The 57165-nt window shown below is 55.0% G+C and carries 54 protein-coding genes and 1 riboswitch (1 of these 55 cut by a window edge); of the genes, 31 read left to right on the forward strand and 23 right to left on the reverse strand.

Annotated elements, in window-relative coordinates; all coding sequences use genetic code 11:
- Window positions 1-527: the 3' portion of a hypothetical protein gene (locus tag MHI24_RS29825; protein ID WP_340023171.1), read on the forward strand. It extends 415 nt beyond the left edge of the window; only the last 527 of its 942 coding nucleotides appear in the window; its start codon lies off the left edge, out of view; the stop codon is at window positions 525-527.
- 118 nt (window positions 528-645) lie between these two features.
- Here MHI24_RS29825 and MHI24_RS29830 read toward each other — a convergent pair whose 3' ends face one another.
- The gene (locus MHI24_RS29830) at window positions 646-2469 is read right to left on the reverse strand and encodes an ABC transporter ATP-binding protein (protein WP_340023172.1); all 1824 of its coding nucleotides are present in this window, start codon (window positions 2467-2469) and stop codon (window positions 646-648) included.
- 89 nt (window positions 2470-2558) lie between these two features.
- Here MHI24_RS29830 and MHI24_RS29835 point away from each other — a divergent pair, with 89 nt between their 5' ends.
- Complete coding sequence (locus MHI24_RS29835) at window positions 2559-3110, forward strand: GNAT family N-acetyltransferase (protein ID WP_340023173.1); 552 nt, start codon at window positions 2559-2561, stop codon at window positions 3108-3110.
- A 434-nt stretch (window positions 3111-3544) separates the two neighbouring features.
- Here MHI24_RS29835 and thiE read toward each other — a convergent pair whose 3' ends face one another.
- The 7 genes from thiE to MHI24_RS29870 all read right to left on the reverse strand — a co-directional run bounded on the left by thiE (window position 3545) and on the right by MHI24_RS29870 (window position 9447).
- Entirely contained in the window at window positions 3545-4216 is a 672-nt protein-coding gene (gene thiE / locus MHI24_RS29840; RefSeq protein WP_340023174.1) for a thiamine phosphate synthase, read from the reverse strand.
- Window positions 4213-5043: a bifunctional hydroxymethylpyrimidine kinase/phosphomethylpyrimidine kinase gene (gene thiD, locus MHI24_RS29845; protein ID WP_340023175.1), complete on the reverse strand. Its 831-nt coding sequence runs from the start codon at window positions 5041-5043 to the stop codon at window positions 4213-4215. The genes thiE and thiD overlap by 4 nt, the downstream gene beginning before the upstream one ends.
- 32 nt (window positions 5044-5075) lie before the next feature.
- Window positions 5076-5873, reverse strand: a complete 798-nt coding sequence (gene thiM / locus MHI24_RS29850) for a hydroxyethylthiazole kinase (RefSeq protein WP_340026839.1) — start codon at window positions 5871-5873, stop codon at window positions 5076-5078.
- A 30-nt stretch (window positions 5874-5903) separates the two neighbouring features.
- Window positions 5904-6992: an ABC transporter substrate-binding protein gene (locus MHI24_RS29855; protein WP_340023176.1), complete on the reverse strand. Its 1089-nt coding sequence runs from the start codon at window positions 6990-6992 to the stop codon at window positions 5904-5906.
- Complete coding sequence (locus MHI24_RS29860) at window positions 6989-7762, reverse strand: ABC transporter permease (protein ID WP_340023177.1); 774 nt, start codon at window positions 7760-7762, stop codon at window positions 6989-6991. Before MHI24_RS29860 ends, MHI24_RS29855 begins: the two co-directional genes overlap by 4 nt.
- Window positions 7746-8513, reverse strand: coding sequence for an ABC transporter ATP-binding protein (locus MHI24_RS29865; RefSeq protein ID WP_340023178.1), 768 nt, complete (start codon window positions 8511-8513; stop codon window positions 7746-7748). The genes MHI24_RS29860 and MHI24_RS29865 overlap by 17 nt, the downstream gene beginning before the upstream one ends.
- Before the next feature lie 133 nt (window positions 8514-8646).
- A riboswitch (TPP riboswitch) is annotated at window positions 8647-8749 on the reverse strand.
- A 68-nt stretch (window positions 8750-8817) separates the two neighbouring features.
- Entirely contained in the window at window positions 8818-9447 is a 630-nt protein-coding gene (locus MHI24_RS29870) for a TetR/AcrR family transcriptional regulator (protein WP_340023179.1), read from the reverse strand.
- A 182-nt stretch (window positions 9448-9629) separates the two neighbouring features.
- Between MHI24_RS29870 and MHI24_RS29875 the strand changes: the two genes are divergently transcribed.
- From MHI24_RS29875 to MHI24_RS29890, 4 genes are all read left to right on the forward strand, one after another.
- On the forward strand, window positions 9630-11150 hold the full coding sequence (locus MHI24_RS29875; protein WP_340023180.1) for a DHA2 family efflux MFS transporter permease subunit: 1521 nt from the start codon (window positions 9630-9632) through the stop codon (window positions 11148-11150).
- 240 nt (window positions 11151-11390) lie between these two features.
- The gene (locus tag MHI24_RS29880) at window positions 11391-12239 is read left to right on the forward strand and encodes an amino acid ABC transporter substrate-binding protein (RefSeq protein WP_340023181.1); all 849 of its coding nucleotides are present in this window, start codon (window positions 11391-11393) and stop codon (window positions 12237-12239) included.
- A 68-nt stretch (window positions 12240-12307) separates the two neighbouring features.
- Complete coding sequence (locus MHI24_RS29885; RefSeq protein WP_340026840.1) at window positions 12308-12976, forward strand: amino acid ABC transporter permease; 669 nt, start codon at window positions 12308-12310, stop codon at window positions 12974-12976.
- A 12-nt stretch (window positions 12977-12988) separates the two neighbouring features.
- A complete protein-coding gene (locus tag MHI24_RS29890; protein WP_340023182.1) occupies window positions 12989-13738 on the forward strand; it encodes an amino acid ABC transporter ATP-binding protein in 750 nt (249 codons plus the stop codon).
- Window positions 13739-13813: 75 nt separating this feature from the next.
- Here MHI24_RS29890 and MHI24_RS29895 read toward each other — a convergent pair whose 3' ends face one another.
- Window positions 13814-14488 carry an S-layer homology domain-containing protein gene (locus tag MHI24_RS29895; RefSeq protein WP_340023183.1) on the reverse strand — a complete coding sequence of 225 codons (675 nt, stop codon included), beginning with the start codon at window positions 14486-14488 and terminating at the stop codon, window positions 13814-13816.
- A 97-nt stretch (window positions 14489-14585) separates the two neighbouring features.
- Window positions 14586-15161, reverse strand: coding sequence for a hypothetical protein (locus MHI24_RS29900; protein ID WP_340023184.1), 576 nt, complete (start codon window positions 15159-15161; stop codon window positions 14586-14588).
- 172 nt (window positions 15162-15333) lie between these two features.
- On the opposite strand from MHI24_RS29900, the gene MHI24_RS29905 reads away from it, so the two are divergent.
- Entirely contained in the window at window positions 15334-15807 is a 474-nt protein-coding gene (locus tag MHI24_RS29905; protein ID WP_340023185.1) for a transcriptional repressor, read from the forward strand.
- Between the two features lie 102 nt (window positions 15808-15909).
- Here MHI24_RS29905 and MHI24_RS29910 read toward each other — a convergent pair whose 3' ends face one another.
- Window positions 15910-16590, reverse strand: a complete 681-nt coding sequence (locus MHI24_RS29910) for a TIGR00266 family protein (protein WP_340023186.1) — start codon at window positions 16588-16590, stop codon at window positions 15910-15912.
- 222 nt (window positions 16591-16812) lie between these two features.
- Here MHI24_RS29910 and MHI24_RS29915 point away from each other — a divergent pair, with 222 nt between their 5' ends.
- Window positions 16813-17025 (forward strand): hypothetical protein, encoded by a 213-nt coding sequence (locus MHI24_RS29915; protein WP_340023187.1) that lies wholly within the window; start codon window positions 16813-16815, stop codon window positions 17023-17025.
- A 3-nt stretch (window positions 17026-17028) separates the two neighbouring features.
- On the opposite strand, the gene MHI24_RS29920 is transcribed toward MHI24_RS29915, so the two are convergent.
- Window positions 17029-17847, reverse strand: coding sequence for a helix-turn-helix domain-containing protein (locus MHI24_RS29920; protein WP_340023188.1), 819 nt, complete (start codon window positions 17845-17847; stop codon window positions 17029-17031).
- Between the two features lie 285 nt (window positions 17848-18132).
- Here MHI24_RS29920 and MHI24_RS29925 point away from each other — a divergent pair, with 285 nt between their 5' ends.
- From MHI24_RS29925 to MHI24_RS29955, 7 genes are all read left to right on the forward strand, one after another.
- Entirely contained in the window at window positions 18133-18900 is a 768-nt protein-coding gene (locus MHI24_RS29925) for a sugar phosphate isomerase/epimerase (RefSeq protein WP_340023189.1), read from the forward strand.
- Window positions 18893-19990: a Gfo/Idh/MocA family oxidoreductase gene (locus tag MHI24_RS29930; RefSeq protein ID WP_340023190.1), complete on the forward strand. Its 1098-nt coding sequence runs from the start codon at window positions 18893-18895 to the stop codon at window positions 19988-19990. The genes MHI24_RS29925 and MHI24_RS29930 overlap by 8 nt, the downstream gene beginning before the upstream one ends.
- A gap of 51 nt (window positions 19991-20041) precedes the next feature.
- The gene (locus tag MHI24_RS29935) at window positions 20042-21112 is read left to right on the forward strand and encodes a Gfo/Idh/MocA family oxidoreductase (RefSeq protein WP_340023192.1); all 1071 of its coding nucleotides are present in this window, start codon (window positions 20042-20044) and stop codon (window positions 21110-21112) included.
- A gap of 43 nt (window positions 21113-21155) precedes the next feature.
- Window positions 21156-22124 (forward strand): sugar phosphate isomerase/epimerase, encoded by a 969-nt coding sequence (locus MHI24_RS29940; RefSeq protein WP_340023193.1) that lies wholly within the window; start codon window positions 21156-21158, stop codon window positions 22122-22124.
- 3 nt (window positions 22125-22127) lie between these two features.
- The gene (locus tag MHI24_RS29945; RefSeq protein WP_340023194.1) at window positions 22128-23099 is read left to right on the forward strand and encodes an aminoglycoside phosphotransferase family protein; all 972 of its coding nucleotides are present in this window, start codon (window positions 22128-22130) and stop codon (window positions 23097-23099) included.
- A gap of 220 nt (window positions 23100-23319) precedes the next feature.
- On the forward strand, window positions 23320-24390 hold the full coding sequence (locus tag MHI24_RS29950) for an ABC transporter ATP-binding protein (RefSeq protein ID WP_340023195.1): 1071 nt from the start codon (window positions 23320-23322) through the stop codon (window positions 24388-24390).
- 219 nt (window positions 24391-24609) lie between these two features.
- Window positions 24610-26037 carry a glycoside hydrolase family 43 protein gene (locus MHI24_RS29955; protein WP_340023196.1) on the forward strand — a complete coding sequence of 476 codons (1428 nt, stop codon included), beginning with the start codon at window positions 24610-24612 and terminating at the stop codon, window positions 26035-26037.
- 92 nt (window positions 26038-26129) lie between these two features.
- Here MHI24_RS29955 and fabF read toward each other — a convergent pair whose 3' ends face one another.
- Window positions 26130-27368 carry a beta-ketoacyl-ACP synthase II gene (gene fabF / locus MHI24_RS29960; RefSeq protein ID WP_340023197.1) on the reverse strand — a complete coding sequence of 413 codons (1239 nt, stop codon included), beginning with the start codon at window positions 27366-27368 and terminating at the stop codon, window positions 26130-26132.
- A 129-nt stretch (window positions 27369-27497) separates the two neighbouring features.
- On the opposite strand from fabF, the gene MHI24_RS29965 reads away from it, so the two are divergent.
- Both MHI24_RS29965 and MHI24_RS29970 read left to right on the forward strand, forming a co-directional pair.
- A complete protein-coding gene (locus MHI24_RS29965; protein ID WP_340023198.1) occupies window positions 27498-28352 on the forward strand; it encodes a helix-turn-helix transcriptional regulator in 855 nt (284 codons plus the stop codon).
- Window positions 28353-28467: 115 nt separating this feature from the next.
- Window positions 28468-29577, forward strand: a complete 1110-nt coding sequence (locus MHI24_RS29970; protein ID WP_340023199.1) for a citrate synthase/methylcitrate synthase — start codon at window positions 28468-28470, stop codon at window positions 29575-29577.
- 109 nt (window positions 29578-29686) lie between these two features.
- Here the strand turns inward: MHI24_RS29970 and MHI24_RS29975 are convergent, their stop codons facing one another.
- Entirely contained in the window at window positions 29687-29974 is a 288-nt protein-coding gene (locus MHI24_RS29975) for a hypothetical protein (protein ID WP_340023200.1), read from the reverse strand.
- Window positions 29975-30164: 190 nt separating this feature from the next.
- On the opposite strand from MHI24_RS29975, the gene MHI24_RS29980 reads away from it, so the two are divergent.
- Window positions 30165-30932: an exodeoxyribonuclease III gene (locus MHI24_RS29980; protein WP_340023201.1), complete on the forward strand. Its 768-nt coding sequence runs from the start codon at window positions 30165-30167 to the stop codon at window positions 30930-30932.
- A gap of 311 nt (window positions 30933-31243) precedes the next feature.
- Here MHI24_RS29980 and MHI24_RS29985 read toward each other — a convergent pair whose 3' ends face one another.
- The 3 genes from MHI24_RS29985 to MHI24_RS29995 all read right to left on the reverse strand — a co-directional run bounded on the left by MHI24_RS29985 (window position 31244) and on the right by MHI24_RS29995 (window position 35464).
- Window positions 31244-32437, reverse strand: coding sequence for an IS256 family transposase (locus tag MHI24_RS29985; protein ID WP_340023202.1), 1194 nt, complete (start codon window positions 32435-32437; stop codon window positions 31244-31246).
- A gap of 384 nt (window positions 32438-32821) precedes the next feature.
- On the reverse strand, window positions 32822-34297 hold the full coding sequence (locus tag MHI24_RS29990) for an amidase family protein (RefSeq protein ID WP_340023203.1): 1476 nt from the start codon (window positions 34295-34297) through the stop codon (window positions 32822-32824).
- 9 nt (window positions 34298-34306) lie between these two features.
- Window positions 34307-35464, reverse strand: coding sequence for a VanZ family protein (locus tag MHI24_RS29995; protein ID WP_340023204.1), 1158 nt, complete (start codon window positions 35462-35464; stop codon window positions 34307-34309).
- Between the two features lie 133 nt (window positions 35465-35597).
- Here MHI24_RS29995 and MHI24_RS30000 point away from each other — a divergent pair, with 133 nt between their 5' ends.
- From MHI24_RS30000 to MHI24_RS30015, 4 genes are all read left to right on the forward strand, one after another.
- Window positions 35598-35945 carry a hypothetical protein gene (locus MHI24_RS30000; protein ID WP_340023205.1) on the forward strand — a complete coding sequence of 116 codons (348 nt, stop codon included), beginning with the start codon at window positions 35598-35600 and terminating at the stop codon, window positions 35943-35945.
- Window positions 35946-36146: 201 nt separating this feature from the next.
- Window positions 36147-37379, forward strand: coding sequence for an aminopeptidase (locus tag MHI24_RS30005; RefSeq protein WP_340023206.1), 1233 nt, complete (start codon window positions 36147-36149; stop codon window positions 37377-37379).
- A 344-nt stretch (window positions 37380-37723) separates the two neighbouring features.
- Window positions 37724-38260, forward strand: a complete 537-nt coding sequence (locus MHI24_RS30010) for a sigma-70 family RNA polymerase sigma factor (RefSeq protein WP_340023207.1) — start codon at window positions 37724-37726, stop codon at window positions 38258-38260.
- Window positions 38250-39383, forward strand: coding sequence for a DUF4179 domain-containing protein (locus MHI24_RS30015; RefSeq protein WP_340023208.1), 1134 nt, complete (start codon window positions 38250-38252; stop codon window positions 39381-39383). Before MHI24_RS30010 ends, MHI24_RS30015 begins: the two co-directional genes overlap by 11 nt.
- Before the next feature lie 75 nt (window positions 39384-39458).
- Here MHI24_RS30015 and MHI24_RS30020 read toward each other — a convergent pair whose 3' ends face one another.
- The 3 genes from MHI24_RS30020 to MHI24_RS30030 all read right to left on the reverse strand — a co-directional run bounded on the left by MHI24_RS30020 (window position 39459) and on the right by MHI24_RS30030 (window position 42495).
- Window positions 39459-40007 (reverse strand): hypothetical protein, encoded by a 549-nt coding sequence (locus tag MHI24_RS30020; protein ID WP_340023209.1) that lies wholly within the window; start codon window positions 40005-40007, stop codon window positions 39459-39461.
- A gap of 186 nt (window positions 40008-40193) precedes the next feature.
- Window positions 40194-41489, reverse strand: coding sequence for a DUF5050 domain-containing protein (locus MHI24_RS30025; RefSeq protein WP_340023210.1), 1296 nt, complete (start codon window positions 41487-41489; stop codon window positions 40194-40196).
- Window positions 41490-41646: 157 nt separating this feature from the next.
- Complete coding sequence (locus tag MHI24_RS30030; protein WP_340023211.1) at window positions 41647-42495, reverse strand: ornithine carbamoyltransferase; 849 nt, start codon at window positions 42493-42495, stop codon at window positions 41647-41649.
- 244 nt (window positions 42496-42739) lie between these two features.
- Here MHI24_RS30030 and MHI24_RS30035 point away from each other — a divergent pair, with 244 nt between their 5' ends.
- On the forward strand, window positions 42740-43663 hold the full coding sequence (locus tag MHI24_RS30035; protein WP_340023212.1) for a helix-turn-helix transcriptional regulator: 924 nt from the start codon (window positions 42740-42742) through the stop codon (window positions 43661-43663).
- Window positions 43664-43732: 69 nt separating this feature from the next.
- On the opposite strand, the gene MHI24_RS30040 is transcribed toward MHI24_RS30035, so the two are convergent.
- Genes MHI24_RS30040 through MHI24_RS30050 form a run of 3 tightly spaced genes read right to left on the reverse strand, consistent with a single transcriptional unit; the run spans window position 43733 to window position 47327 of the window.
- Window positions 43733-44872 (reverse strand): toxic anion resistance protein, encoded by a 1140-nt coding sequence (locus MHI24_RS30040; RefSeq protein ID WP_340023213.1) that lies wholly within the window; start codon window positions 44870-44872, stop codon window positions 43733-43735.
- A gap of 25 nt (window positions 44873-44897) precedes the next feature.
- Entirely contained in the window at window positions 44898-46583 is a 1686-nt protein-coding gene (locus MHI24_RS30045; RefSeq protein ID WP_340023214.1) for a VWA domain-containing protein, read from the reverse strand.
- 18 nt (window positions 46584-46601) lie between these two features.
- Window positions 46602-47327 (reverse strand): hypothetical protein, encoded by a 726-nt coding sequence (locus MHI24_RS30050; RefSeq protein WP_340023215.1) that lies wholly within the window; start codon window positions 47325-47327, stop codon window positions 46602-46604.
- Between the two features lie 501 nt (window positions 47328-47828).
- Between MHI24_RS30050 and MHI24_RS30055 the strand changes: the two genes are divergently transcribed.
- The 8 genes from MHI24_RS30055 to MHI24_RS30090 all read left to right on the forward strand — a co-directional run bounded on the left by MHI24_RS30055 (window position 47829) and on the right by MHI24_RS30090 (window position 57124).
- Window positions 47829-48788 carry a DMT family transporter gene (locus MHI24_RS30055; protein WP_340026841.1) on the forward strand — a complete coding sequence of 320 codons (960 nt, stop codon included), beginning with the start codon at window positions 47829-47831 and terminating at the stop codon, window positions 48786-48788.
- A 292-nt stretch (window positions 48789-49080) separates the two neighbouring features.
- Window positions 49081-49917, forward strand: coding sequence for a PRD domain-containing protein (locus tag MHI24_RS30060; protein ID WP_340023216.1), 837 nt, complete (start codon window positions 49081-49083; stop codon window positions 49915-49917).
- A gap of 111 nt (window positions 49918-50028) precedes the next feature.
- Entirely contained in the window at window positions 50029-51927 is a 1899-nt protein-coding gene (locus MHI24_RS30065; protein ID WP_340023217.1) for a beta-glucoside-specific PTS transporter subunit IIABC, read from the forward strand.
- A gap of 36 nt (window positions 51928-51963) precedes the next feature.
- Complete coding sequence (locus MHI24_RS30070) at window positions 51964-53421, forward strand: 6-phospho-beta-glucosidase (RefSeq protein WP_340023218.1); 1458 nt, start codon at window positions 51964-51966, stop codon at window positions 53419-53421.
- Window positions 53422-53524: 103 nt separating this feature from the next.
- Complete coding sequence (locus MHI24_RS30075; RefSeq protein ID WP_340023219.1) at window positions 53525-53848, forward strand: hypothetical protein; 324 nt, start codon at window positions 53525-53527, stop codon at window positions 53846-53848.
- Window positions 53849-53930: 82 nt separating this feature from the next.
- Window positions 53931-54230, forward strand: a complete 300-nt coding sequence (locus MHI24_RS30080) for an iron-sulfur cluster assembly accessory protein (RefSeq protein ID WP_340023220.1) — start codon at window positions 53931-53933, stop codon at window positions 54228-54230.
- Between the two features lie 206 nt (window positions 54231-54436).
- A complete protein-coding gene (locus MHI24_RS30085) occupies window positions 54437-55339 on the forward strand; it encodes an Rpn family recombination-promoting nuclease/putative transposase (RefSeq protein WP_340023221.1) in 903 nt (300 codons plus the stop codon).
- Between the two features lie 192 nt (window positions 55340-55531).
- Window positions 55532-57124, forward strand: a complete 1593-nt coding sequence (locus MHI24_RS30090) for an ABC transporter substrate-binding protein (RefSeq protein WP_340023222.1) — start codon at window positions 55532-55534, stop codon at window positions 57122-57124.
- Window positions 57125-57165: the final 41 nt, after the last annotated feature.

Here is a 57165-nt window from a genome sequence, read left to right on the forward strand (position 1 = left end):
ACCGGAATACCTTCCTGTTCAGCCTGATGGACAACCGGCCGGAGTACGCATCCATTATCGTAGAGGAGATTGACGATGCCATGCAGGTTACCGTCAACGACCAGGTCAGCGTCAGCTATGAGGATGTGGACCAGGACGGCAGCGAGGATCTGCTGGCGATTCCGTTCGCAGCCCAGTCCCCGCTGGGGCCTGCGCTCACAGGAGTCTATCAGCTGAACGGACTGGAGTATGTGCCGGACAAGGCGCTTACCAGACAGTATGCTGACAGTCAGCTGCTGTCCAGCGAGCAGGAGTACAAAAACAACCCGTCAGAGCAGACCCTGGAGCAGCTGCTGAACGCCTATCTGATTCTTGGGAAACGTTCGGAGGCACTGACCCGGTTTGAGGAGTTCTATGAATGGGCGGGGCAGATGGCCGGAGATGGCGGATTCGTGGATGAATATGCCCGGCTGCTGCGGGAGACAGAGACTGCCGGGCAGCTTAATGGCTGGATGGACAAGCTGAAGCCGCTGCGGACTGCGAAATAGGCAGGCTTGCCAGCAAAAATAAGGGATTCCCGGAGGTTGAGGTTCAACTCCCGGGAATCCCTTGTTTCCGTCATTGAAGGGCCGGCCAAGCTGTTACACTTACATATAAGCAACCTGCCTACTCTTTTGTCCGAAACTGCTTGTTATACAGATCGCTGTACACTCCGCCCGCAGCCAGCAGTGTATCATGACGGCCTGACTCTGCGATTGTGCCGTCCTGCACGACCAGGATCAGATCGGCGGCCATGATGGTGGAGAGGCGGTGGGCGATTACAATACTGGTCTTCCCGTGCATCAGCTGCTGCATGGCTTGCTGGATATAATACTCAGATACCGTGTCCAGGGAAGAGGTAGCCTCGTCCATAATGATTACCGGCGGGTTCTTGAGCAGGACGCGGGCTATCGAGAGGCGCTGCTTCTCGCCGCCGGACAGCTTGATGCCCCGGTTGCCGACCACCGTGCTGTAGCCTTCAGGCAGCTGCATGATGAACTCATGAATGTAGGCGGCCTCACATGCGGCGATCATCTTGGCCTCGGTGGCCTCGGCTTGGGCATAGAGCAGATTCTCGCGGATCGTTCCGTTGAACAGGTATGTATCCTGGGTAACCAGGCCAATCTGCGAGCGGAGGGAATGAAGAGTGAACTCACGGATATCCCTGCCGCCGATACGGATGACCCCTGCATCCGGTTCATATAGCCTTAGGATGAGATTGGTTATGGTTGTTTTGCCAGATCCGCTTGGCCCGACCAGCGCGGTCAGAGATCCGGCAGCGGCGGTGAAGGAGATGCCCTTAAGTGCCGGCTTGTCCGGCTGATAGGCGAAGCTCACCTGCTCGAAGCGGATATCTTCCCCGGCCGCATGCCCGGGCAGCGCGAGCGGTGAATCCACAATAAGCGGCTCCATATCGAAATATTCAAAGATCCGCTCAAACAGCGCCGCTGAACGCTTCACCTCCACATACAGGTTGGTCATCTGCAAAACCGGACTATAGAGCCGGCCCAGCAGGGCTACAAAGGTAATAATGGCGCCGATCGTCAGTTCGCCCTGAATATACAAATACCCTCCGTAGAGATAGATCAGCAACGGCCCGATACTGGTAAAGGTGGTGAGGACCATCATGAACCAGCGGCCGGCCATGGATTCGCGGATTTGCAGCCGTGTGGTCTGGGCATTCACCGCCTGGAAGCTTTCCAGCTCGCGGGGTTCCCGTGTGAACAGCTTCATGAGGATATAGCCGCTAAGGCTAAGAGTCTCCTCGATGATCCGGTTCTGTTCGGAGAGCTTCTCCTGCGTCTCCTTGGCGATCTTCCAGCGCACATTCCCCATCTTGCGGGTAGGTACGATGAACAGGGGAACAATGAGCACGCCGAGCAGCGCCAGCTTCCAGTTCATCAGGAACAGGGTGACCGCTGTAGACACCAGTATGAACAGGTTGCTGGCAAAATTGACCACGGTGCTGCTGAACACACCCTGAATTCCGGCAATATCGCTGGTCATCCGGGTGATAATCTCCCCTTGCCGGACACTTGCGAAGAACTGAAGCGGCATGCCCTGCAGGTGGCGGTACATCTGATTCTTCATGTCATGGACAATATTCTGGGAGATAAAAGAGTTCAAGTAATTCTGCAGCACGCCGAGCAGGCCAGATACAACTGTTGTAACTAACGAAGCGGCTATGAGCAGAACTAGCAGGTGGAGGTCTTTGCCGGGTAGCGCCTTGTCAATAATCTGCTGAATCAGGATCGGGGGAAGCAGCCCCAGCACTGCCGATACCACCAGCACAAGCATCACCAGCAGGGTCTGCCCCCAATAGGGCAGGAAATACCTGACGATGCGGAGCAGCAGCGCTTTGGACAGGCTCAGCTTGACGTCAGTATCGTCGAATTTCAGAGGGCCGTGACCCGGCCCCCGGCCGGACATGGGCCTGTTACCGCTAGACATTCATTCATCACCAGCTAACATTGGAATAGTAAGACATTTATTGCTTCAAGTGTCATGGGCATTATACGCCTGGAAGGAGAGAGGATGCAATGAGAATTGAGACTCTGGCTATTGAGCATAAGGGCTTGCGTTATACGGTAAGACCTGCTGTGGCGGAGGATGCCGGAGCCTTGTCCGCTCTGAGACTGCAGGTGGACGGGGAGACGGAGTATCTGGACCGGGTGCCGGGCGAGGGATTCATGGACCCGGAGGCATGGGCATCTCTGATCGCAGCGGATACGGAGCATCGCAGGAATCTGTGTCTGGTCGCTGACGTTCAGGGCAGGCTGGCCGGCTTCGCCCGATGTGAAGGCAGCGAGTGGCAGCGGCTGGCGCACCGGGCCGAATTCGGAGTGGGAGTGCTCCGGGAGTTCTGGGGCTACGGCATCGGCAGAAGCCTGCTCCAGGAAGTAATCCGGTGGGCGGACAACGAAGGCTTAGAGAAGCTGAGTCTGCAGGTGCTGGAGACGAACGATAAGGCGATCCGGCTGTATCACAGCCTCGGCTTTGAGGTCGAAGGCGTCCTGCGCAGAGACAAACGGCTGGCGGACGGGCAATTCTATAATACCGTTGTGATGGGCAGATTGCGGCCGCAGGTATAACCAACAAGCACCCGCAGTGCGGACTTCCGGCAGATGCGGGTGCTTAGGAATACGGAGACTAAGGTGTAATCGAAAAACCGATCACAATTGCACGGGGAGCGGCGTGTGGAGCAGATGTAATCGAAAAACCGATCACAATTGGACGGGGAGCGGCGCGTGGGCCCAATTTAATCGAAAAACCGATCACAATTGGACCAGGCGTGGCGCGCAGGGCGAATATAGTCGAAAAACCGATCACATTGGGCCAGCGTGGGGTGTGTGAACGGAAAGTAATCGAAAAACCGCACACATCCGGCCCGCGTAAGGGTCCACAGGCTGGATGTGTGCGGAAAACTGAACACGCCGCCAGAAAGCAGACGGCTGAAGAGCGATGGGGGGGCCGCATAGAGAGGGAGCGAGTCCCCCCAACCATTCACCGTTCAACAGATTTACCTCTATCGTCCCGCAAATTCGCTCTCCAGAAGCTGGGCGAAGCTCCGGGTCGTCTTGCGGATCTGCTGCGCTCCGGCAATGGCCGAGATCACAGAGATCCCGTCCGCTCCGGCGCGGATGACCGGGGGAGCATTGTCCACGGTGATTCCGCCGATCCCTACTACAGGAATAGACAGTCCGCAGCGCCGCAGCTCCTCAATGACTGACGTTCCCCGGACGGCCTGGGCATCGTCTTTGGAGTTAGTAGGGTACACTGGGCCGACCCCCAGATAATCCGCGCCGTCTGCGATTGCCTGCTCCGCTTCCGCCAGGCTGTGGGCAGACACCCCGATGATCTTGTGATTCCCCAGCCGCTCCCGGATCAGCCGGGCGGGCAAATCGTCCTGGCCGACATGAATGCCGTCCGCATCCAGCGCGGCAGCCAGCTCCAGATCATCATTGACGATAAAGGGAATCTGATGGGCATGGCAGATCTGCCGGAGCTGCTTCCCCAGTGTGAGCCGGGCGGTGCCGGTAAGGGCGGCAGGACCCTTTTCACGGAATTGGAACAGGGTAATCCCGCCCTCTGCCGCTGCTGTCAAGGTGTCTGCCGGAGAGAGCCGGCAGTTGACGCTGCCCATGATGAAGTAGAGCTTCAGCAGTCTGCGTATTTCTTCGCTGTTGATCCGGCTCACCGCTGATCCCCCCTTGACCGCACACGCTTTCCGTATGCAAAATGATTGGTCGGCCCCTGGCCTGCCCCGATGCTCAGACTGTCCTCAATGGCCGCTTGAATGAAATCCTTGGCTAACTGGACAGCATCCGGCATGGAGCGCCCGCCCGCCAGCGCTGCCGTGAGCGCCGCCGAGAAGGTGCAGCCGGTACCGTGGGTATGCCGGGTCTCGATCCGCGGACTGGACAGATACTTGAATTCCTGCCCGTCGTAGAGCAGATCCACTGCTTCATCTCCCTCCGGGCCATGCCCGCCTTTCAGGATGACATATTCCGGTCCCATCGCATGAAGGACTCTGGCCGCTTGCTCTCTGTCCCCGTGGCTCCGAATCTTCATGCCGGTCAGCATCTCGGCCTCCGGAAGATTGGGCGTGATGGCAAGAGACAGCGGCAGCAGGCTGGTAATCAGCGCCTCCACCGCTTCCTGCAGCAGCAGCTGAGAGCCGCCCTTGGCAACCATGACCGGATCGATTAAGAGCTGCTGCTGCCAGCCGAATTGCTTCACCTTGGCGGCGACCACGCGGATAATCCCGCTGCTGAATAACATCCCGGTCTTAATGGCATCCGGCGGCAAGTCGCTGCCGACCGCTTCAAGCTGTGCCGCCACCGCTTCAGGGTCCAGCGGATAGACTCCGTGAACGCCAAGCGTATTCTGTGCAGTAATTGCGGTCAGCGCGGACATGCCATACACGCCCAGCTCCTGAAACGTCTTCAGATCCGCCTGAATCCCTGCACCTCCGCCGCTGTCAGACCCGGCGATGGTCAATGCTTTGCTTATACTGATGCTCATCTTGTGTACATTCTCCTTTGGCAAGTAAGGTTCTATTGTCCAAGCAGGACCAGCCGGGAACGGCTGCTATAGAGCTCCGGCGTTACCAGGGACAGCTGGTTCAGGAATTCAATCTGGAAGCTGCCCGGACCCTGTCCCTCCGCCGCTTCAGCTGCAAGCTCGGCAGCTACACCATAGAACGAGAGGGCTTCGGCTGCAGCCTCCAGCGCGTTACCGCTGCTTACAGCCAGGAATGCACCCACCACCGCACTGAGCAGGCAGCCGGTGCCTGTAACCTTGGTGAGGATGGGATGGCCGTTGCTGGCAATATAAGTGCGCGTGCCATCTGTAATCACATCCTCTTGGCCGGTAATGATCACAACGCAGTTCAGCTTTTGCGCAGCCTTGACTGCTAAGGCTACAGCATCGCCCTCGCCTGCCCCGGCATCGACGCCTTTGCTGGCCCAGCTCTCCCCGGCGACGTTGGCCACCTCGGCGACATTGCCGCGCAGTGCGGTGAGCTGTAGCCCGCCCAGCAGCTTCGCGGTTACCTCCGTGCGGTAAGCGGTAGCGCCTGCACCGACGGGATCAAGCACCAGCGGGACGCCCTGCCGGTTCGCCGCCTGCCCGGCTTTGAGCATGGACGCGATAGCAGCATCATTCAGCGTGCCGATATTCAGCACAACGGCTCCGGCCATTGCAGCCACATCCGCGACCTCTTCAGGCGCATCGGCCATGAAGGGGGAGGCCCCCAGGGCAAGCAGCCCGTTCGCAGTGAAGTTCGCGACTACGATATTCGTAATATTATGGACCAGCGGGTTGGTCTGGCGTACCTTGGTTAGAAATGACATCATGATTCCTCCTGTTAAGGGTTATTAGGTTTATTCTGCCAGATTGACAAAAGCATCCTTACTGCCGCCATCCCCAGCCAGCAGGCCGCTCTCCTTCAGCCACTTGCCGACCTTCTCCCAGGACTCCTCCTCCTGGTGGCCGAAAGGCTGTGTGCCTGCATCCATTAGCGGGAGCAAAATCTCCAGGCTGCGCTGCTCAATCGCTTCATCCAGCGGGGCGGTGTCTTCCTGATGGGCAAGCAGCAGCTTCAGGGCCGCGTCCGGGTTCGCGGCGACGAATTGCTGGCCTTTGCGGATGGCCTTCACGAACCGGCTGTACTCGTCCCGGGATTTCTCTAACCCTTGCTCACTGGCGACCAGCACCAGCTCATAATAATCTGGAACTCCATAGTCCACGGGGTTGAAGGAGCGGACCGGGTGGCCTTCCTTCTCCAGGATCAGCTGCTCATGGTTGATGAAGCCGCCCATAATTCCGTCCACGCGGCCGGTGGAGAGCGCAGGAACCAGATCGAAGCCGACATCGGCCAGCTTCACTGTTGCCGGATCTCCGCCGTCACTCTTCACCATCGTATTGAGCATGGCTTCATACAGGGGAACAGAGGAATATCCGGCCTGCTTGCCCGACAGCTCGGCAGGGCGGGTGATTCCGCTGTCCTCTGCAACCATGAGATGGTTCAGCGGGTGCCGGACCAGGGCGGCGATGGATTGAACCGGAATCTGCTCATCTCTGGCCAGCAGCACCTGCGGCTGATAGCTGAGCGCCAGATCCACTTTGCCGGCTGCAACAAGCTTCAATGCGTCATTCGTGTCAGCAGGCATCTGAATGTCCACGTCCAGCCCTTCTTCGGCAAAATAACCCTCAGCCTGTGCCGCATACAGGAAGGAATGGACGGCGTTCGGATACCAGTCGAGCATAATGGACAGCTTGTGTGCTGCTCCGCCGGTCCCGGCTTCGGGGGCGGCAGAGGCTTCTGCCTGAGAGCCGGAAGCCTCCGGCTGATCCGGATTGCCGCAGCCCCCCAGAAGCATAAGCGCAAAGAGCATTAATGCATAGATCAGACAATGGAATGGCCTCGATAAGCTGCTTTTAAGATAGCGGTTGTAACGGAATGGGGTCATAAATAACGTCCTCTTTTCTTCAGAATAATCTTCTCCAGCCCGGCGACACACAGGAACAGCGCAATGCCCATAACAGATAGCAGCACCACCGCCGCGAACATCTCGGCGCTATGCAGATTCCCCGCCATCCGGCGGCTGAAATAGCCGAGTCCCCGGCTGCCGCCCAGCCATTCCCCGAGCGTTGCACCGATCACACAATACACCACCGACAGCTTCAGTCCGGAGAACAAGGAGGGCAGGGCCAGAGGCACGGCCACCTTGCGGAGGATCTGCCAGCGGTTCGCGCCTAATGTCAGCAGCAGGTGGCTGTAAGCATCCGTATTCTTGGACAACCCGTCATAAGCGCCGATAACCACCGGGAAAAAGGCAGTCAAAAATACAATTGCCACCTTGCTCCACAAGGTATAGCCGAACCACATGATGAACAGCGGGGAGAGGGCGATCAGCGGCACGGTCTGGCTCATAATCAGCAGCGGATACAGCGCTGTGGCCAGCGGACGGAACAGGTGCATAAGCGTTCCCAGCAGACATCCGCAGATTACGGATAGTGCGAAGCCTGTGAGCACCTCCAGCAGCGTGGCAGGAAGATGCAGGCCGAACAGCAGGCGGCGGTCTTCGATTAATGCCACCCAGATGGCGGACGGAGCAGGCAGAATAAACGGGGGAACCAGGCCCAGGCGCGCCACCGTCTCCCAGAGCGCAAGCGTCAAGCAAGTAAGCAGGGCAGAGGGACCGTAACTCCTGAGCAGTCTTCTAGCTGCGGTGTTCATACAGCATCAGCTCCAGATCCCGCCGCAGCGCGGCGAATTGCGGTTCATAGCTCAGGCTGTGATGGCGCGGGCGGGGAAGCCCGGGGGAGTATTCCCGGATTCCGTCCCCGCTCCGCCCGGTCATCAGATAGATCCGGTCGCTGAGCAGCAGCGCTTCCTCCAGATCATGGGTGATGAACAGCACGGTTTTGTCCAGCTCAGACCAGAGCTCCAGCAGCCAGAGCTGAAGAGAGCGCCTGGTTATGGCATCGAGGGCTCCGAACGGCTCATCGAGCAGCATCAGCTCATTCCCGGCAGCGACCGTACGCAGGACTGCCACCCGCTGGCGCATCCCGCCGGACAGTTCATGCGGATATGCGGCTTCTGCCTCCGCCAGCCCGAAGCGTTGCAGCAGGGCGCGGATCTCAGCCGTAGCTGCTGCTTTGGAGCAGTGGCGCTTCAGCTCCCAGGGCAGCAGGCAATTGTCCAGCACCGTTCTCCAGGGCAGCAGCAGATCCTGCTGCGGCATATATGCGACTTGGCCCAGTCTCGCGGCCGCAGAGGCTGTAACTTCCCCGTTCATCGTAACGGTGCCGCTGCTTGGCTCCAGCAGGCCGGCGATGATGCGGAATAAGGTGCTTTTGCCGCAGCCGCTGGCCCCGACAATTGAGATGAACTCCCCGCGGCGCACCTGCATGGAGAGCCCGGAGAACACCGGAGGGCCGGATGGGGGAGCGCTGAAGGTATAAGCGAGATTGGAAATATTAATCATAAGACCGGATGCAGCCCTCCTCGGCATGGGATAACAGCCATACGAACAACAAAAAAGCCCCGTTCATTCCCGGAGGACATGAATGGGGCTGAAGGTACAGTCAGCTGCGGCGGCAGAACGCACGGCACTACTACACTCTTCTGCTCCACTTCCCTCCGCTGGCATGACCCAGATCAGGTTCCAAGGGTCCGAAGCGCAAGCTTCGTCTCAGTCGTCCGACTCCCCTAGTGAAAAAACAGGTGCTATTGAATTCGTAATTGGTACTTAATATACCATAAAATTCCCGGTTGTAAAGAGCCTTCGGTCAGCGCGCGGTGAGGCCGGTAACAAATAAAGTGACGATTCCCCGGGAGATATCCAGCTTGGAGGACTGATGCCGCTTCTGCTCATACAGGTACAGGTCCGGACTGAGTACAGCGATCAGCGCCGGACTGGCGAACGCCGGATCAATGTCGATAATTTCCCCGTTTGCCGCAGCCCGCTGGAGCAGAACACTCATAATTCCTCCCAGCCGCTGGAAAAAAGGATGCTCAAACTGCGTCAGCTGTTTCTTCCCGGTGAACTCGGATTTGATCATATTCAGCAGCTCGGCATATTGCTCAATGAAATCAGCCACCTGCTCTATGCTGTGCTGCAATTGTGCAAGCGCAGGCTCTTCAGCTGGAGCGGCAGCCACCTGCTGCTCCAGACCGGACAGGAACTGATCTGCGCTCCCCTTCAGCAGGGCCGAGCAGATCTCTCCCTTATCCGTAAAGCGGCGGTAGAGTGACCCTTGTCCAATCCCCGCGCGTTTGGCAATGCTGTACATGCTGACGGCTTCCAGGCCGCTCTCGTTGAACAGCTGGCGGGCGGCTTCGAGTATCCGCTCGACATAGGGATCGGCAGGCCCCCGTGTGTTGTCATCAGCTGGCGGCATGGCTTCTGGTTTCTTCATGACGTCCCCTTTCAGAAAATGAATGATCAATTTACTGAAAAACAAATAAAAGAATTGACAGAACGGACAATTGTCCGTAGACTATAAAATGCAACAACGGACAGTTGTCCGTTCACCCATTATATAGATAAACCTGCCCGCCGGTCAATGCAGCCCGCGGACAGCGCAGGAGGAGAAGAGATATGGATCAGACCTTGAAGCAGGACGCGGATTTCCGCCTGTCCGGCATTCTGGTGCCGCTGCTGGCGATCATTGCCGGCGTATTTATGGTTGTTCTGGACAGCACGGCAATGAATGTGGCCCTGTCCAGGCTGGTGGTGGATTTCAAGACGGATTTGCATACGCTGCAATGGGTGGTGACCGGCTATATGCTGGCCCAGGCTTCAGTCATTCCGCTCTCAGGCTGGCTGTCTGACCGGTTCGGAGCCAAGACGGTCTTCCTGACAGCGGTTATTGTTTTTACTATAGGTTCTATTCTGTGCGCGACCCCGAGCAGTGCAGAGTGGCTGATCGCCTTCCGTGTCCTTCAGGGGCTGGGCGGGGGCTGTGTTCTCCCGGTCGGGATGGCCTACGTCTACAGGCTGGCACCGAAGAGCAAGGTCGGCGTGGTCATGGGAATTATGGGGATTCCGGTGCTGTTCGCCCCGGCAATTGGCCCGGTGCTGTCCGGCTGGCTGGTGGAATATCATTCCTGGCGCTGGATCTTCCTGATCAATATTCCAATTGGCATTATCTGTGTGCTGATCGGGCTGCGCAAGCTGCCGGGTGCGGCGAAGAGCGCTGTCCCGGGCATGGATAAGTTCGGGATCATTCTTGGGCCGCTGGCATTTGCTTCACTCACCTACGGGGTCAGCCAGGGGGCGCAGAGCTGGACCTCAGGCAAGACGCTGACCGGCCTGCTGCTTGGAGCCGTTGCCCTGATCGCCTTCGTGATCGCCGAGCTGCGCTCCAGAACACCGCTGCTGGAGCTGCGGATTCTGAAGTCCGTTGACTTCACAACCGGCATTATCGTCCAGTGGATTGCCCAGTTCGGCCTGTATGGCGCATTGTTCCTGCTGCCGCAATTCCTGCAGCAGGCCCGCGGCTTCGGTGCCTTCGATACCGGACTGACGCTGCTGCCGCAAGCCATTGCCTCCGGCCTTATGATGCCGATCGCCGGTATTCTGTTCGACCGGATCGGGGTGCGCTGGCTTGTCGTCTGCGGACTCAGCCTGGTCTCCGGCGCATTATTCCAGTATTCCCACGTCGATCTGAACACGCAGAGCCGCGATCTGATCCTGCCGCTGATTATGTGCGGTGCCGGTATGGGAATGATGATGATGCCGATGAATACGCATCTGCTGAACAAAGCGCCGAGCCACCTGGTGAACCGGGTCACTTCGCTGACCAATTCGATGCAGCAGGTTATTACATCACTTGCCGTATCTACACTGGTTACGATTCTTACGGCAAGAACAACGGCCCGTGCGACTGAGATGAAGGAAGCGGCAGCCGCAGCCGGCCAAAGTGCCGCCGGAGCCTCCCAGGGAGCCTTGCAGCTGGCGAAGCAGACCGTTCTGTCCCAAGGCTTCGCCGATACCTTCCATATTATGATGTTCGTAGCTATGGGGGGCGCCGTGCTTGGACTTCTGCTCCGCCGGGGCCGCAAATCCGCAGGCGAACACCAGAAAGAGCGGGCGGTGGCTGAGATCCCGCACGGATAATTGTCATAGCCCAGAAAGCATAGAGCAGCGTTTCTCCTGTTAAGGGAGGGGCGTTGTTTTTGTGTTGTACCGTGATGCCAACAAGCATTTCGGGGTAAGCTAAACTAGAAAATGGAATATGTTATAAATCCGATTAATATAATCGGAAAAAGTCATTGGCGCAGGAGCCAGGCCGGTGTAACTATCCGTTTTGCCGGTCACACGGTACCTATACAGAAGCTGTGAGAGGGGATAAATCGAATGAAAAAATTAAGCCTGACGATTGTGCTGCTCCTGACCATGATTATGGTTGCAGCCTGCGGCAACAACAATACTAAAAATTCAGCAACTGGAGGGAATGGCGGGTCTGAATCTGCGGGACAGACTAGCGCGGCACCAGGTGCGGAGAACAGCCTGGAGGCCGTCAAGGCCAGCGGGAAGCTGCGGATCGGAACGGAAGGCACCTATGCGCCGTTCACTTATCATGATGCGGACGGCAAGCTGACAGGCTTCGATGTCGAGATTGCTGAAGAGGTGGCCAAGCGTATGGGTGTGAAGCCGGAGTTCATTGAAACCCAGTGGGACGGGATTTTTGCCGGAATGGATGCCAAGCGCTTCGATGCAATCTTCAATGAAGTCTCCATTACGGACGAGCGCAAGGTGAAATATGATTTCTCCGATCCGTACATTGTATCCAAGGCGGTGCTGATTGTGCCGGAGGATAACCAGGACATTAAGTCCTTTGCAGACCTGAAGGGCAAGAAGGCCGGACAGTCGCTCACCAGCAATCTCGGCAAAATCGCTACCGACAACGGTGCCGAGATCGTATCCATTGAAGGCTTCAACCAGGCGATCGACCTGCTGCTCTCGGGGCGGATTGATGCCACAGTCAATGACGGCTTGTCTTATCTCGACCTGAAGAAGCAGAGGCCGGATGTCAAAATCAAGCAGGTTGATGAGATTGCCGAAGGCTCGCATAGTGCAGCAGTATTCCTGAAGGGCAACGACGAGCTGGTGCAGGCAGTGAATGCAGCGCTGGCTGACATGAAGAGCGACGGAACCTATCTGAAGATTTCCGAGAAATATTTTGGCGCAGATGTATCGAAATAAAATAACGAACTGGACCGGGGTGGAGCCGCAGGCTTCCGCCCTGCAGGACCAAGAAGGGTATCGGAATGATGGATGACCGTCAATTGCAAATTTTCCTGGATTCGCTGCTGCCTCTGTTCAAAGCCGGGGTAGCTTTTACCCTGCCGCTTGCACTGGTATCCTTCATCCTGGGCCTGGTGCTGGCGGTAATCACCGCGCTTGCGCGATTGTCCTCCTGGAGAATCCCGAGGCTGATCGCCCGCTTCTATGTCTGGGTGATTCGGGGGACGCCGCTGCTGGTGCAGCTGTTTATTATTTTCTACGGATTGCCTGCCGCCGGGATTGTGCTGGAGCCGTTCGTGGCAGCGGTGATCGGGTTCACGCTCAGTGTCGGGGCCTATTCCTCGGAGATCATCCGGGCAGCCATTCTGTCCATCCCCAAAGGCCAGTGGGAGGCCGCGTTCTCTGTCGGCATGAGCCGCAGACAAGCACTCCGCCGGGTCATTCTGCCCCAGGCTGTCCGGGTGTCGGTGCCGCCGCTATCGAACTCATTCATCAGTCTGGTGAAGGACACCTCACTTGCAGCAAGCATCACCTATGTAGAGATATTCAGAAAGGCCCAGCAGATCACCGCGACCACCTACGAGCCGCTGCTGCTCTATTGTGAAGCGGCGCTGTTCTATCTGCTGTTCTGCTCCGTTCTGTCGGCGCTGCAGAATGCGCTGGAGAAGCGGCTGGACCGGTATACGGCGGGTTAAGGAGGCATACGGATGATAGAAATACGCGATTTACATAAGTCCTTCGGTCCGCTGGAGGTGCTGAAGGGCGTCGATCTCACCGTGGAACACGGTCAGGTTATGGTGATTATCGGACCTTCAGGCTCCGGCAAAACCACCCTGCTGCGCTGCTTCAATCTGCTGGAGATCCCGGATCAGGGCAGACTGACGCTGAATACCGTGAAGCTGGAGTTCACCCCCGGCGGTAAAATTCCCCAGCGCACCTTGCTGTCCCTGCGCCAGCAGACCGGAATGGTCTTCCAGTCCTACAATCTGTTCCCGCATATGACTGCGCTCGGCAATGTGATGGAGGGACAGGTTACGGTACAGAAGCGGTCCAAGGAGGAAGCGAAGGCGAAAGCCTTAATTCTGCTGGACAAAGTAGGTCTGGCGGACAAGGCCGATGCTTATCCGCACCAGTTGTCCGGGGGCCAGCAGCAGCGCGTGGCCATCGCCCGGGCGATGGCGGTGGAGCCGGAGGTGCTGCTGTTCGATGAGCCGACCTCGGCGCTCGATCCCGAGCTGGTCGGCGAGGTGCTGAAGGTCATCAGACAGCTGGCCCGGGAAGGGATGACGATGGTCATTGTCACTCATGAGATGAAGTTCGCAGCCGATGTCGCTGACCGGATCATCCTGATGGATCAGGGAGTCATTCTGGAGCAGGGTACGCCGCAGCAGGTGCTGGAGCAGACGAAGAATCCGCGGGCCTTGCAGTTCCTGAACAGGCTGAGCGGGGAAGAGTAACACGGAAGTAGAAGACACAGGAAAAGGCAGAACGGAGAGAATCCGGTCTGCCTTTGGCTGTTTATGGGGTGGATATTATTGCGGTGTTCCTCCATCGCTGACGGACTTCAGATAGTCCAGGGCATTGAACAGCATAACGGCAGCTTCCGCGCGGGTGATCTGGCTCTTCGGATTGAACTTGCCGCTTGCGTCAAGCGTGTTGATTTTGTACTTCAGCGACCGCTGGATGCTGCCCTGATAAGAAGGATTAAGCGCATCGGCATCGGCAATATCCGCCGGAACAAGGTTAATCATCGGCAGGTTGCCGGCCTTCTCCACGGCTTGAACCAGCAGGCTGGTGAAGAGTTCCTTGGTAATCGGCTTGGCCGGATCAATATCCGTAGGGATGTCGACACCGTTGTAATGAGCATTAATGAACGCTTCCGCATACCAGGCAGTGTCCTTGATTTTGGGGAAAATAGCGCTGGCCTTAGGCGCCTTGTTGAAATCAATAGCCGCCAGGCTAAGCTGGAGACCGCCGGAGATGAACTGCATGCCTTGGGCGGTGGTTACGGTTCCTCCGGGGAGAAACCGGGTATCCGAGATGCCCTTGATCAGACCCCGCTGCTTCAGAGTGTTGATCTTGTCCTTGCCGGTCACATTCCCGATATCCTTGAAGCTGCTGTCTGCCGCGAAGCTCTGCGCGCCTAGTGTAAGCGAGAGAAGGGTGGCCGCGGTCAGCGCTGCAATGGCCTTCTTGTTGATCATCATCCTGCAATCACCTCTGGTTAAGTTGGCCGCTCCGGCCTGTATTTACCCCTATACGAACCAGGCCGGCAAAAGGTTGCAGTCTGAGGCGGTCCAGCAGCTACATCATCTCCTGAAACAGAAGATTGCGGTACGGGTATTTACTGAACCGGGTGCGGAACAGCAGGGCCAGCCCGTTCTCTTCAATACTTACAGATTTAAGTGCACTTGTCTTCACCAGGCTGCGCACCATCGTTCTTACCGCACGGATATCGTTTCGCCGGATTGCGGCCGCCAGGCTCTCCGCGAAATTGCGGTTACGCGCCAGCTCCCGGTACAGCGGAATAACAGCGCGCGCGATACAGCGGTGAGCATCTGTATTGAAGGTGTAACGGGCCATTCCCGGTGGAATCGTGGTCCCGTTGGTGTAGAATGCGATAGGCAGCGGAAACGGAAAAGAGATGAAATAACCGATGCCGTTCGTGCCGTAATTATCTACGCCTTCCAGAGACGGGATACGGGAGAGCAAGCTGCGCATCAGGTCGAGGTCCGCCGAGACAATAGCGGTTGTCCATTCCCGGGCATAGCTGCGGCTTGCGGCAATTCTCCGGTAGAACGGCAGCATGGCTGCGGCAACCTGGCGCAGCACGCGCCCTGTAACCAGCGGCTTCCACGGTTTAGAGTTAACTTTCACCATCCGGATCATCCTCACTTTGGAGATTTGTTTCTATAAGATATGGGAAAAGAGTCCGGTGGTGTATAATAGGAGCAGGACTTTTCATTAGGCGGCAAGTTTGATATGCTTATATCGTAACGATTACTAATTATTGGCGGGAATTGTTCTTCTTTTCAGAAAGGTGGGAACCCGGGTGAACCCAGTAGCAAATATCAGCCAGCAGTTCGCGGCGCATAATTATAAGCTGACTCCCCAGCGTGAGGCCATCTTGCGTGTATTGCTGGATCAGGAGAAGGAGCATTTGAGCGTAGAGGAAGTATACATGCTGGTCAAGCGCAGTTATCCGCATCTTGGACTGGCAACTGTATACCGTACCTTGGAGCTGCTGTGTGAGCTTCATATTGTCGAGAAGATGAATTTCGGCGACGGCGTGGCCCGTTATGACCTGCGCGGCGAGGATCACGAGCATATGCATCATCACCTGATCTGTAATGTATGCGGGAAGCTGGAGGAGATCAAGGAGGATTGGCTGACGGAGCTGGAGGAGCGGGTAGCCCGTGAATACGGCTTCCTCGTGACCGATCACCGCCTGGACTTCAAAGGCACTTATCATAGCTGCAAGGAAACCGGCTGCAAGGGTGAGAAGGACTGCCGGGCCGTCTCTTAACAGAAGCGGTGCTGAAGAGGTAGCGTTCATAGAAGAAGCGGGCTGATGATTCAGCCCGCTTCTTCGCGCTGTGCGGCTTCGTGGAGCCGGCTCCGGGTGTACCTAGGGGCGGTTAGGTACAAACGATTTGATCCAGGTACCAAAGCTTCCCGGATTCCGGGTCTGAACCAGCACCACGCCTTCGCCGCGGAACCGGCAGACCAGCGCCTCGCCGCTGGTTAAGCTGTTCAGCCAGCCGGAGGCTGCTTTTTCTATCTTATAGTGCATATAATCCGGCCAGGCCACCAGGTGCCCGTTATCGATAATGATCTCCTCGCCAGGTCCCAGATTCACCGCGTGGATGGCTCCGAAGGAGGAGAGGAACACGGTTCCCTTGCCGCTGATCTCCAGAATGAAGAACCCTTCGCCGGAAAATAGCCCGCGCGCAAGATTCTGCATCTTGGTATTGACCTGAATGCCCTGAGTTCCAGCCAGGAAGCCGTCCTTCTGCACGATCAGCTTGTACGAGCCGTCCAGCTCAATGGATTGAATATCGCCGATGGCTCCGGGGGAGAGCAGCACCTCGCTCTGTCCGCGCGTGGCGGTCAGCTCCTGGAAGAAGAACTTCTCCCCGCTCAGCATCCGGCCCAGACCGCGCATAATGCCTCCGTCAACCGTTCCTCTCAGCTCCACATTCGGCGACATGGCGACCATTGCCCCCATCTCGGCCTTCACGCTCTCACCCGGCTCCAGCAATACCTTAAGCATCGCGAAGGCACCGTCATACAGTACATCATATCTCATTGTATTTCTCCTCCTGATTCTGCGTTTCTTGGTATTCTAAGTATTCATCAAGAATACTAGAATAAGCAGTCCTCCCGCAAGGCGGGCTTGCCGCTCAATGAACAGGCTTGGCAGCAAATGAATATAATGAACTCTGCCGGGCAACCTACCTCTAAGTGTGTTAAAATTAAAATAACAGTGCTCACCGCACTGAATCCAGTATGACAAGGAGTGCAGCCGATTATGGCACGTACACGAACGCAAAAAGCCCTGCGCAAGGCAGAGCGCTCCGGCGCCTGGTGCGCGGAAAGAAACCGCAGGCAGAACCAGGATTATGCCGCCATCTCCCAGCATGTCAGAGTGACCCCGGGCAAGCAACAACAGTTGAATAGAATCAAGCATAAGGAGCGGATCTTCCAGGATGGCGCTCCTTATCCATGTCTTCAGGCATCCTAAAGGCTAGGCTTGCGCTCTGCTGTGAATGCGGTACTGCTTGGGTGACATGCCGAACCGGCTGCGGAACACGCGGTGGAAGTACGTATAGTTCGCAAAGCCGCAGGTCTCGGAGACATGCTCCAGCGGCATGGGGCTGAAGGTGATTTTCTCCCGGGCCATGTCGAGCCTGACATCATTTACATATTTCACAATTGTCGTGCCGAACGCCTCCTTGAACAGATGCACCGCGCGGGAGACCGAGATATCCACATGGCTGGCGACATCCTCCAGCCGGAAGGCGTAAGAGGCATGCTCCTCAACATATTGCTTCATGCGGTAAGCCAGATAAGCCTTCGGGGAAATCACGGGCTGGTCCGTCATCAGCCGGTCAATCTCCATGCAGAGAATCTGCAGATAACAAGCGGAAATCTCCGGCGAGGAATCCGACAGGCGGCGCTGCTCCAGCACCAGCTGGCGGAACAGTCCCAGAATATGGTCGCTAAGCGGCAGCCGGAGTACAGCAGGACGCGCCTTGCGCCCCCACCATTCCTCAATCCAGGGGCCGCTGCAAAAGATATGGTAATCCCCGCTCTCGATGCGCGGTTTGCCGACAGGGTAGACCTCCTTGTCAATGCTTAAGTAGTAGGGATCGGTCGGGGCGAACAGCATCAGATCCCCGCTCTCGACAATGGTAATGGCGCCGTTCTCCTTGGTCCGGCTGCGCCCTTCGGTCTGGAGCCGGAGCAGATAATACTGCACACCTTCGCTGCGCGACATATGAAACGGCTTGCGGTGGAAGGAGAATCCGGCGGATAGAATATGGCAAGCTGCGGTTTGTGTCATGAGTCCTCCCGGATGAATGAAATGATAAGCAGATTGTTCATGTTTTAATCATATTATTCATTTTATTATATACGCTTTCATATTACCATGTACCTAAGCAAAAAACATACAAATGATGTGGAGGAGGCCGTATTGCGGCGCAATTCGCTGCATTGACAAACTCTGGAAGCGATGGGTGGAAGTTTAAGCACTTCATTCCCTCCGGCGTTTGCAGCCCTTTTGTTCAGGAATGCGGCAGCGGCAGGATCAGGATGACTCCGGATCATATAAGGAGAGGAACAAGGAATGTTGAAGGTAGGACTTCAGCTGTATACGGTAAGAGAAGAACTGGAACAGGATTTCGAAGGAACGATCCGCAAGGTGGCTGAGATGGGTTACAGTGGCGTAGAGTTCTTCAACTACTTCGGCCGTACTGCCGCCCAAGTGAAGGCGCTGCTGGAAGAGACAGGACTCGTTGCTGTAGGAGCTCACCGCCCGTATGAGGCGATGCTGAATGATACGCAGCAGGAGATCAGCTTCAACCTGGAGATCGGCAACCGTAATCTGATTGTGCCGTATCTGACGGAAGAACAGCGCAACTGGCCTGAAGTGGCAGCTAACCTGCGTGTTATCGGGGACAAGTGCCTGAAAGGCGGAGCGGTTCTTTCTTATCATAATCATGATTTTGAATTCACTGAGAAGGTTGAGGGACAGCCTGCGTTCGATTATCTGTTCGATACGGTGCCTGCAGAGCAGCTGCAGGTAGAGATGGATACCTGCTGGGTGTATTATGGCGGGTATGATCCGGCAGAATATATCCATAAGTATGCAGGACGTCTGCCGATCATCCACCTGAAGGACCTGAAGAAGCGCGAAGACGGCTCCCCGGAGACGGTTGTGCTGGGTGAAGGTGAAGTCGAACTGGGTGCAGTTATTGAAGCGGCCGCTGCGGCCGGTGTGGAGTGGGCAGTGGTGGAGCAGGACTTCTGCAGCCGTTCGCCGCTTGCAAGTGTAGAGGACAGCTTGAACTGGATCAGAACCTACGAGAAACAAGGAGGAAGTATTCATGTCTAACAAACTCAAGATTGCTATTATCGGTTGCGGTGGTATCGCAAACGGCAAACATATGCCAAGCCTGGCCCGCCAGGAGGATGCTGAAATGGTGGCGTTCTGCGACATCGTGGAAGAACGCGCCCAGGAGGCGGCTAAGACTTACGGCGCAGAAGGCGCTGCGGTGTTCACCGATTTCCGTGAGATGCTGGGGGCTGGCGGCTTCGACATTGTTCATGTCTGCACACCGAATGACAGCCACTCCGAGATTACGGTTGCTGCACTGGAAGCCGGCAATCACGTGCTGTGCGAGAAGCCTATGGCCAAGACGGCTGCACAGGCCAAAGAGATGCTGGATGCCGCCAAGCGTACAGGCAAGAAGCTGTCGATCGCCTATCAGAACCGCTTCCGTGCGGACAGCGAATATCTGAAGGGGCTGTGCGAGGGCGGAGAGCTCGGCGATATCTATTATGGCAAAGCAATTGCGCTGCGCCGCCGTGCGGTTCCAACCTGGGGCGTGTTCCTGGATGAAGAGAAGCAGGGCGGAGGCCCTCTGATCGATATCGGTACCCATGCGCTTGACCTCACCCTCTGGCTGATGGATAACTACAAGCCGCGTATGGTTGTAGGCTCCACCTTCCACAAGCTGGGCCAGCGCAAGAATGCAGCGAACGCCTTTGGCCCGTGGGACCCTGAGCAGTTCAAGGTTGAAGATTCCGCCTTCGGCTTCATTACGATGGAGAACGGTGCTACAATTGTACTTGAATCGAGCTGGGCGCTTAATGTGTCCGAATTTGGCGAAGCGAAGACGCTGCTTGCCGGTACAGAAGGCGGAGCGGACATGAAGGACGGCCTGCGTCTGAACGGGGAGCGCGCGGGACGCCTCTATGAGACCAAGGTAGACTTGTCCTCCGGCGGAGTCGCTTTCTACAGCGGTGCTGCCGAGAATGAAGCGGACCGTGAAGCCCGCCTGTGGCTGGAAGCGGTAAGAGAAGACAAGGACCCGGTAGTTCTGCCGGAGCAGGCCTATGTCGTTACCCAGATTCTGGAGGCAGTATACGAATCGGCCCGTACCGGCCGTGCCGTGTATTTCGACGGAAGCGAAGACAACTAAGAGCACCTGACCGGTTCACGCGACTATTCAGACAAAACAGGAGTGGAATCCATGAGTTCAATCAAACATACTGTAGTTATCGTTGGTTACGGCGGAATGGGCAGCTACCATACGCAGCTGGTCAAAGAGAGTGACCGTGTAGTGGTGCAAGGCGCCTACGATCTGCTGGAAGAGCGGCGCGCTCTGGCGGCGGAGGCAGGGTATACCGCGTATTCCAGCTATGAGGAGGTGCTGGCAGATCCGGCGGTGGACATTGTGCTGATCGCAACCCCGAACGATGTGCACAAGGACATTGCCATCCGCGCCTTCCAGGCGGGCAAGCATGTTGTCTGCGAGAAGCCGGTTGCTTTATCCTCGGCGGAATTCACTGAGATGCAGGCCGCCGCCAAGGCAGCGGGCCGGGTGCTGATGGTGCACCAGAACAGACGCTGGGACGAGGACTTCCGCGTAATCAAGGAGATGTATGAGCAGGGAACGATTGGTTCGCTCTTTCAGATTGAATCCCGCGTGCATGGAGCCAACGGAATTCCCGGGGACTGGCGCCATGTGAAGGAGCAGGGCGGCGGGATGCTGCTGGACTGGGGCGTGCATCTGCTGGACCAGCTGCTGTTCATGATCGACAGCAAGGTGACCAGTGTCAGCAGCAATCTGAGCTTTATTCTGGGCAATGATGTAGATGACGGCTTCGATGCAATCCTGCAGTTCGAGAACGGGATCAGAGCGGTTGTCGAGGTCGGCACGACCAATTTCATTACCATGCCCAGATGGTATGTGAAGGGCACGCAGGGGACGGCGATCATTGAAGACTGGTCGCTGCGGGGAAGAATTGTAGCCCCCAACCACGAATCGGAGAAAATCGAACCGACACCGATCCGTGCCGGTGTGGGCCTGACCAAGACCATGGCTCCGCCTTCAGAAGGCGCGACAACCACCCAGGACCTGCCGGCCGCCTCAGAGCTTCCGTCCAGCTTCTATAATAATCTGGCTGAAGTGATCGAGGGCACCGCAGAGCCGATTGTCAAGAACGCCGAGGTGCTCCGCGTCCTGAAGCTGATTGAGGCGATCTTTGAAGCAGCAGAGCGTAATGAGACGGTGAAGAATTTCGACACGTACGGAGCTTAACTAGCTGTACACAATGTAACCTATGGAGAGGTGGCATCTGCAAATGAAACTTGGAGTATTTATGGTGTTGTTCGGCGGACGGGGGTTCGAGGACGCGCTGGATTATGTGGCTTCTAAAGGGCTGAAGGCTGTAGAGATCGGCACCGGCGGTTATCCCGGCAACAGCCATTGCAATCCGAAGGAGCTGCTGGAGGACGAAGCTGCGCTGAAGGCCTTCAAGGATGCGGTAGAATCACGCGGACTGATGATCAGCGCGCTAAGCTGCCACGGCAACCCGCTGCACCCGCAGAAGGAATTGGCAGATAAGGATCATGAGGTGTTTGTGAACACGGTTAAACTGGCGAATAAGCTGGGCGTCAAGGTGGTCAATACCTTCTCCGGCTGTCCCGGCGACCATGAAGGTGCAAAATATCCGAACTGGCCGGTGGCTCCTTGGCCGAATGATTACCAGGAGATTCTGGACTGGCAGTGGGAGAACAAGGTGATCCCTTACTGGACCGAGCAGGCGGCCTTCGCTGCTGCACATGATGTGAAGATTGGTCTTGAGCTGCATGGCGGGTTCTCGGTGCACACTCCGGCTACCCTGCTCAGACTTAGAGAAGCTGCCGGGGAAGCGATCGGGGCCAACCTTGACCCTAGCCATATGTGGTGGCAGGGCATTGATCCGGTCCAGGCTATTCATATTCTGGGCCGCGAAGGGGCCATCCATCACTTCCATGCGAAGGATACCGTCATTGACCCGGTCAATGTGAACAAGCATGGTCTGACCGACATGCAGTCCTATACGAAGATGCTGGACCGTGCCTGGCAGTTCCGTTCCGTAGGCTACGGACACGATGTCAAGGTCTGGGCGGATATGATGAGCGCGCTGCGTCTTGTCGGATACGACTATGTGGTTAGTATTGAACACGAAGACGGCCTGATGTCGATCGAAGAGGGCTTCTCCAAGGCGGTCGCCAACCTCCAGCAGGTGCTGATTGAGGAGCCTGTCTCCGAGATGTGGTGGGTCTAACGGGTGGAGAGCTTCACCAAGGTTAAGCTGGAGGACAGTGAGCTTCGGCTGTTGGCGGCGGCTGCTTTTGGCAACGATGTAAGGATTGCAGGCAGCCGGGAGCTGACCGGAGGGTTCTTCAATACGGCATATGATCTGGAGCTTAGCGATGGCCGGTCAGTGATCCTGAAGGTAGCTCCTGCACCGGAGACGGAAGTCTTAAGCTATGAGAAGGATATTATGCGGGCCGAGGTGGAGGCGCTGAGGCTGATGCGTGCTGCGGGCGGAGTGCCTGTGCCTGAAGTCTACAGCTATGATGAGACTCTGAAGCTGATAACATCTCCTTATTTCTTCCTGGAGAAGGTGGAAGGGCAGCCGTACAACGAGATCAAGGAGACTCTGACGGCGGAGCAGCAGTCTGCCATCGAATTCGAGGTTGGACGGCTTCAGCGCAGAATTAATGAGATTGAGGGGCCGGCCTTCGGACTGTTCGGCAAAGTACCGGGCGCGAACGGACACTCCTGGAGGGAGACCTTCCGGTCCATGCTGCTGAATGTGCTCCAGGATGCGGACAGGCTGGGGGCCCGTCTGCCCGCTTCTCTTCCTGAATTCGAGCAGGTGCTGGAGCATTATTTGCCTGCGCTTGATGAAGTGAGTCAGCCGCGCCTTGTGCACTGGGACCTGTGGAACGGCAACATTTTCGTGCAGGACGGGGCCGTTGTGTCCATTATTGACTGGGAGCGGGCAATGTGGGGCGATGTGCTGCAGGAGTATTATTTCCGGCATTTCGAGAACTCGCCGGCGTTCCATGAAGGGTACGGTCTGACTTTTACGAGCCGGAATGAAATGCTGCGGAAGCAGTTATATGACCTGCACCTGGATTTGATCCTCGCCGTTGAGTGCTACTCACGCCAGTATAAGGATGAGAACCATGTGCGCTGGGCGCATGACAATCTCACCGAGTCCTGGAGACTGTTCACTGAATTGGTATCATAGCATAATTGAGGCCGGGTCTCTGCGGAGATTCCGGTCTTTTCAGCACCTTACGGAGTTAGCCTGAACTTACATATAAATGACACGAAATGTTTGGTTGCGGTGGCGTTTTCAGAAACAGCTTGACGGCACCCCCCTCCGATAGATAAAATAATAGTATTGCGTGTTTTTGGGTTAGTGAGCAAGACGATTACATTTGAAAAGAAGCAGAGAGGGTGACAGGATGGAGCGCCTTTTAGAGGTAAAAGACCTGGCTATATCATTCAGAACACGCGGAGGAGAAGTACAGGCAATCCGTGGTGTAAGCTTTCATGTTAATAAAGGGGAAACACTGGCGATTGTCGGCGAATCCGGTTCCGGGAAGAGCGTTACCTCGCAGGCCGTGATGAAGCTGGTTCCTCAGCCTGCGGGCGAATATAAGCGCGGACAGATTCTGTTCGATGGACAAGATCTGATCCCCAAGAATGAGAAGCAGATGCAGAAGATCCGCGGCAAGGAGATCGGCATGATCTTCCAGGACCCGATGACCTCGCTGAATCCGATGATGAAGGTCGGCAAGCAGATCACCGAGGTGCTGTTCAAGCACGAGACGATCACCAAGGAAGCCGCCTATAAGCGTGCGGTTGAGTTGCTTGGCCTGGTAGGTATTCCGTCGCCGGAACGCCGTTTCCAGCAGTATCCGCATGAATTCAGCGGCGGGATGCGCCAGCGTGTCGTTATTGCGATGGCACTTGCCGCGAACCCTAAGCTGCTGATTGCCGATGAGCCGACCACGGCGCTTGACGTAACCATTCAGGCGCAGATTCTTGATCTGATGAAGGACCTGCAGAAGAAGATCGATACGGCCATCATTTTCATCACCCATGACCTGGGGGTTGTGGCGAGAATGGCTGACCGCGTAGCGGTTATGTATGCCGGACAGATTGTTGAGATGGGCACAGCGGAAGAAATCTTCTACGATCCGAGACATCCGTACACTTGGGGCCTGCTGGCTTCCATGCCAAGTCTGGAGAGCAAGGGTACAATGCTGACTGCGATTCCTGGAACTCCGCCCGACCTCATCAAGCCGCCTAAGGGCGATGCCTTCGCGCTGCGCAGCTCGTATGCGATGGCAGTCGATCTGGAGAAGGAGCCTCCGATGTACAAGGTATCGGATTCCCATCTGGTGAAGTCCTGGCTGATGCATCCGATGGCCCCTGCGGTAGAGCCGCCTGAGGTTGTGAAGAAGCAGCGCCGCGTGCTCAGCAACGCTTACCCGGAGCCGGTTCTGGTGAAGGACAGCAGCGACTTTTAAGAATATACCGGCAATCTATACCGGACAATAGAGTTTACTCAGCGTCAGACCTTTATGGGTCTGGCGCTTTTTTGCGCTTTTCGGGAAATGATGCGGGCGGTAGAGTTAGTTATATTTCATATAAATATAAACTAATACGAACTATTATAAATAAAAGTATTGACTAATCCATTGATTCGCAGCAAAATGTAAGGGTATACATAGAGAGGTTGTGATGAGATGAGAAAGACATCCTTAACGGCGCTGATCTCTTTGTCCCTGCTGTCGGGCTGCGGCGGGGAGAGTCCGGAAAGCGCACCGGTATTCGCGAATGTGTCGGTTCATGATCCGTCTGTGATCCGGGTGGAGGATACGTATTACGTATTCGGCTCCCATCTGGCCTCGGCCAAGTCGAAGGACCTGATGTCCTGGACCCAGATCTCTTCAGGCGTGACCGATGATAATGTGCTGATTCCGAATGTTACCGAGGAGCTTAGCGAGACGCTGAGCTGGGCGCAATCGGACACGCTGTGGGCACCGGATGTTATTCAATTAGCGGACGGTAAATTCTACATGTATTACGATGCCTGCAGGGGAGATTCCCCGTTGTCGGCGCTTGGGATTGCTGTAGCGGATCAGATTGAGGGGCCTTATAAGAACAAGGGGATTATTCTGAAGTCGGGCATGTCCGGCATCGGGGATGACGGAGAGGTGTATGATGCCACGCAGAAGCCGAATGTAGTCGACCCTGATGTGTTCTTCGACAAGGACGGCAAGCTGTGGATGGTCTACGGCTCCTACTCCGGGGGGATCTTCATTCTGGAGCTGGACCCGGCGACCGGCTTCCCGCTGGAAGGCCAGGGCTACGGCAAGAAGCTGCTGGGAGGGAATCATGCCCGGATCGAAGGCCCGTACATGCTGTACAGCCCGGAGACGGATTACTATTATCTGTTCTTGTCTTACGGAGGTCTGGATGCGAATGGCGGCTACAACATCCGGGTTGCCCGCTCCAGACAGCCGGATGGGCCGTTTGAAGATTCCGCAGGCAGACCTATGCTGGATGCGCAAGGAACAGCCGGTGTTCTGTTCGATGATCCGGAATATGCCCCTTATGGCGTCAAGCTGATGGGGAATCATCAATTCCTGAATACGGATAAGGAGTCCGCTGCAACCGAAGAGGGTTATGTCTCCCCAGGGCATAATTCCGCTTATTATGATGAGGAGAGCGGCAATTATTATCTGATCTTCCACACCCGGTTCCCGGGCCGCGGCGAGCAGCATGAGGTGCGGGTGCACCAGATGTTCATGAACGAAGCAGGCTGGCCGGTGGCCGCGCCGTACCGGTACGGGGGAGAGAAGATCGGCAAATACACGGCCGGGGAAGTAAGCGGTGAATATCAGGCGGTGATCTACAGCAAGGAGATTTCGGCTGAGATTACGGAATCTCAGCCCGTTACATTGAATGCAGATGGAACCATAACGGGTTCAGTGACCGGGACCTGGAGCCTGAGCAATGAGCATACAGCGAAGCTGACAATTGAAGGTGAAGAGTACAGCGGCGTGTTCCTGCGGGAGTGGAGTGAGGCTGCCGCCGGCCAGGTGATGACCTTCACAGTGCTGTCGGCAGACGGCGTTCCGGTCTGGGGAAGCCAAATGTCCCGGGAGTAGATTGGAGCTGACCTCCATAGGATGTGAAATGACAAACAGCGGACCCGCGGTGAATCTAAGGGTCCGCTGTTTGCTGTTTGATTCCAATCGCCTTACTCCTCGTACCTGCGCAGTACAATTACGGCATTATGCCCCCCGAAGCCAAAAGAATTCGAGATTCCGATCCTCAGCTCCGCTGCACGGGCGCGGTTCGGCACATAATCCAGATCGCACTCTTCGTCGGCCTGCTCCAGATTGACCGTTGGCGGTATGAGGCCATGCTGAAGGCTGAGGAGCAGGGCAACGGCCTCCAGACCGCCGGCAGCCCCGAGGGCGTGACCGGTCATCGATTTGTTCGCAGTGACCGGAATCCGGTAGGCCTCTTCACCGAACAGCTTCTTGATGGCAAGTGTCTCTGAACGGTCGCCCACAATCGTGCTGGTCGCATGTGCGCTGATGACATCAACCTCCCCGGGGGTGATTCCGGCTTCGTTCAGCGCCAGCTTCATCGCCTGGTAGGCGCCGATCCCTTCCGGGTGGGTGGCTACTATATGGTAGGCATCCGAGCTGGCCCCATAGCCGGTGATTTCGCCGTAGATGACCGCATCTCTCGCCAGAGCATGGGAGAGGGATTCCAGAATCACAATGGCTCCGCCCTCGGCGATGACGAACCCGTCCCGGCTGCGGTCAAACGGCCGGCTGGCCTTCTGCGGCTCCTCGTTGCGGGAGGACAGCGAAGTCGCATTGCCGAAGCTGGCCAAGGCGATCTCCGTCACCGCAGCTTCGGCCCCTCCGGCGATCATAACATCGGCGCCGCCGTAACGGATCAGGCGGAAGGCTTCGCCAATCGCCGTGTTCCCGATCGAGCAGGCGGTCACGGGCGAGAGCGTGGGGCCCAGTGCCCCCAGCTTGATACTGATCACCGCCGCTGCCATATTGGAGATCAGCATTGGAATCAGAGTAGGGCTGACCCGCCCCGGTCCGCGTGAGCGCAGCAGCTCCCCCTGCTCCATCAGCGTCTGGATACCGCCGACACCTGAGCCTACATAGACGCCGAGGCGTTCCCGGTCAACCTTATCCAGCTGAAGCCCGGAGTGTGCCCAGGCATCCTCAGCGGCGGCCAGCGCGAACTGGCTGAACCGGTCCATCCTGCGGGCCTCCTTGCGGCCAAACCGGGCCTCCGCGTCAAACCCCCGGACTTCCCCGGCAATCCGGGTGCTAAACTGTGCGGTATCAAATGAAGTAATGGGAACAATTCCTGACTCGCCTGCCGCCAGGCGGCTCCAGAACTGCTCTACGGTATTGCCAAGCGGTGAAATCACGCCCATCCCTGTAATCACTACACGTTCCATTTCAATTCCTCCTGTTTATACTGGATGTCTTCATTTTTTCATTTTGCTTATCCTATTACAAGTTGTAGTTTATACTAGTATAATTACTACTACATTATCAGGAAGAGCAGCGAAAGGCAGGAACCCAATATGTCAAGCGAGAACCGGCTTCAGGCTTTATCCGAATTCCTCAAATCGAGACGTGCGGCTATTACCCCGGCGTCCGCAGGTCTGCCGGAAGGCTCGCGGCGGCGGACACCCGGGCTGCGGCGCGAGGAAGTGGCGCAGCTCGCCGGCGTCAGCGCAACCTGGTACACCTGGCTGGAGCAGGGACGGGATATTAAAGTGTCCTCCTCCGTCCTGGACTGTGTGGCCTCAGCCCTGCAGCTGACCAAGGATGAACGCAGCTACCTGTTCGCCCTGGCGCTGGAGGCCGGGCCAGGCAGCAGCACCGACTATTCCCGGGAGGAGCAGTCGGTGATTACTCCATCGCTGCAGAAGATTCTGCAGGAGCTGAAGACCTGCCCGGCGATCATCTCCGACCGGCACTGCAGCATCGTCGGCTGGAATGAAGCGGCAGCGCATGTGTTCATTGATTTTGCCAAGCTGCCTCCACAGGAGCGCAATATGATCTCCCTGTTGTTTGAGCGCAAGGAATTCAGGCGGCTGGCGGTGAACTGGGAGCAGTTCGTCCGGGGCTACCTGGCGATCTTCCGCGCCTATTACGGGCAATATCTGGAGGACCGCTGGTATGACGAGTTCATTGCGGGAATGAAGGAGCGGCACCCGGATTTCCCTCCGCTGTGGGAAGAGAGCCGGGTCAGCTCCGCCCCGGATGTGGTCCTGGAATTCCGCCACGCCAAAGCGGGCAAAATGCTGTTTCATCTCACCTCGCTCCAGGTACAGGGCCCGGCGGAGCTTCGCTGCAGTGTGTACACGCCTGCCGGAGAATCCAATACCGAAGCCAAGCTGCGGCAGCTGATGAAGCCTGAGGTGGAGGGGTGAAAGATTTCTTTTATGGATTAATAAAAAATCATAAATATGCAATATCAAATTTGCAGTTTATACTCCTTATATGTTGAATTCTTTCCTGCGGGAGCGTAAAAGGGGTTAAGTGGAAATGGTAAAGGTAACCGGACTCGAAGGCATCGTTGCCGGAGAAACAGAAATCGGATTAGTAGACGGGGAGAAAGGATATTTGGTGTACCGCGGTTATTGGGCCAAGGAGCTTGCAGTAAGCAGAAGCTATGAGGAAGCCGCCTACCTGCTCTGGAACGGGCGCTTGCCCGGTACAGAGGAGCTGAGGCAACTGAAGGCGCAAATGGCGGAGGAGCGGGTGCTTCCCGATTACCTCTGCCGGCTCCTTGACCTGCTTCCGGCGTCTGTGCCGCTGATGCTGGTGCTGCAAAGTGCAGTGGCTGCGCTTGGAACGGAAGGGAATGCCACCTGGCCGCCCACCCTGGAACAGGCTGTGCGGCTGACGGCCATTCTGCCAAGCATCATTGCGTATCGGACACGCAGACTTCAGGGCCTGGAGCCGCTGCAGCCGCTCCCTGAGCTGGGCCATGCCGCGAACTATCTCTATCTGCTGACCGGGAAGCTGCCGGAAGAAGCCCATGTGCGTGCGCTCAGTGCCTATCAGATCCTATGTATGGAGCATGGCATGAATGCTTCAACCTTTGCGGGCCGTGTAGTGCTCTCGACCGAATCGGATATCTGCTCGGCGGTAGGCGGAGCGATTGGCGCAATGAAGGGACCGCTGCACGGCGGGGCACCTTATGAGGTGATATCCATGCTGGAAGAGATCGGAACCAGGGAGCGTGCCGAGCCTTGGCTGCGGAGCAGGCTGGAGAGCGGAGAGAAGCTGATGGGCTTCGGGCACCGGATCTATAAGACGAAGGACCCCCGTGCCGAGGCGCTGCAGATGGCCACGCGGGAGATGACCGGCAAGGATGCCGCCTATGATCTGGCCCTGCATGTGGAGGCAACCGCCATTAAGCTGCTGGAGGAATACAAGCCGGGCCGCCGCCTGTTCACGAATGTGGAATTCTACGCCGCGGCTATACTGAAGGCGCTGGAGCTGGAGCCTGAGCTCTTTACGCCTACGTTCACCGCAGGGCGGATCGTCGGCTGGACGGCCCATATTCTGGAGCAGGCGGTGAATAACCGGATTTTCCGCCCGCAATCTGTGTATACAGGACCTATGCCGGAATCGGGAACAGTCTCTTAACAACAGCAGCATCTGGACCCGCGCAAAAAACATCCCCGGCTGAAGGGCAGCCAGGGATGCCAGGAGGGAATGTTAATGAGAGAGTAGAGGGGGATACTCTTCCATTTGCTTAGAAATCAGAGGTTGCCACTTCAATTGTTCCGAACACTGCGCCGGCAGCCGTGCTGAGCAGTCCGGCTACAAGCAGTGCATGGACAGACAGGGTGAGGCTGTTAAATGCAGGGATAATATAAGTGACCACTGGAGCGTTGACCCGGTAAATAACAAGATCCACCGGGAAGCCGGAGTTGTTATTTACAGTCACTGCTGCATTGATCCCTCCTGCGAGATTTTCATAGAAAGATTTACCCACCGAAGCAGGCAGATTGAAGAATTGCTGCGGTAACAAGATAGCCATTGTAATGACCTCCTTTGCCTTTGATAGAATATTATATTCGCGAAATCTATGATTGCTGTAACGAATGTCTTAGGAGATTTACACATTTTTACAGGCGGGTTGCTATTTAGTATATTGTCCCTGCATTCTATTAGGGGAGCGTATGGTACACTAGAGTGAAGTCTAGTAGCGAAGGTAGGAGAATAACAACATGAAGCTGGTGTCCTGGAATGTAAATGGACTGAGAGCGTGTGTGACCAAAGGATTCAATGATTACTTCCGGGAGAGCGCGGCCGACATCTTCTGTGTGCAGGAGACGAAGCTCCAGGAGGGGCAGATCGTGCTGGATCACGGGGAGGAATATGCGCAGTACTGGAATTATGCCCTCAAGAAAGGGTACTCCGGCACCGCCATCTTCACCAAAGTGAAGCCGCTGTCTGTCAGTTATGGTCTGGACCGGGAGACGGAGGACGAGGGCCGGATTATTACCCTGGAGTTCGCAGATTTCTATCTGGTGAATGTATATACGCCGAATGCCAAACGGGATCTGTCCAGGCTCGACTACCGGATGGAGTGGGAGGATGAGTTCCGCGCCTATCTGCTGAAGCTGGATGCCAAGAAGCCGGTGCTGGTCTGCGGGGACTTGAATGTGGCCCACCAGGACATCGACCTGAAGAATGCGCGGGCGAACCGGGGGAATTCGGGCTTCACGGACGAAGAGCGCGGCAAGATGACCGAGCTGCTGGCAGCCGGGTTCATCGATACGTTCAGATATTTCTATCCCGAGCTGGAAGGCGCGTACACCTGGTGGTCCTACATGCCGAAGGTCAGAGAGCGGAATGTCGGCTGGCGGATCGACTATTTCCTGGCTTCCGCAAGATTAGCCCCGCGTCTCCTGGACGCCGGGATTGAATGCAATGTGCTGGGCAGCGACCATTGTCCGGTAGTGCTTCATCTGGCGGATGAGGCGGAGGGATAAGCATTTTGGTTCTATAAAAGAGGGAGCTGTCCCAAAAGGCATGAAACGGCTGCTTGGGATAGCTCCTTATGCTGGAGTAGATTCAACATGAGCACTTGGGGGAGGGGGATGTTCCGCAACAGAACGTTGTTCCCATCGATGATAATACCTGTGCGTCAGCAAATGCATGCTGTTTTTCGCATACATTCAGGCCACATGGTAGCGTCAAGAAGTTTGTGTAAGAGAGTAGAAGTACCTCCCCGGGTTACGGGTTGGGGTGTAGTGTTTCTGGGGGAGGGGGAACCCCGACCCCCAGAAACTGGATTTCTCTGCTACGCCTCTTCCGGTGCGGGCAAAGAGGGGTAGCGTGTTTCAAATAGCTCTTTTAGCTTCTTTTTAACGGCATCCACGCCAAAGCCTTGGGTGACCCGCCCTGCATGACGTTCATTGTATTCCAGCATCTCCAGGTACACGATTTTCTCTGCCGCATCCATGTTCGTCAGACTGTTCATCGGTTTCAGGCGCTTGCGGATTTCCTTGTTCATGCGCTCGATAGGGTTCGACGTGTAGATCGCTTTATGGATCGACTCCGGATACTTGTAGAACGTCAGGAGTGTGGATAACTGTTCCTCCCAGGACCTCATTTCCTTCGGATACAGCTTGTTCCACTTCGCTTTGACCGTATCAAAGTTCGCCCGGGCGACCACTTCATCCGGTGCGGTATATACGGTTTTCAACGCTTCAATGACATCGGTTTTGTGCTCCATCCGGATTTTAGGGAACGTGGCCCGCACTTTGTGCACTACGCAATGCTGTACATCTGCCTGAGGATAGGTCTCTTTAAACGCCGCATCCAGACCTGGTAGCCCGTCAAACACACCCAGCAGGACTTCCTGCGCTCCGCGGTCGTACAGGTCTTTGAGTACCTCCCGCCAGCCATTCGAACTCTCTTGGCCGCCCACGTAGAACCCGAGAATTTGACGCTGTCCCTCCTCGTCAATTCCCATCGCAAAGTAGACCACTTCGCCACGAACCGTACCCCGTTTCAGCTTCACGTACAGCCCATCCAAGTAGATGACGGAGTACCGTTTGCTCAGGGGACGTTTCTGCCACTGGTGGATATCGTCCAGCACCGTAGCCGTAATATTGCTGACCGTGGTGGGGGAGTAGTGGCTGCCAAACATACTTTCAATGAACCGGGCCACATCCCGCGTACCCATGCCTGATTTGTACATTTGGATGACGGCCTCTTCTAACCATCCGTCCCGCCGCTGGTACGGCTCAAACAGTTGCGTCTGGAAAAGGCTTTGGCGGTCCCGGGGCACCTGAAGATCCTCAATATGGCCGTATCTCGTGTGCAGATCCCGTGTATAGTATCCGTTACGACTATTATTGGCACCGGCTTCTTCACTGTCCATAAACCCCTGAATTTCGGCACGCAGGAGTGATTCCATGTTCTCTTTCATGAAGTCTTTAACAAGTTTTTCAAATAGATTATTCAGAGAACTTTCGGGTAAAATATTCATTGGTAGGGTTCCTCCTTGGTGGTTTCGCAATCCCGAGGATACCCTACTTTTTTGGTGCCTGACTAGGCTCCAAATTCTGGTACACAACTTACTTTACGCCATCGGCCACATGCCTGCGCGTCAGTAAATGTATGCTGTTTTTCGCATACATTCAGACCTCACGCCTACGCACCAGCAAAATGTATGCTGTTTTTCGCATACATTCAGACCTCACGCCTGCGTGCCAGCAAATGTATGCTGTTTTTCGCATACATTCAGACCTCACGCCTGCGCGCCAGCAAATGTATGCTGTTTTCCGCTTATATTATTCCTACAGTAAGGGGCTGTCACTTTTGGGACAGCTCCCTTATGTCTGTTGCGGCGGTCCGGCAGTTAACTGCCGGTCTATTCTTCTGCGGCGACCCTATTGAGATGCGGGGAACGCCGGTGCTTCGTGGCCTGCTCATAGCCGTAGGCCATTCCCAGCAGGGTGGCCTCGCTGTGAGCTGAGGCACAGAAGGTAATTCCCTGCGGCCCTTTGGTGCTATAACCTCCCGGTGCGATGATGCCGGTCGAGGTGTAGCCGGCCGGAACAGTAAGAAGCGGATAACCGGCTCTTGCCGCCAGGTCGGCCCCGTGGCCACCGGGGAACAGGAGGGCATCCAGTTGGTAATGCTCCAGGGCATAGTCAATCCCTTGTTGACGAGCCAGTGTACGGGAAGCATGGAGCGCATCCACATACTCCTGCCCGGTGATTCCCTCCCCGGACGTATCCAGCCATTCCAATATTTCCTGACCATATTTCAGTGTCAGGTCACTGTGCAGGCGATTGAAGGCTATCAGCTCTTCGAGTGAATGGACGGGTGCGTCAGGCGGCAGGGTGCCCAGATAGCTGTTCAGTCCTTTTTTGAACTCATATTGCAGAACGGTTCTCTTCCATTCCGCCTGCTCGCAGGGAAGCTCCACCTTATCAACAATTTCTGCCCCAAGCCCCTGAAGGACCGCAATGGCCGCTTCCATCATCTGCAGCGCTTCCTCATCAAGCTCTCTATAGTAGAATCTCGGAATTCCGATTCGTTTGGCTCTTATGAAATTCTGGTCCAGACTGGCAGAGTAATCCGGTATGGCCGAGGAATCCGGGAACCCAGGTTCAGCCATTGCTTGCAGCAGGAGAGCGGCATCCCTGACCGTCCGTGCCATCGGACCCACGCTATCCTGGCTGCGGATCGCCGGGATCACCCCTTCGTTGCTGACCAGTCCCCATGTAGGCTTGAGGCCAATAATAGAGTTCTGCGCTGCGGGATGGATGATCGAGCCTGAGGTTTCCGTCCCCAGCGCAGCGGCGGCAAGATTGGCGGCAACGGCCGCGGCACTTCCCGAGCTGGAGCCGCCAACGAACAGTTCTCCAGGCCCGTAAGGGTTAAGGACCAGTCCGCCGCGTGAGCTGTAGCCGGCCCACATGGTGGGGGACATGAAATTGGCCCATTCCGTCATGTTTGCTTTTCCGAGGATTACAGCTCCGGCTGCCCTTAAGCAGGCGATGACTACAGCATCTTCAGCGGGAATATGATCCGCCAAGGCTACAGCTCCTGCGCTGGTATGCAGCTTGTCTGACGTTCCAATATTATCTTTGACGAGTAGCGGTATACCATGCAAAGGGCCGCGCGGACCCTTGTCCCGGCGTTCCTGGTCCAGCCTGCGGGCAATCTCCAGCGCATCCGGGTTGATCTCCAGCACCGAACGGAGCACGCCATCAAATTGGTTGATCCGCTCCAGGTATAAGCTGACCAGCAGCTCAGAGGTTAATCCTCCCTGTTGCATTTCCTGATGCATTGCAGTGATATCTGCTTCAACGATCCATTCCTGCCAATTCTTATTCATAATAGTTGTTTACCTCTGTTCTTTCTCTAGTAATTCTTGTGGTTCACCTTCACCACTAGCCGCTGCCAGATGCTGGTCGGGCCAGGTAATTCCGTTGCGGGTCCGGCTCCATTCCTCGTAGAACAGGGGGCGTTCACGCTTAATCATCCGCATCACCAGATGGATGAAGAAGGCCAGGTCCGCTGCAACGACGGAGATTCTCAGTAAGGCAGAGAGTGCTGTACCCAGGCTAAGTATCAGGGGGGAGTTCGGGGTCAGGGCATTGATTCCGCCAAATATACCGTAGAGCACTCCATACCGCACCCAGACCATCCAAGCCTTGGCCGGACCGGCTTCCTCCGATTGCAGCCGGATGCGCACGATCCATTTGCCGAAGGTCCGGCCGCCTGTAAGCAGCGGGACGCTCAGGAAATACACGGTTGTTACCGCCCACAAGGTGACCTTCAGCGAGAGCAGATTCAGCAGCACCGTGACCATCAGCAGCAGGAACGCATCCAGCATACAGGCGAGGGCGCGGCGGGTGTAGGTTACTTTTTTGGCGGATAAGTCTTCCCGGCTGTCAAGCTTCTCAATCCGAGGGAGCAGCCCGGAGATCCAGAGTGCAATGCGGAATCCGACGATGCCGCCCAGCGTATTCGTAATCATGTCATCGACATCGAAGATCCGGTAAGGATGGTCGAAGAACCCGAAGATGCCGGTGATCTGCGTAATTTCGAACAGCAGCGACAGCGCAAAGGACAGCACAATGCACACCACCCAGCGCGTACGGAAGTAGTATCCCAGGAACATGCCGAAGGGCACCGTCAGCAGCACATTGAAGGCCGCCAGCAGGAAATCCGCTCCGGTCAGCACATTCAGATAACTGGAAGGATCGCTGCGCGTGATCTCGGTATTGTGGAGAATATCCTGGATGAACTGCAGCGGCACAAGCTGAATCATGCTTCCGGCGGGTGCGGCGTTGTGTCTGGAATCCGGCATAGGGAGCAGCACCAGGAAAAAGGCGTTCAGCAGATACAGCAGCAGCAGATAGAGCACAAGGGCCCGGATCTTGTTAATGTAGCCATGCCGGCGGTATTGAACGATAAGGAACGGCAGGGTGAAGAACAGTGCTGCGACCGGGAATGCCATGAAGGCATAGGAGATAGGAAATAAATACGTCTGAAACATGAGTTCACCTGCACTCTGATTTTGTCATAACCACTTTATTATAGAATTTAACCAAATCCGGCTCAAGGGATTTATTCATTCTAACTGTTCTGTCCAGGCATAGATATGTGTGGAGAGGAGCGTGAGCAATAGTATGGATAAAAAGGTGCAGCAGTATTATAAGCTGAAGGCCAAGCATAAGGAGCTGGAGAAAGAATTGGCCGGGCTCCGGCAGGACATTCTGGCCTACTTCAATGAAGCAGGCCAGACAGAATCCGTCATTGGCGGGTACAAGGTGAAGCTGGTGACGCAGCAGCGCAAGGAATACGATGATGACAAGCTCTATCAGACCTTGGCTGATCCTGAGCTATGGAGGCTGCTCTCCAGGACGGACCCGGCGAAGGTGGCCAGCCTGACGAAATTGAAGGTCATTGACGAGGCGAGGATTGGGCATACGTATGAAGTGAAGACCATCCAATTGCTTCAGGTGGATAAGCAGTAGAGACGGCGTTCCCGGAAGCAGGATGCTATGCCTCACGGTCCCGTTTCCGGGTAACTCTGTACATAAGAGAAGGCGGTGTTTCTCCGGTTATGCGCGCAAATGCATCGCTACCTGGTTCATTTTGCGTTAAAATAGCAGGTGGGCATGTTAGATGCAGTCCAGAATCATACAGAGACGGCGAAGATACGGAGGAAAAAAGACATGAACGATTTCGGGCAGATGCTGGAGAAATACGCAGAGCTGGTAGTGAAGGTTGGAGTGAATGTGCAGCCCGGGCAGGTGCTGATGGTGCACGCGCCGCTGGAGACGGCGGAGCTGACCCGGCTGATTGTGGGCAAGGCTTATGAGGCCGGAGCCAAATATGTGATGGTGGACTGGGATGACGAGGCGGTTACACGCATCCGGTATGAGAAGGCACCTGAAGATTCATTCGGATATTATCCGCAGTGGCATGCCGATATGATGGAAGGCTTCGCTGAGGAAGGCGGAGCGATTCTACATATTAAAGTGCCGGACCCTGAATTGTTCCGGGGCATCGATTCCGCGAAGGTCTCCACTGCGGTGAAGGCTGCGGCTGTAGCACGCAAGAAGTATCAGGCCTACACCCGCAACAGCAGAATCAGCTGGTCGCTGATCAAGGCGCCGACCCGTGCCTGGGCTGATAAGGTGTTCGCTGACCTGCCGGAGGCGGAGCGGATTGACGCGATGTGGGAAGCGGTCTTCCGCATGAACCGGGTGAACAGTGAGGACCCGGTGGCCGCCTGGCGCAGCCATATCGCCGAGCTGAAGCAGAGCCAGGAGCGGATGAATGCCAAACGGTACAAAAGCCTGCACTACCGTGCTCCGGGCACAGATCTGCGTGTTGAGCTGCCGGAGGGCCATCTGTGGCGGGGCGGCGGCGGAGAGAATGCGTGCGGGGTTTATTTTGTGGCGAATATGCCGACCGAGGAAATCTACACGATGCCTCATCGTACAGGCGTGAATGGCACTGTCAAGAGCACGCTTCCGCTGAACCTGAACGGGCGGTTGGTGGATGGAATCACTATTACGTTCACGGACGGCAAGGTGACAGCGTATGACGCAGAGTCCGGCCGTGAGCATCTGACCTCCCTGCTGGAGACGGATGATGGGGCCTCCTACCTTGGCGAGGTCGCGCTGGTACCGCATGATTCGCCGATCTCCCGGCTGAACAGAGTATTCTACAACACTGGCATTGACGAGAATGCCTCCTGCCATTTCGCGCTGGGCAGCGCCTACCCGGTGAACATTGAAGGCGGAACCGCGATGACCAGCGAGGAGCTGCTGGCCCGGGGAGCCAATGTCAGCCTCACACATGTTGATTTCATGGTCGGCTCTGCAGAGCTTGATATTGACGGGGAGCTGGCAGACGGTACGGTTGAGCCGGTATTCCGTAAGGGGAACTGGGTACTCTGATTACTGAGTGACATATGAAGGCCGCAATATTCCCGAGTGTGGGGGTTGCGGCCTTTTGCGCGTGCTGCCAGCCGAAGGCGGCGGAGGTGCGTGGCGGGCCACGTAGGCTGAATGTAATCGGAAAACCGACCACATTTGGACTGTGCTCGCCACGTGGGCCAAATGTAATCGAAAAAGCGATCATATTTGGACTGTTCGCGCCACGTAGGCTGAATGTAATCGAAAAAGCGATCACAGCACCGTTCACTCGCCCCAGTTTCATTAAATTATTCGATGCAGGTAAAACTGTTTGCATAACCTCTCCGTCTAATTCATGTAAAACTGGAGAGAGAGGAGAGGGAGAGATGACGATGTCCGGCGCAGAGATGAAGCGGGTGGCTGCCAGTGTGCCGCTGGAAGAAGCGGATTTCACACAAGCGGTCATGGAGTACAGCGACCAGCTGTATCAGATCGCCTACAGCTATCTGGGTAACCGCCATGACGCGCTGGAAGCGCTGCAGGAGACCACCTGCCGGGCCTGGATCAAACGGAGAACCCTGAAGGACTCCAGCTTGTTCAAAACCTGGCTGATCCGAATATTGATCTATGTCTGTATTGACGAGCAGCGGCGAAGGAAACGTGCAGTCCCCACAGCGGCCGAGTATATGCAGGAGCCAGTGGTTCATAACAATACCGGCGCGCTGGAGATGCAGTGGGCGCTCTCGCAGGTGAAGGTGAAATACCGCCATGTGCTGATGCTCAAATATTACAATGATCTGACCCTGGCCGAAATTGCCGTGCTGCTGCAGAAGCCGGAGGGCACGGTCAAAACCTGGCAGCACAAGGGGCTGAAGCAGCTTAGAAAAATTATGAAGAACCGGGGTGAATGGAATGAACAGTAGCAGAGAAGAGCAGGCGATGCTGGCGGATGCGGGACGTATCCATAGGGCGGTCCAGGCGGATGCCGGTGGCCATGAAATCAGGCAGGCGGTAGTTGCAGGCATAGAACACGGACGCAGAAGAAGCCGGCAGAGCTGGCTAACCAGGGGCTCCCTAATCGGCATGGCGGCAGCCGCGATGGTTGCGATTATTCTGTTCTTCATCCCGGTACTTCATGATTCAGCCACGCGGACAGCGGCTCCCCCTGAAGCGGTGAATTGGGGCGGGCTGGAAATGTTCAAGCGGCTCTATTCTTTTGATTCTGAAGCGTCCACACTGGATTCGGCGATCCGGCACGGCTATATCCAGGAGATTAATCAGAGCGCAACCAGCGGGGACTACCGGATTACATTGAATGCAATAACGGCGGATGAGAATAAAATCATCTTCTTGTATACGGCTAACGTTGCAGAAGGACAGGAAATTTATAGCATTAGCAGTGCGAGGATTAAAAATCTGGCAACCGGTAATTATCTGGATGGCAGCAACCAGATCGGAGGTCATGATGAGCAGAGCGGGCCTTTGGAGAACCGCATTTACTATGGACGCGGCATCATTTATCTGGACCGGAGTAAGCCCTTCCCGGAGCAGCTTGAAGCAAGCTTCCAGATTGCCTCTGTCGACCCGGGGAAATTGAAAGATCCAAAGACCGGCACTATTGTAGCGAATATGCATTATTCTCCAAGACTCAAGATCCCCTTCAAGCTGGACCCGAAATTCAAGCAGCAGCAGACAGTCATAGTGAAGCCGCAGAAGGATTTCGTGCTGGAGGGGGTTCAAGTGACACTGGAGCAGGTTGAAATGTCCCCCTTGATGATCCGCACTGTAGCCAAAATCAAGAAGCAGTCTGAGAATACTTGGAATATTAGACAAAAGATATTTAGCTCGGTTTACGGGAAAAAAATTCAGTCGGTCACCAAATACGGGACTACCGAACTATGGTCACCGGAAGGAATGGGAACCGAAGAAGGCTTCGAAAACTACTACGGCAGCAATCTGCTGGATCAGCCGAAGTCGATGAACTTGATAATGAAGATAGGTACAGGCAAGAAAGTCAAGGAGCTTAACATTCCACTTCTGCCCTGACACCTTGCATGTAAAAAGCTGACTGCCGGTATTCCCGGCGGGTCAGCTTTTTGCCGCTTCAATCAGCCTGATGTCTCATCCCCGGTTATTAAACCGGAACACAAGCTTATACCCGTCAAAAGTCTCCCCGGTTCGCTCCGAATAGTTGCCCTGCGTATAGCGGGAGACCGTTTTGCGCCAGAATTTCTGGCCGGTGATATTTTTCTCTGCCGGGTTAGTGAATAGCTCCCATTCCCCACGGTACTGCTCAAACACCATTACCGCGGCCTTTTCCGCGATCCCCATGCCTCTGAAGGGTTGCAGCAGAAAGAAATCATTCACGAAAAAATCAACACCCGGCGCGCAGTGAGGCGGGGTAGCGATCCGGACGAAGCCTGCCGGAAGCGAATTCACCTGGATCAGCCACGGGTACAGAATGCCCGGCTTGTCCCACCAAACACTCTGCACCTCATATTGATCTGCCAGCGTGCGGTATTCATCCGTGTCCTCAAAGATGCCATGCCGGTTAGGCAGATGACCCTCCACAAGTCCGTAATGACCTGACAGATCATGCAGATAGAGCGGCAACATATTTTTGATAATATAGGCTTCCTCCGGTCCGGTAAGCTTTGTTTCGATATTCATTACTTCCCTACGCTCCCTGTTTAGTTCTAATGAGTGTCTTAATCCATCATGTCTGCACTCATTGTATACTGCAAGAAAGCGTAGGTCATAGGGAAGTCTCTGCTATAAATTGAACTTTATCTACTCCGCTTGCCCAAAAAGCCGAAACCTCCTTTAACGGAAATTCCGGCTTTTTCTCTGTGCATATTAGTTTGTGGAGACCAGTGCGATAAAGCTTACAGGTCCTGTGGAAAGCTTGGTTTTTGTTTTGCCGTCAGTGCTGTAGCGGTAGAGATAATCGTTATCCAGACCGTTGATGTAGTAGAGTCCCGGAACTTCATCGATAATTACCGAGTAATCGGATTCTGCGCCCGCCAGTTTGGTTAAAGTGGAATCGGCATTCAGGACGTAAGCATCGGTTGTAGTGAACAATACCGTAGTAAGAGCCGTTCCGTTCTTGACCGTCCGGATGTCCTTCACATTCGACAGCGGCAGAGCCTTGGAGGTGATTTTGCCGTTAGCCAGCGTACTGATGAACGCTTTTCCTTTGGAATCTGAATATACCAGCTTATTGCTGGCAATCTCGCTGATGCTGATCACACTGTTCTGGCTGAGCTGCATGATCTTTCCGTTCTTGTCCATCAGGAAGCCTTTGCCTGTGTTATAGTCCAGATCTTCGCCCTTAGCATCCACTTTAATGCCTTTATTGAACAGGAAATAATGGTCGGACCAGGTCCCGCCGGTTGCTGCGTTGGATTCTAACGGGTTTTTGGCATTGGCTGCTTTAGGTACTCCTCCTGTTAGGGGAAGGCTATAGAGCACCATAGAGTTAAGGGAATACTCCTGCTCGTTGGGAATGGTATCAATCATAAGATTAATATTATTACCGTATGAATGATAGAAGCGGCCCTTCGGAATAGCTCCGCCGGCAATCCATTGAATGACTCCGCTCCCGTCGCGGGACTTGGAGGCAACCCAGTTCGTAGTGTTGTTCTTCAGGGCATTATAATAGACCCGCCCGTTCAAGACGGTGAAGGTCTTGAAATTCACATCGGCATTGTCTGCTACAAGGGTAAGCTGTGAATCATCGTCAGCGTCGCTCAAAGTGCGGTAGATATGTCCGGTGTCATCCAGGAAGTACAGGTACGGACCATCGAACAGGTAATAGAGGATATTCCGGTCTCCAAGGAAGCTGGTAATTAAGGCATCGGGCTCGCTGAGTGACAGGCGCTGAATTCCCATTGCATTATCATAATAAAAATACAAATATTTTCCGGTTGATTCCAATCCGTTGCCGTCATAGTTCTCAGTGATCTTCTGTGTTTCACTTCCATCTGTCGATACGCGGTATAGAACTTGGTCAGAAACATAGTACACATAGGATTTCGCCGAGTCTGCTGCTGCCGAGTGCGCTTGCCCCCCGACCCCGAATGTACCTAGTACCGCCAGCAGCACGAGCAGCAGGACACCTGTTTTTCTGGATATTAACTGCAAAGCCTTCATATCATTTCTCCTCTTCAGCCAATGTGTTGAACAACTGTGCAAATACTGTTCTAATTATCGGAAAATTTCACATTTTGACATATACAGCTTAAGCACTAAAAAGCCTTGCGTGAAAGAGCAAATGAGCTGACGTGCAGGAACTCTTGCCCAGGCAGCATCAATGAGATAAGCAGTAGAGCAGAATGGCTTGCTGGACATAGAGCAGGCTGTGCTTAAATCCGAATCCGGCAAAATAAGGTGAAGCGATAACCTCCTCGCTGACCTCCTCATTACGGTAGAAGGGAGGACAGGGACATAGCAGCGCCCCGGGCTGCGCCTGCTGCATCCGTTCCAGGGTGATCTGGTATTCGCTGAGATACTCCGGGGTCAGGAAGTCCCTGGGCAGTGAATCGGTAAGGATCACATCACTCTCCTGCAGAATACTGTCCAGACTGGTGTGAAAGGTGTAGCTCCGCTGATGAACGCTACCCATATCATTACCCGGAGAGCATACATGATGAAAAGATAGATTCAGCACCTGCGCCGCCTCCATCCAGGTCCGCAATATATTGCCAGCCGGTCCTACGAAAGTGTACGTCAGCTCCCGGTAATTGTGCCGGAGGGTGCGCAGCGCATACAGGTCAGCCAGAATCTCACACGGGTGATTATGTGTGGTCATCGCATTAATTACAGGAATTGAGCCGTATGCAGACAGCGCCTCCAGTTTGCTGAGGTCAGGGTGCCTGGCAATGATCCCGTCCCCCCAGTTCTCCAGATAGCGGATGACATCGCCCGGGTGCTCTTTTTTGTCAAGCGTCTCCGGCGGAAACGTAATATAAGCTCCCCCCAGGTCGCTAATGCCCTTCTCGAAGCTTACCCGGGTCCGCAGACTGGTCTCAGGGAAGAACAGAATCATGGTCCTGCCCTCCAGCAGCGGTTCTGGCTTGCTGAGCCGGAGCCGGTCGGTTAGTTCGAAGATATCGAGGATCTGCTCTGAAGTGAGCTGGTTTATATTCAGGAAATGCATAGATAAATCCCCCTCCCCTTGGTATGTAAGCAGCCAGAATGAATAATAATGAATAAATATACATCAATAAGTAATAGTATACAACGGAATTTTTACTGAAATTTTATTCCGCGCCATTCTACCGGCAGTTGAATCACGCGCATAAGCTCATTCAACCACCGTTTGATAGTATTGCGTCCTGCGGAGATGCTATGATGATTTCAGGCAGTGCGCACTGTACATTTTGTTCATTGGAGGGTATACCATGCTCGACTTGCGTAAGATTGGAGCTTATATTTCGAAGCTTCGCAAAGACCAGGATTGGACCCAATTGGAGCTTGCCGATCAACTGAATGTCAGCCATCAGGCGGTATCGAAATGGGAACGGGGCGAGTCGCTGCCGGATATCGGAACGCTTCCGCAGGTGGCGGGGTTATTCGGCAGAACGGTAGACGATATTCTAAATGCAGGAGACAATGAAGCAGACAGGGAGCGGCGGCACCTTGGATCGATTGTTGAGAGAATTGCAGAGAACAGGCCGGACCAGGTGGCAGAGATGGTCAATACCGGCAAGGCGGAAATAGAAGAGCTTATAGAGGTAGCGCCGCTCGTCAAAGCAAGCACTTTGCATAAGGTCACAGAAGAATTAGACAGCAGTACCCTTAGGCTGGATGTGATCATGCGCCTGGCTCCGTTCCTGGGATCAGATATATTAGATGAACTGGTTCATCAGGCAGAAAAAGAAGAAATTTCCTGGAATGTCGTTGCCGGACTTGCCCCGTTCGTCAGCCGCAGCACCTTAGGCCGGCTGGTCGATCTGTCGGCAGACGGCTCCAGCGATGTGAACAATCTAGTTGGGATTGCCCCGTTTCTTAACAGAGAGCATCTGGACCTGCTGGTGCAGCAAGCCAGAGAGGACAGCTTAAGCTGGAATTCCATTCAAGCGCTGGCCCCCTTTATCAGCAGAGAAACGTTAGGCCGTCTGGTGGACCGGGTGGAAGAGAGCCTTGCCGATGCAAATCGGCTGCTCGGAATTGCCCCTTTTTTGGACAGGGGGAAGCTTGAGCAGTTGCTTGGCAGAGTGGAGGCAAAGCGTCTTAGCCCGGATGTGCTGGCAAGCCTGGCTCCTTTTATCGATCAGGGGGTACTGAGCCGATTGGTAACCAGCATATTAAATAAAGCTAAGTAGACATTAAAAACAGAGCATAGGCGTACTGCCGCAATGCTCTGTTTTAACGTTATATCGGGTGCTGCGCTGCTACAATCCGAGCGTATTGCCTTTTTCCAGCCGCTGAATCTGCTTCTCCCCGTCATCTGCCAGCTCCCGGAACTGGGTGATCGTCTCGCGCATCTTGGGCAGGGCCTCCTGCTTGTAGGTGCTGATCGAATCCAGGGCAGAGAGGACGTCAGTGAATGCCTGCTTCAGCGTATCCACAGAGATACTGGTCTCCAGCGACTGCTTGTGAATGGCAGCGCCCTGCTCCTTCAGCATTCTGGAGGTGCCGCTGATGAGGTTATCGGTGGTCTGGTTCAGCAGCTCGATTTTTTGCAGGACAATCTTCTGGTTGTAGAGGGCGCTGGCGACCGTCACCGAGATTTTGAGCGCAGAGATGGTTACGTTCCTTGCCCGGTCTACACCGCGGATCAGCTCTTTGTTGTTGCGGATCACGACCTCGATAGCCATGATTCCCTGCTGGTTAACCACCAGCATCTGCTGGAGATCCATCACCCGCTGGCGCAGCGGGAACAGCACCTCCTCCGTAATGAACCGTACCTTATCCTCGTCTTCACTCCGCTGTCTGGCAGCCTCGATCTGCTTCTCGATCTCCTGGTCCATCAGCATCCCGAGCTGGATTTCCTTCTTCAGCCGTTTGGTCAGCTCCCGCAGGGTCTGCTGTTCAATCTCCAGGGTGGTGTTGTCGTTCTTCAGCACGGCCTTCCCTTTGTCCAGAGAGAGAATAATGTCCGAGATCACGGCATCGGCCTTCTGGTATTTGGCGAAATAATTGCGCAGCGGGTGGAAAAATCTGCCGAGTATCCCGCTTTTGGCGAAATCCACGGCACTGGGGTCCAGATCCTTGAGCTGGTGATGCAGCTCGGTTAAGCCCTTGGCGACCTGCCCGCCTTCGTCCCCGGTCTTGGACAGATTGCCTACAGATACCTGAAGCAGCGCGTTCTTGTCCGAAGACGACCGCATGGTGCTCATCCCGAAGCTGTCGATCGATTGCAGCACAGCCTTGCGCTTCTCCAGCGACTCGAAGTCCAGCTCCAGAATGCTGTTGACGTTGCTGATCGCCTGCTCCTTCAGTTGGGTGACTTCCTCCGGCTCCGGCTGGACCTGCTCCTCGATGACTGATTTCAGCTTCTCCGGGCTGGGAATTTCCATGGTAAATGACATGTGAACCCTCCTTCAGCATATAGAACTACATTTGCACATTGAGCAGATTGCCGATTTTGTAGACCACATCTTCAGTGTCCGCATTGATGTTGGCCGCCTCGTTGATGCTGGAGATGCTCTCCAGCGCCTTGATGTTGGCGTTATAGCCGATGGTGTATACCGGAATCTTGTAGGTCTCAATCAGTCCGCGGATCTCATCCAGGGAATGGCCTTCGTTGGTCTCCCCGTCACTGAGGACGAAGATCACGGGCTTCAGCCCGGGGTGCTGGGCCTGATACTCCTGGAGCATCTTCATCGCCACGACCATTCCGTCAAAAGTAGCCGTACCGCCCGAAGCCTGCAGGCTGTTAATCGCTCCTACGAACATGGACTGCTGATTGGTGTCATAGGTGGCGATCGGCAGATTGATGGTCACATCGCTGGAGTAGGAGACAAAGCCGATGCTGTTGTCCTTGCCCAGGAACTTCTGGCCCTTCAGCAGCGATTCCTTCAGACGGTTCAGCGGCTCGCCCGCCATGCTGCCCGAGACATCGGCTACGAAGACTGCGGCAATCGGCTTGCTGCCGTCTTTTTTCTCCTTCCACAGCTTCTGGGCCGAGGTGAGCAGGGAGCCGTCAACAGGCTTAAGCTCCGAGACATATTCATTCAAGCCGTTGAAGCCTTTGTCTGCGGCCGTCTTCTGGTATTTCTCCTGCTGGACGAACTCGCCGAACTTCTTGATGATTTCCAGCTTCTCCGGCGGCAGATTGCCCAGGGCATAGAGCGGGCTGTCATGTCTTACGCCGAAGGGGGTGAACACATAGCCGCTGCTGAGATCTTTAGCGTTGACAAAGGTCTGGTATTCCAGGACGAAGGCATCCAGCCTGCCCGACTTCGCCGCTTCACGCATTTGCAGGGTGGTCGAAGCAATGAAGGGCACATTGGCCTGGAATTTCTCGAAGCCTTGAACGGCTGTATCGCCGAGCAGATCGTTCTGATCGAAGGTGTTGAGGGCAGTAACCAGGAAATTAAGCCCGGTGGAGCTGGCAAAAGGATCGGTATACCCCATCGCCAGCTCATTGCCCGCAATGGCATCGGTGATCGTCTTGACATTGATCGCGCCGTATTTGTCAACGAGCTGATCATATTTCTGTTTGTTCATCACCACTCCGGCCACATTGCCGGTCAGCCGCTTGGCAACCAGCTCGGTCTGGACGCCGCTGGCTTTGACCATCTCGCCCCACAGCTCGTTGGATGGAGTGAAGGCGTCAGGCACATATTTGCCGGACCGGATATAATCGGCGGCGGTGCCTGAGGCGATATTGCGGATCTTCACCGAGACCGGCTGTCCGTCTACCGTGATGCCCGCAGCGTTGAAGTCTGCCGCCACATCATTGAGCCAGCCGTCGTTGCCGGTTCCTGACTTCTCTGTCGAGGAGAAGATTTCAACGAAGCTGCTGGTGGTGCTGTCAACGGAGATAGGGAACTTGGAGATATCGGGCAGCGAGTCGAGGGCTGACGCCGGATCAAGGTCGATCTGCCCTTTGACTGGCTCTGCGCTGGTGACGCTGATATCCTTATAGATCCGGTTCAGTCGTTTGTCTGCGTCTTCTGCGGAGATTTCCGTTTTGGATTTGCCCAGATTGGAGGTTAAGGTAATTCCGAAATAGACAAGGGCGAAGACGGATGCGGCTATAATTGCGAGTATGAACAGAGTTTTGCCTTTCCTCATAGGTTCAGCTTCCTTTCGTTACTGGTAGAGTTTCGTCTGCCCGATCAGGGCGGTTAATTCCTGCATACACGGAATGTCTTCAACATTCGCATAACCGGCGCTCCCCAGCTCTGTAATTTCCAGCAGCAGCTGATCGAGCTTCAGCAGAATTTCCTCGTTCGCCCCGAGACAGCCTTTGACGTAAGAGAGATATTCATGGTATACCGCTGTTTTCTTCTGGATCAGGGAGCCGGAGAACCGGCTGGCGGCGGTGCTGTCACTGAACCTGGCGAATTCGGCGGCATCGAATACGCTGAGCTTGTTCAGCATCCCCCGGATATTCAGATAGAACAGCTTCTCCACTTCATCAATGACAGCATGGAACTTGCGGTAGCTGAGCTCTGCCGTGTCAAACCGTCTGCCCAGCACCTGGAGCAGCGCTGCCTTCTTCCTGCCGATCCGCTCAATCTGATCCAGGGCAAGGGCGATATCCTCCTTCAGCACCTTCACATTCCGGTGGCGGTTCAGGCCGGCGATGTAATCCTCCCGCGAATCATAGTGTACAGCAGACGGCTTGGCGGCCGGAGGCTTGAACAGTAAGGTATAACTCCCGTATAGTACGGCCAGCAGACTCATAACCAGCAGGGTTACGCCGGAGGCCGTCTCCAGCGCGCTCCCGCCGCCGATGGTTACACCAAGCAGGCCGGGAGACAGCACAGCGACATTTAAAATAACAATCCCGGCAACCAGGCCGAGGAGCTTCAAGGGTCCGGATCTGTTCAGGATCAGCACCTCCTCATCTAAGTATATTGGGGGAATACGTATGTTCATTCATACAGAGCGGGGGGAGCGGAGGAGTCTCCTAAATATTACCCATATCACATAGAAATGATTGGAATAAAAGCCTGTTACACACTGCTACGTTTTGAGGCTTGGGGATGTTTCAATTTTTTGATACTTAAAGGACAACTATATAAAATTTCACCATCAAGCATTGACATCAGCTCACTTCGCGTGTAACATATGAACAGTCGTCAACCGGCAATGATTCCATAACTCCATATTGTTCTCGTATAACCCCGCAGCCATTGTCAGATGGCACAGGGCGGGGGTTTCTACAGGAAGCCTACTCTTCCTAACTACGATGATAAGGACCGTGAACCAGCGGTCCCTGTCCCCGGAGTTAGGAATTTTTGCGTACAGCGGTCCTTGACACAATCATTATTCAGATTAGAAGATTCAGGAGGCATCATCTGCATGAAAGATATGAAATACTTACTCTCCGTCCTTGTAGGCGCGATGAGCTACGGCATTCTGTCCACAATTGTTGTATTGGCCTACGGGCAAGGCTACAAGCTTGGGGAAGTTGTGGGCACCCAGCTGTTAACCGGCTGCATTCTGGCCTGGCTGCTGGCACTATATACCAAGCTCAGAGCAAACCGTAAGCAGCGCAGCGGATCGGCAGCTTCCGGCCAGTCTTCCAAGCCGGCTGCGGCCCGGCTGACCTGGAAGCACCGGCTGCTGCTGATGCTGGCCGGCGCACCAACCGTTGTTACCGGTCTGCTGTATTACCAGTCGCTGCGTTATATTCCGGCTTCCCTGGCGATTATTCTGCTGTTCCAGTTCACCTGGATCAGCGTGCTGATCCAGGCGGTAAGCAAGCGCCAGCGTCCCGACCGGATCACTGTGCTGACGCTGATCCTGCTGTTCGGCGGCACCCTGCTGGCTGCGGGTATCCTGAATCAGGGTACGGCAGAGTTCAATCTGCTCGGGCTGTTGCTCGGTCTGCTGTCAGCGGTCAGTTATTCCATGTTCATTATCTTCAGCGGCAAGGCGGTTCCGTCTGCGCATCCGGCCTACCGGAGCGCCTGGATGGTAACGGGCGGGATGCTCCTGCTGTTCATCCTGTTCCCGCCGTACTTCCTGTTTAACGGTCTGCTGTGGAGCCAGCTCCTGCTGTTCGGCTTCCTGCTCGGCTTGTTCGGCGCCTTCATTCCGCCGGTCCTGTTCGCCATCGGAGTGCCGCATATCGGCGGCGGCATGGCCGGGATTCTTGGAGCGGCCGAGCTGCCGGTCGCTGTGCTGCTGTCCTCGTTCGTGCTGCATGAGCAGGTGAGCCTGCTGCAGTGGATCGGGGTAGTCCTGGTGCTGCTGGGCGTGGTCCTGCCGGAGCTGTATAAGCTGCGCTGGGGGAATGCCCGGGCCATGCGTTCATCCTCCGTCTGAGTTCTGGCGGGAGGGAGTGGAGCGTTCCCTGTGAAGAGGGGAGCGCTCCTTTTTTCTTTCCATTCAAGCAATATGAAAGCGTAAACATTTTTTTTGTTGCCAAAACCGTAATGGAGTGTTATTCTGGATTTGGGATTGTTACTGCAAAGGCAAAACCCAAAACATGGTCACGTGTTTTGGGTTTTGCCTTTCTTTATGTTAAGGGCTTGCGGGACGCCGCAGGATACCCTTAACCCTGTCTGCAGCCTGTGGCCGGGCTGGAATGAAATTCGGGGTGAAGGAGGGCAGAGGGTTGATTATCGAGAAGATTTTCAATAACAATGCCATAATTGCCAAGGATTCCGGCAGCGATGAGCTGGTGGTGATGGGACGCGGCATCGGGTTCAAGAAAAGCCCGGGTGATCCGGTGGATGTGTCCCTGATTGAGAAGACTTTTGTCTTGAAGCACAATGAGGCGTCGGAACGGTTCAAGGCGCTGATGGCAGATGCGCCTGCCGAATATGTAGCCTTGAGCTACGATATTATCGAATATGCCAAGCAAACTCTGAAGGCACGGCTAAGCGATTACATCTATGTGACCCTGACGGACCATTTGACCCATGCGCTAAGGCTGCATGACCAGGGCATCCGCAACGAGAATCCGCTCCTCTGGGAGATTCAGCGCTGTTATCCCAAGGAGTATGCGGCCGGGAAGCACGCTATGGTAATGATTGAGCAGTACACCCGCATCCGCCTGCCGGAGGATGAAGCCGGGAATATTGCACTGCATCTGATCAATGCGCAAATGAACAGCTCAGGGAACAAGATTGCCGACCTTACCAGGCAGACGCAGCAGATCGATGACATTCTAAATATTGTGAAATATTCATATAACAACGAGATTGATGAGAAGACTGTGAGCTATGAACGCTTCATCACCCATCTGCGGTATTTCTTTCAGCGGTCGCGTAATCAAGAGCCGGTGGAGCAGGTGGATGATTTTCTGCTGAAGCAGGTGAAGGTGAAGTACAGGAAGGCGCATAGCTGTGTGCTGAAGATTGAGAAGTATCTGGGTGTGAAGCTCCGCGACGAGGAGATGCTGTACCTGACGATTCATATCCAGCGGGTGACGCAGCGGCAAACTGAATAGATTTCCATTTTGGATTGTTACTGGTCATGCAGGCGAAACCAAATCAGGCAGAAAGCTGCCGGCTTTGGTTTCGTCTTTTTGTTCATTCATTAAGAATGGGGAGGGCTTATCGTGAAATATGAGGCATTGTCCAAAGAGATTATCAAGCAGGTCGGAGGCAAAGAGAATATCAACGGACTCACCCACTGTATCACCCGCCTGCGCTTCAAGCTGAAGAATGAGAGCCTGGCGAATACGGAGGTGCTCAAGAATATGGACGGCATCGTTACCGTCATTCAGAGCGGCGGCCAGTACCAGGTCGTAATCGGCAATCATGTCCCGGAGGTCTATGCCCAGGTGATGGCGGCAGGCGGCTTGCAGGATGGCGGGGCGGAGGAGGCCTCCAGTGAGCGGATGAGTCTGTTCAACCGGTTCATTGATATTATCTCCGGGGTTTTCTCGCCAACCCTCGGCGTACTGGCCGCGACCGGGATGATTAAGGGCTTCACCGCCCTGTTCCTGACGCTTGGACTGTTTACGAAGACTTCGGGCACGTATGAGATTCTGAATGCGCTCGGGGACTGCCTGTTTTATTTCTTCCCGGTTTTCCTGGGTTATACGTCGGCCAAAAAATTCGGCTCGAATATCTTCATCGGTATGGCCATTGGCGCAACACTGGTGTATCCGTCCTTCAGCAGCATTACGGCGGGCGGGGAGCCGCTGTATACACTTTTTAGCGGGACGATCTTTGAATCTCCGGTGTACATCACCTTCCTGGGGATTCCGGTTATCCTGATGACCTACACCTCAAGCGTCATTCCGATTATTATCTCGACCTACATCGGCTCCAAGCTGGAGGGCTTCTTCAAAAAAGTCATCCCCAGCGTAGTCCGCACCTTCCTTGTTCCGTTCTTTACGCTGCTGGTCACCGTGCCGCTGGCACTGATTGCCATTGGTCCCGTCTCCACCTGGGCCGGACAGCTGCTGGGGCAGGGAACCTTGTTCCTTTACAACTTAAGCCCCGTCATTGAAGGATTGCTGGTGGGCGCGTTCTGGCAGGTCTTCGTGATCTTCGGGCTGCATTGGGGTCTGGTGCCGATTGCGATCAATAACATGGCTGTGCTGAAGTCTGATCCGATCCTGGCAGCTTCGTTCGGGGCTTCTTTTGCCCAGACCGGTGCGGTTCTCGCCATTCTGCTGCGGACGAAGAACGTCAAGCTCAAGTCTTTGTCGGTTCCGGCGATCATCTCCGGTATCTTCGGGGTAACCGAGCCTGCCATCTACGGGGTTACGCTGCCGCGCAAGAAGCCATTCGTATTAAGCTGTATCGCTGCGGCGGTCGGCGGCGGGATTGTTGGTCTGATGGGCACCAAAGGCTATATCCTCGGCGGCCTCGGCATCTTCGGGATTCCCAGCTATATCAGCCCGGAGGGGATGGATAAAGGCTTTTACGGTGCGATCGCAGCGATTGTCATCAGCTTCATCCTCGGCTTCCTGCTCGTCTTCTTCTCCGGCTTCAAGGATGAGGAAACGGCAGAGAAGCGCAGTACAGAGACGCCGCGCGGGAACCTGGTGAAGCAGGAGACAGTGGCAAGTCCCTTGAAGGGGCAGGTCAGAGCGCTGTCCGAGCTGACAGATGAAGCATTCTCTACAGGGGCAATGGGTAAGGGGATAGCGATTGAACCGCTCGAAGGCAAGGTCTACTCTCCGGTAGACGGGGTACTGACCACCTTGTTCGCCTCCGGCCATGCTATCGGGATTACCAGCAGCAACGGGGTCGATATTCTGATCCACGTCGGGAAGGATACGGTCAAGCTGAAGGGCAAATATTTCACCCCCAGAGCCAAGCAGGGCGACACCGTCACCAAAGGCCAGCTTCTGATGGAATTCGATGCCGCAGCGATCAGAGAGGCGGGCTACACGCTGACCACACCTGTCATTATCTCCAACTCCGGTGATGTCCTGGATGTCATTGAGACTGATCAGAAGAACATTGATTACCGGGAAAAGCTGCTGACCGTCATGATCTAACCTGTTGCTGTTAACCAATCATAAGGAGGAATAAGTATGAACGAGAAATTTAGAACATTTCCAGAGGGCTTCCTGTGGGGCGGCGCGACAGCGGCCAATCAGCTGGAAGGGGGCTACAATGCGGGCGGCAAAGGACTAAGCACAGCGGATATGATGACCGCCGGAACCCATACCGTATCACGCCGAATCACGCCGGTGCTTGAAGCCGGGGCGCATTATCCAAGCCATGAAGCGATAGACTTTTATCACCGGTATGAAGAGGATATCGCGCTGTTTGCCGAAATGGGCTTCAAGGTGTTCCGTATGTCGGTCGCCTGGTCCCGGATTTTTCCGAACGGGGATGATGCGGAGCCGAACGAAGAGGGGCTGAAGTTCTATGACCGCGTCTTCGCCGAGCTGCGCAAGCACGGCATTGAGCCGCTGGTGACGATCTCCCATTATGAAGCCCCTTACCATCTGGCTGAAGCCTACAACGGATGGGCGGACCGCAGAACGATAGACTTTTATGTGCGGTATTGTGAGGTCCTTTTCAACCGCTATAAAGATACCGTGAAGTACTGGCTGACCTTCAATGAGATTAATATCCTGACCATGCCGTTTGGAACCTTCATGGCCGGAGCAATGATGCCGCAGGGCAATACGGAGCTGACTGGATCAGGGATGGTTGACAATGAGCAGTTAAGATATCAGGCGCTGCACCACCAGTTCGTTGCCAGTGCGAGAGCCGTGAAGCTGGGGCATGAGATCAACCCGGATTTCAAGATCGGCTGCATGATTGCCTACATGTGCTCTTATCCGCTGACCTGCAATCCCGAGGATGTGCTGTTGGCCCAGCAGAAGGATAATCTCAGCAATTTCCTCTGCTCGGATGTTCAGGTCCGCGGGGCTTATCCGGGCTTCGCCTACAGATACTTCAGGGAGAACCGGATTGAGCTGCAGATGGAGGAAGGTGACGCGCAGATTCTTAAGGAAGGCTGTGTGGACTTCTACACCTGCAGTTACTATTCCTCCACCTGCGTGAGTGCCAGCCCGGACCAGGAGAAGATCGGCGGCAACATGTCGCTGGGCCTGAAGAACCCCTATCTGCAGGCCAGCGCCTGGGAATGGCAGATTGACCCGCAGGGCCTGCGGTGGTCGCTGAATAACATCTACAACCGTTACGGCATCCCGGTGATGGTTGTAGAGAATGGACTGGGCGCAGTGGATACGGTGGAGGCCGATGGTTCGGTCAAAGACAGCTACCGGATCGATTATCTGCGGGAGCACATCCGGGCCATGGGCGAGGCGCTGGAGGACGGCGTGGACCTGATCGGCTACACCCCGTGGGGCTGTATCGATCTGGTCAGTGCCGGAACCGGGGAGATGAAGAAGCGCTACGGCTTCATTTACGTGGATAAGGACAATGAAGGCAAGGGGACGCTGGACCGATCGCGGAAGGACAGCTTTTACTGGTATCAGCGGGTGATCGGCAGCAACGGGACTTTGCTGGATTAATTAAGGGAGTGGCGTCGGCTCTATTTTTAAATGGTGAGTGCTGGTTCAATTCGGAACCTCTGGCGGTAAAAGGATTATAAAAAACCGTTAAAGGGGAATTCCTATGATCATCAAAGGGATCGAGAACATGGACGGCGGAAACATCATGAGCCAGATCCAGCAAGGCGGCAAATTCGTCATTTACACCTACTGCTTCTCTATTATTCTGGTAACCTTCAGACGAAGCTCCAACATTTATTTTATCCGGGCCGGTGAGGGTTCCGTGAAAAAAGGGCTGAAATACACCTTGCTTACGCTGCTGCTGGGCTGGTGGGGAATTCCCTGGGGACCGATCTATTCCATCGGCGGACTTATCACTAACTTCAGAGGAGGCAAAGATATCACAAATGAAGTATTAGCCTCCCTGTCGGGCCAACAGGCGCAATAACCGCTTAATTATCTATAGCACCTTATAATATGTTATAATGAATGTCTTATTGCATATTATGAAGAATTGAGGTCGCTATAGGATGAAAGTGAAAATTAACCGTAATGCCGCCAAGGTATTGAAAGAGATGCTGAATAGCCCGGAGGCGGAAGGCAAGAAGATCCGCGTTGTCATCACCCAGAATCACGGAGACCACGGACACTATGATGTCGCTCTCGACACACCGACAGAGCACGATGAAGTGGTCGCTACCGATAAGGATATCGAGGTTCTGCTCGATACGCGCGAGCCGCTGCTGGACGGCGTATGGATTCAGTATTTCTATGTGCCGCAGGAAGGCTTCTTCATCACGAACCCGTCTACCGGATTCCTGGAGAAATAAGCAGCAGATAAGTATGATATGAGTTGCCGAAGGACGGCACTGTCTGATCAGCCAAGGGAGGCTGATTGGGATGGTGTCGTTTTTTGTTGTTTGATTTTAGGGAGTGGATTTGAAGCGGGATAGCATATTTATATGCGAATGTATGTTCCTTTTATCATATGTAATCCCAGTTTAATGGAATATAATTACATGCATGCATTCTATACTTGACCTGGGAGGCGACAGAGATTTCTATACCGCATGATGAAGCTTTTAAGAAGCTGCTGGAGACATTTTTTCAGGAATTCATTGAGCTGTTCTTTCCTGAGCTGGATGCTATGCTGGATTATAGTGAGACCCGGTTTCTGATGCAGGAATTGCTGGTGGACATTGTCGGCGAAGAGGCGCGTGAGCTGGATCTGCTGCTGGAAACCCGCTACAAAGGGCTGGACGGCTATATTCTGATTCACCTGGAGCCGCAATCGTACAAGGATCATGAATTTCGCGAAAGAATGTTTATCTACTTCAGCCGTCTGTTCGAGCGCTACCGCAAAGATCATAAGCTGATTATCCCGATTGCGATTTTTACCTCGGATGAGGTAAGGGAGGAACAGGACACGCTGGAGATGTCCATCCCGGAACACAACATTCTGCGCTTCCAGTTTCTTAAGGTGGAGCTGCGCAAGCAGAACTGGCGGCGGTTCATCGATTCGGATAATGCGGTGGCTGCTGCGTTATTGGCGAAGATGGGGTATACTACAAGAGAAGCGAGAGAGGTGCGCCGGGAATTCCTGCGGATGTTCATGAAGCTGAGGGCACGGCTGGATCAGGGCAGATTGGCATTGATTATGTCAGTAGCGGACCTGTACTTCAAGCCGGACCGGGCACAGGACGAAGAGATTCTAAAAGAATTAATCGATCACTATCCGGAGGAGGAGGAAGCTATTATGGAATTGATGCCAGCTTGGAAGCGCTGGGGGTATGAAGAGGGGATTGCGGAAGGTATTGAGAAAGGCAAAGAAGAAGGCCAGGCGGAGATTATCCGCAAACTGCTGCTCCACGGATTTTCTCCCGAGGCGGTATCCAAAGCCGTGGAACTGCCGCTGGATGAGATTAAGAAGCTGATGTGAATGTGAATACAGACCCGGGCGGAGGTTGCCTTGGGTCTTTTTTAATGAGCGGCTAGCACAGGAAGATTATGTATTACCGCACTCAAAGTCGTTGCAAAAGTATGTATTATCGTTGATTGGCTGCATTAGCCGGAGCGGGATTTTTGATTATACTGTTCTTGTAAGCGATTACACACATATAGCTGGGGGGAAATGCTAGTGAATAAGAAAAAAGCAATGACACTGATGTCCAGTATCCTGTTGATCTCTCTGCTTAGCGCTTGCGGAGGCGGTAACGGCAATGCCGGTGGAAACGCATCGGAGCCGAAGGCCTCATCCGCGGCAACGGAAGCATCCAGAACCAATCAGCCGGCCGCAGATTCCGGCACTGTGGATACATCCCAGCCAGTTTCCCTGAAGATGATCTTCGTAGGCCCGAAGCCGGTCGATTATGACCAGGTATTCGGAGAGATTAACAAGAAGCTGAAGGAGAAAATCAACGCAACGCTCGAAGCCGAGTTCCTGGACTGGTCGGACTGGGCGCAGAAATATCCGCTTAAGCTGGCGGCCAACGAGAATTTCGATATGATCTATGCGGCTAACTGGGCCGGCTATAACGATCAGGCGCTGAAGGGCGGCTTCCTTGAGCTGACCGATGAGATGCTTCAGAAATACACACCGATGACCTGGAAAGCGATGCCGGAAGTAGGCTGGGGCCAGGCGAAGGTTAACGGCAAGCTCTATATGGTGCCCCAGAACCGCGGGGAGACCGTCGAGAAGCTGATTCTGTACCGCGAGGACCTGCGCAAGAAATACAATCTGCCGGAGATCAACAGCCCGGAATCCTATGCCAACTACCTCAAGACCATTGCCGAGAAGGAGAAAGGGATCACGCCATTCGTGCCGGAGACCGGGGACTGGAAGCTGCATAACCTGGACCGCATCCTGCTGAAGCAGCAGACCGAATGGAACCTGTTCGACCTGGATCTGCCGATGGGCTTCAAGCTGGACGATCCGACGGGCAAGGTGTTCAACTTATATGAAACTCCTGAATTCAAGGAGCTTGTCTACTATTATAAAGATCTGGCGGACCACAACGCCTGGTCGAAGAGCGCACTGAACAGTAAACTGGACCATCAGCAGGAGTTCAAGGCAGGCAAGGCAGCCTCTATCACCCACAATCTGGGTACGCTTGGCGCCCTAATTACCGATATGCGTGAGAAGAACTCACCGTATGAGCTGGCTCTTGCTGATATTAACCAGGGTAAGAAAAAATCGGTTGCCGTCTCTACACAGAACGGTGTAGCGATTCATTCCACCTCCAAGCACCCGGAACGTGCGCTGATGGCCATCGATCTGCTGCAGAATGATAAAGAGCTGCATGATCTGATGATGAACGGCATTACGGCAGTGCATTATAATCCGGTCGGAGACGACAAATTCACTAACGCCGAGAAGAATGCCAACTACACCGGCTTCTCCAACTGGGGCTTCAACTCGCCGCTGAACCGGGATAATGCCTCCTTCCCGGCGGAAGCGACCACTCTGACCGACAAATGGGAGGGCGAGGTGTATCATTACCCGCTGGAGACCTTCGTCTTCGATAACAGCAAGGTGAAGACCGAAGTAGCCAACGTCGGAAATGTCATGCTGCAATACGGCATTCCGCTGGAATACGGAACCGTGAAGGATGTAGATGCCGGGCTGGCCAAGCTCCAGCAGCAGGTTAAGGCTGCCGGTATCGATAAGATCATCGCAGAGGTGCAGCGGCAGATTGATGAATTCCTGGCGAAGTCAGGCCAATAGTATACAGGTTGACAGACATCAAGGCCCGCGTCGAATGGACG

Origin of the sequence: Paenibacillus sp. FSL K6-1096 (assembly GCF_037977055.1) — a bacterium.
Taxonomy (GTDB): Bacteria; Bacillota; Bacilli; order Paenibacillales; family Paenibacillaceae; genus Paenibacillus_AQ.

Excerpts from the sequence above, each read along its gene's own strand:
- MHI24_RS29910 (WP_340023186.1), bottom strand. The coding sequence starts at position 16,590 with ATGAGATATGATGTACTGTATGACGGTGCCTTCGCGATGCTTAAGGTA.
- MHI24_RS29940 (WP_340023193.1), top strand. The coding sequence starts at position 21,156 with ATGAAACTTGGAGTATTTATGGTGTTGTTCGGCGGACGGGGGTTCGAG.
- MHI24_RS29990 (WP_340023203.1), bottom strand. The coding sequence starts at position 34,297 with ATGAATAAGAATTGGCAGGAATGGATCGTTGAAGCAGATATCACTGCA.
- MHI24_RS29915 (WP_340023187.1), top strand. The coding sequence starts at position 16,813 with ATGGCACGTACACGAACGCAAAAAGCCCTGCGCAAGGCAGAGCGCTCC.
- MHI24_RS30035 (WP_340023212.1), top strand. The coding sequence starts at position 42,740 with ATGCTCGACTTGCGTAAGATTGGAGCTTATATTTCGAAGCTTCGCAAA.
- MHI24_RS30015 (WP_340023208.1), top strand. The coding sequence starts at position 38,250 with ATGAACAGTAGCAGAGAAGAGCAGGCGATGCTGGCGGATGCGGGACGT.
- MHI24_RS30010 (WP_340023207.1), top strand. The coding sequence starts at position 37,724 with ATGACGATGTCCGGCGCAGAGATGAAGCGGGTGGCTGCCAGTGTGCCG.
- MHI24_RS29955 (WP_340023196.1), top strand. The coding sequence starts at position 24,610 with ATGAGAAAGACATCCTTAACGGCGCTGATCTCTTTGTCCCTGCTGTCG.
- MHI24_RS29860 (WP_340023177.1), bottom strand. The coding sequence starts at position 7,762 with ATGAACACCGCAGCTAGAAGACTGCTCAGGAGTTACGGTCCCTCTGCC.
- MHI24_RS29830 (WP_340023172.1), bottom strand. The coding sequence starts at position 2,469 with ATGTCTAGCGGTAACAGGCCCATGTCCGGCCGGGGGCCGGGTCACGGC.
- MHI24_RS30000 (WP_340023205.1), top strand. The coding sequence starts at position 35,598 with ATGGATAAAAAGGTGCAGCAGTATTATAAGCTGAAGGCCAAGCATAAG.
- MHI24_RS29855 (WP_340023176.1), bottom strand. The coding sequence starts at position 6,992 with ATGACCCCATTCCGTTACAACCGCTATCTTAAAAGCAGCTTATCGAGG.
- MHI24_RS30090 (WP_340023222.1), top strand. The coding sequence starts at position 55,532 with ATGCTAGTGAATAAGAAAAAAGCAATGACACTGATGTCCAGTATCCTG.
- MHI24_RS29925 (WP_340023189.1), top strand. The coding sequence starts at position 18,133 with ATGTTGAAGGTAGGACTTCAGCTGTATACGGTAAGAGAAGAACTGGAA.
- thiM (WP_340026839.1), bottom strand. The coding sequence starts at position 5,873 with ATGTCATTTCTAACCAAGGTACGCCAGACCAACCCGCTGGTCCATAAT.
- fabF (WP_340023197.1), bottom strand. The coding sequence starts at position 27,368 with ATGGAACGTGTAGTGATTACAGGGATGGGCGTGATTTCACCGCTTGGC.
- MHI24_RS30075 (WP_340023219.1), top strand. The coding sequence starts at position 53,525 with ATGATCATCAAAGGGATCGAGAACATGGACGGCGGAAACATCATGAGC.
- MHI24_RS29950 (WP_340023195.1), top strand. The coding sequence starts at position 23,320 with ATGGAGCGCCTTTTAGAGGTAAAAGACCTGGCTATATCATTCAGAACA.
- MHI24_RS29935 (WP_340023192.1), top strand. The coding sequence starts at position 20,042 with ATGAGTTCAATCAAACATACTGTAGTTATCGTTGGTTACGGCGGAATG.
- MHI24_RS29920 (WP_340023188.1), bottom strand. The coding sequence starts at position 17,847 with ATGACACAAACCGCAGCTTGCCATATTCTATCCGCCGGATTCTCCTTC.
- MHI24_RS29890 (WP_340023182.1), top strand. The coding sequence starts at position 12,989 with ATGATAGAAATACGCGATTTACATAAGTCCTTCGGTCCGCTGGAGGTG.
- MHI24_RS30070 (WP_340023218.1), top strand. The coding sequence starts at position 51,964 with ATGAACGAGAAATTTAGAACATTTCCAGAGGGCTTCCTGTGGGGCGGC.
- MHI24_RS29970 (WP_340023199.1), top strand. The coding sequence starts at position 28,468 with ATGGTAAAGGTAACCGGACTCGAAGGCATCGTTGCCGGAGAAACAGAA.
- MHI24_RS30025 (WP_340023210.1), bottom strand. The coding sequence starts at position 41,489 with ATGAAGGCTTTGCAGTTAATATCCAGAAAAACAGGTGTCCTGCTGCTC.
- MHI24_RS30030 (WP_340023211.1), bottom strand. The coding sequence starts at position 42,495 with ATGCATTTCCTGAATATAAACCAGCTCACTTCAGAGCAGATCCTCGAT.
- MHI24_RS30055 (WP_340026841.1), top strand. The coding sequence starts at position 47,829 with ATGAAATACTTACTCTCCGTCCTTGTAGGCGCGATGAGCTACGGCATT.
- MHI24_RS29835 (WP_340023173.1), top strand. The coding sequence starts at position 2,559 with ATGAGAATTGAGACTCTGGCTATTGAGCATAAGGGCTTGCGTTATACG.
- MHI24_RS29965 (WP_340023198.1), top strand. The coding sequence starts at position 27,498 with ATGTCAAGCGAGAACCGGCTTCAGGCTTTATCCGAATTCCTCAAATCG.
- MHI24_RS29885 (WP_340026840.1), top strand. The coding sequence starts at position 12,308 with ATGGATGACCGTCAATTGCAAATTTTCCTGGATTCGCTGCTGCCTCTG.
- MHI24_RS29995 (WP_340023204.1), bottom strand. The coding sequence starts at position 35,464 with ATGTTTCAGACGTATTTATTTCCTATCTCCTATGCCTTCATGGCATTC.
- MHI24_RS29895 (WP_340023183.1), bottom strand. The coding sequence starts at position 14,488 with ATGATGATCAACAAGAAGGCCATTGCAGCGCTGACCGCGGCCACCCTT.
- MHI24_RS29875 (WP_340023180.1), top strand. The coding sequence starts at position 9,630 with ATGGATCAGACCTTGAAGCAGGACGCGGATTTCCGCCTGTCCGGCATT.
- MHI24_RS29975 (WP_340023200.1), bottom strand. The coding sequence starts at position 29,974 with ATGGCTATCTTGTTACCGCAGCAATTCTTCAATCTGCCTGCTTCGGTG.
- MHI24_RS29930 (WP_340023190.1), top strand. The coding sequence starts at position 18,893 with ATGTCTAACAAACTCAAGATTGCTATTATCGGTTGCGGTGGTATCGCA.
- MHI24_RS30005 (WP_340023206.1), top strand. The coding sequence starts at position 36,147 with ATGAACGATTTCGGGCAGATGCTGGAGAAATACGCAGAGCTGGTAGTG.
- MHI24_RS29980 (WP_340023201.1), top strand. The coding sequence starts at position 30,165 with ATGAAGCTGGTGTCCTGGAATGTAAATGGACTGAGAGCGTGTGTGACC.
- MHI24_RS30020 (WP_340023209.1), bottom strand. The coding sequence starts at position 40,007 with ATGAATATCGAAACAAAGCTTACCGGACCGGAGGAAGCCTATATTATC.
- MHI24_RS29870 (WP_340023179.1), bottom strand. The coding sequence starts at position 9,447 with ATGAAGAAACCAGAAGCCATGCCGCCAGCTGATGACAACACACGGGGG.
- MHI24_RS29900 (WP_340023184.1), bottom strand. The coding sequence starts at position 15,161 with ATGGTGAAAGTTAACTCTAAACCGTGGAAGCCGCTGGTTACAGGGCGC.
- MHI24_RS30080 (WP_340023220.1), top strand. The coding sequence starts at position 53,931 with ATGAAAGTGAAAATTAACCGTAATGCCGCCAAGGTATTGAAAGAGATG.
- MHI24_RS29985 (WP_340023202.1), bottom strand. The coding sequence starts at position 32,437 with ATGAATATTTTACCCGAAAGTTCTCTGAATAATCTATTTGAAAAACTT.
- thiD (WP_340023175.1), bottom strand. The coding sequence starts at position 5,043 with ATGAGCATCAGTATAAGCAAAGCATTGACCATCGCCGGGTCTGACAGC.
- MHI24_RS30045 (WP_340023214.1), bottom strand. The coding sequence starts at position 46,583 with ATGAGGAAAGGCAAAACTCTGTTCATACTCGCAATTATAGCCGCATCC.
- MHI24_RS30040 (WP_340023213.1), bottom strand. The coding sequence starts at position 44,872 with ATGTCATTTACCATGGAAATTCCCAGCCCGGAGAAGCTGAAATCAGTC.
- MHI24_RS29880 (WP_340023181.1), top strand. The coding sequence starts at position 11,391 with ATGAAAAAATTAAGCCTGACGATTGTGCTGCTCCTGACCATGATTATG.
- MHI24_RS29865 (WP_340023178.1), bottom strand. The coding sequence starts at position 8,513 with ATGATTAATATTTCCAATCTCGCTTATACCTTCAGCGCTCCCCCATCC.